General features: G+C 32.9%; 52 protein-coding genes and 1 tRNA gene (2 of these 53 cut by a window edge). 29 read left to right on the plus strand and 24 right to left on the minus strand.

The annotated features are described in order from the left end of the window. The 3 genes from R3L15_RS04200 to R3L15_RS04210 all read right to left on the minus strand — a co-directional run. Positions 1-3,500: the 5' portion of an HYR domain-containing protein gene (locus R3L15_RS04200; protein ID WP_338733415.1), read on the minus strand. Its footprint begins 5,833 nt before the window's first position; 3,500 of the gene's 9,333 nt are visible here — the first part of the coding sequence; the start codon lies at positions 3,498-3,500; the stop codon falls past the left edge of the window. A 244-nt stretch (positions 3,501-3,744) separates the two neighbouring features. Beyond that, positions 3,745-11,742 carry an HYR domain-containing protein gene (locus R3L15_RS04205; RefSeq protein WP_338733416.1) on the minus strand — a complete coding sequence of 2,666 codons (7,998 nt, stop codon included), beginning with the start codon at positions 11,740-11,742 and terminating at the stop codon, positions 3,745-3,747. Positions 11,743-11,966: 224 nt separating this feature from the next. After that, on the minus strand, positions 11,967-12,422 hold the full coding sequence (locus tag R3L15_RS04210) for a pyridoxamine 5'-phosphate oxidase family protein (protein WP_338733417.1): 456 nt from the start codon (positions 12,420-12,422) through the stop codon (positions 11,967-11,969). A gap of 156 nt (positions 12,423-12,578) precedes the next feature. Here R3L15_RS04210 and R3L15_RS04215 point away from each other — a divergent pair, with 156 nt between their 5' ends. The 3 genes from R3L15_RS04215 to R3L15_RS04225 are packed head-to-tail and all read left to right on the plus strand — an operon-like array spanning position 12,579 to position 15,151. Then, positions 12,579-13,361 (plus strand): ABC transporter permease, encoded by a 783-nt coding sequence (locus tag R3L15_RS04215; RefSeq protein WP_338733418.1) that lies wholly within the window; start codon positions 12,579-12,581, stop codon positions 13,359-13,361. Further along, positions 13,358-14,119: an ATP-binding cassette domain-containing protein gene (locus R3L15_RS04220; RefSeq protein WP_338733420.1), complete on the plus strand. Its 762-nt coding sequence runs from the start codon at positions 13,358-13,360 to the stop codon at positions 14,117-14,119. The genes R3L15_RS04215 and R3L15_RS04220 overlap by 4 nt, the downstream gene beginning before the upstream one ends. Positions 14,120-14,161: 42 nt before the next feature. Next, positions 14,162-15,151, plus strand: coding sequence for an MlaD family protein (locus R3L15_RS04225; protein WP_338733422.1), 990 nt, complete (start codon positions 14,162-14,164; stop codon positions 15,149-15,151). Positions 15,152-15,160: 9 nt separating this feature from the next. Here R3L15_RS04225 and R3L15_RS04230 read toward each other — a convergent pair whose 3' ends face one another. From R3L15_RS04230 to R3L15_RS04255, 6 genes are all read right to left on the minus strand, one after another. Beyond that, complete coding sequence (locus R3L15_RS04230) at positions 15,161-15,454, minus strand: chaperone modulator CbpM (RefSeq protein WP_338733424.1); 294 nt, start codon at positions 15,452-15,454, stop codon at positions 15,161-15,163. Further along, a complete protein-coding gene (locus tag R3L15_RS04235) occupies positions 15,447-16,343 on the minus strand; it encodes a J domain-containing protein (RefSeq protein ID WP_338733426.1) in 897 nt (298 codons plus the stop codon). The genes R3L15_RS04230 and R3L15_RS04235 overlap by 8 nt, the downstream gene beginning before the upstream one ends. Beyond that, the gene (locus R3L15_RS04240; protein ID WP_338733427.1) at positions 16,343-16,555 is read right to left on the minus strand and encodes a hypothetical protein; all 213 of its coding nucleotides are present in this window, start codon (positions 16,553-16,555) and stop codon (positions 16,343-16,345) included. The genes R3L15_RS04235 and R3L15_RS04240 overlap by 1 nt, the downstream gene beginning before the upstream one ends. 120 nt (positions 16,556-16,675) lie before the next feature. After that, positions 16,676-17,290: a WG repeat-containing protein gene (locus R3L15_RS04245; RefSeq protein WP_338733429.1), complete on the minus strand. Its 615-nt coding sequence runs from the start codon at positions 17,288-17,290 to the stop codon at positions 16,676-16,678. A 63-nt stretch (positions 17,291-17,353) separates the two neighbouring features. Then, complete coding sequence (locus R3L15_RS04250; RefSeq protein WP_338733431.1) at positions 17,354-17,749, minus strand: DUF302 domain-containing protein; 396 nt, start codon at positions 17,747-17,749, stop codon at positions 17,354-17,356. After that, positions 17,746-18,162 carry a hypothetical protein gene (locus R3L15_RS04255; protein ID WP_338733432.1) on the minus strand — a complete coding sequence of 139 codons (417 nt, stop codon included), beginning with the start codon at positions 18,160-18,162 and terminating at the stop codon, positions 17,746-17,748. The genes R3L15_RS04250 and R3L15_RS04255 overlap by 4 nt, the downstream gene beginning before the upstream one ends. Positions 18,163-18,316: 154 nt before the next feature. On the opposite strand from R3L15_RS04255, the gene R3L15_RS04260 reads away from it, so the two are divergent. From R3L15_RS04260 to R3L15_RS04310, 11 genes are all read left to right on the plus strand, one after another. Then, positions 18,317-19,534 (plus strand): PAS domain-containing sensor histidine kinase, encoded by a 1,218-nt coding sequence (locus tag R3L15_RS04260; protein WP_338733434.1) that lies wholly within the window; start codon positions 18,317-18,319, stop codon positions 19,532-19,534. A 2-nt stretch (positions 19,535-19,536) separates the two neighbouring features. Next, entirely contained in the window at positions 19,537-20,583 is a 1,047-nt protein-coding gene (locus R3L15_RS04265) for a response regulator (protein WP_338733435.1), read from the plus strand. 91 nt (positions 20,584-20,674) lie between these two features. Beyond that, positions 20,675-21,520, plus strand: coding sequence for a universal stress protein (locus R3L15_RS04270; protein WP_338733437.1), 846 nt, complete (start codon positions 20,675-20,677; stop codon positions 21,518-21,520). A gap of 549 nt (positions 21,521-22,069) precedes the next feature. Then, positions 22,070-22,918, plus strand: coding sequence for a universal stress protein (locus R3L15_RS04275; RefSeq protein WP_338733439.1), 849 nt, complete (start codon positions 22,070-22,072; stop codon positions 22,916-22,918). A gap of 16 nt (positions 22,919-22,934) precedes the next feature. After that, positions 22,935-23,780, plus strand: coding sequence for a universal stress protein (locus R3L15_RS04280; protein WP_338733440.1), 846 nt, complete (start codon positions 22,935-22,937; stop codon positions 23,778-23,780). A gap of 47 nt (positions 23,781-23,827) precedes the next feature. Next, positions 23,828-24,235: a hypothetical protein gene (locus R3L15_RS04285; RefSeq protein WP_338733441.1), complete on the plus strand. Its 408-nt coding sequence runs from the start codon at positions 23,828-23,830 to the stop codon at positions 24,233-24,235. 55 nt (positions 24,236-24,290) lie between these two features. Continuing rightward, positions 24,291-25,133 carry an ATPase gene (locus tag R3L15_RS04290; RefSeq protein ID WP_338733442.1) on the plus strand — a complete coding sequence of 281 codons (843 nt, stop codon included), beginning with the start codon at positions 24,291-24,293 and terminating at the stop codon, positions 25,131-25,133. Between the two features lie 11 nt (positions 25,134-25,144). Continuing rightward, entirely contained in the window at positions 25,145-26,518 is a 1,374-nt protein-coding gene (locus R3L15_RS04295; protein ID WP_338733443.1) for an MBL fold metallo-hydrolase, read from the plus strand. Positions 26,519-26,528: 10 nt separating this feature from the next. Beyond that, positions 26,529-26,945: a hypothetical protein gene (locus R3L15_RS04300; RefSeq protein ID WP_338733444.1), complete on the plus strand. Its 417-nt coding sequence runs from the start codon at positions 26,529-26,531 to the stop codon at positions 26,943-26,945. 116 nt (positions 26,946-27,061) lie between these two features. Next, a complete protein-coding gene (locus R3L15_RS04305; RefSeq protein ID WP_338733446.1) occupies positions 27,062-27,514 on the plus strand; it encodes an Hsp20/alpha crystallin family protein in 453 nt (150 codons plus the stop codon). A 66-nt stretch (positions 27,515-27,580) separates the two neighbouring features. Next, positions 27,581-28,024 carry a hypothetical protein gene (locus R3L15_RS04310; RefSeq protein ID WP_338733447.1) on the plus strand — a complete coding sequence of 148 codons (444 nt, stop codon included), beginning with the start codon at positions 27,581-27,583 and terminating at the stop codon, positions 28,022-28,024. A gap of 51 nt (positions 28,025-28,075) precedes the next feature. On the opposite strand, the gene R3L15_RS04315 is transcribed toward R3L15_RS04310, so the two are convergent. Both R3L15_RS04315 and R3L15_RS04320 read right to left on the minus strand, forming a co-directional pair. Further along, positions 28,076-28,594: a nuclear transport factor 2 family protein gene (locus R3L15_RS04315; RefSeq protein WP_338733448.1), complete on the minus strand. Its 519-nt coding sequence runs from the start codon at positions 28,592-28,594 to the stop codon at positions 28,076-28,078. A 721-nt stretch (positions 28,595-29,315) separates the two neighbouring features. Continuing rightward, positions 29,316-29,984 (minus strand): hypothetical protein, encoded by a 669-nt coding sequence (locus tag R3L15_RS04320; protein WP_338733449.1) that lies wholly within the window; start codon positions 29,982-29,984, stop codon positions 29,316-29,318. A gap of 266 nt (positions 29,985-30,250) precedes the next feature. Between R3L15_RS04320 and R3L15_RS04325 the strand changes: the two genes are divergently transcribed. The 7 genes from R3L15_RS04325 to R3L15_RS04355 all read left to right on the plus strand — a co-directional run bounded on the left by R3L15_RS04325 (position 30,251) and on the right by R3L15_RS04355 (position 40,249). Further along, positions 30,251-30,439, plus strand: a complete 189-nt coding sequence (locus R3L15_RS04325; RefSeq protein WP_338733450.1) for a hypothetical protein — start codon at positions 30,251-30,253, stop codon at positions 30,437-30,439. A 221-nt stretch (positions 30,440-30,660) separates the two neighbouring features. Further along, positions 30,661-31,599 carry a vWA domain-containing protein gene (locus tag R3L15_RS04330; RefSeq protein WP_338733451.1) on the plus strand — a complete coding sequence of 313 codons (939 nt, stop codon included), beginning with the start codon at positions 30,661-30,663 and terminating at the stop codon, positions 31,597-31,599. Next, positions 31,592-32,497, plus strand: a complete 906-nt coding sequence (locus tag R3L15_RS04335) for a hypothetical protein (RefSeq protein WP_338733452.1) — start codon at positions 31,592-31,594, stop codon at positions 32,495-32,497. Before R3L15_RS04330 ends, R3L15_RS04335 begins: the two co-directional genes overlap by 8 nt. A gap of 12 nt (positions 32,498-32,509) precedes the next feature. After that, positions 32,510-35,284: a tubulin-like doman-containing protein gene (locus R3L15_RS04340; RefSeq protein WP_338733454.1), complete on the plus strand. Its 2,775-nt coding sequence runs from the start codon at positions 32,510-32,512 to the stop codon at positions 35,282-35,284. Positions 35,285-35,334: 50 nt separating this feature from the next. Further along, the gene (locus R3L15_RS04345) at positions 35,335-38,532 is read left to right on the plus strand and encodes a C1 family peptidase (protein ID WP_338733455.1); all 3,198 of its coding nucleotides are present in this window, start codon (positions 35,335-35,337) and stop codon (positions 38,530-38,532) included. 8 nt (positions 38,533-38,540) lie between these two features. Further along, a complete protein-coding gene (locus R3L15_RS04350; protein WP_338733456.1) occupies positions 38,541-39,464 on the plus strand; it encodes an endonuclease/exonuclease/phosphatase family protein in 924 nt (307 codons plus the stop codon). An 83-nt stretch (positions 39,465-39,547) separates the two neighbouring features. After that, complete coding sequence (locus tag R3L15_RS04355) at positions 39,548-40,249, plus strand: hypothetical protein (RefSeq protein ID WP_338733457.1); 702 nt, start codon at positions 39,548-39,550, stop codon at positions 40,247-40,249. 65 nt (positions 40,250-40,314) lie between these two features. Here R3L15_RS04355 and R3L15_RS04360 read toward each other — a convergent pair whose 3' ends face one another. From R3L15_RS04360 to R3L15_RS04375, 4 genes are read right to left on the minus strand one after another with little or no spacing between them, the layout of a single operon-like run. Next, the gene (locus R3L15_RS04360) at positions 40,315-40,878 is read right to left on the minus strand and encodes a hypothetical protein (RefSeq protein ID WP_338733458.1); all 564 of its coding nucleotides are present in this window, start codon (positions 40,876-40,878) and stop codon (positions 40,315-40,317) included. A gap of 5 nt (positions 40,879-40,883) precedes the next feature. Beyond that, positions 40,884-41,252, minus strand: a complete 369-nt coding sequence (locus tag R3L15_RS04365; protein ID WP_338733459.1) for a cyclic-phosphate processing receiver domain-containing protein — start codon at positions 41,250-41,252, stop codon at positions 40,884-40,886. Further along, a complete protein-coding gene (locus R3L15_RS04370) occupies positions 41,215-41,709 on the minus strand; it encodes a YqiA/YcfP family alpha/beta fold hydrolase (protein ID WP_338733461.1) in 495 nt (164 codons plus the stop codon). The genes R3L15_RS04365 and R3L15_RS04370 overlap by 38 nt, the downstream gene beginning before the upstream one ends. A gap of 4 nt (positions 41,710-41,713) precedes the next feature. Then, positions 41,714-42,625 carry a WYL domain-containing protein gene (locus R3L15_RS04375; RefSeq protein WP_338733462.1) on the minus strand — a complete coding sequence of 304 codons (912 nt, stop codon included), beginning with the start codon at positions 42,623-42,625 and terminating at the stop codon, positions 41,714-41,716. 159 nt (positions 42,626-42,784) lie between these two features. Here R3L15_RS04375 and R3L15_RS04380 point away from each other — a divergent pair, with 159 nt between their 5' ends. The 6 genes from R3L15_RS04380 to R3L15_RS04405 all read left to right on the plus strand — a co-directional run bounded on the left by R3L15_RS04380 (position 42,785) and on the right by R3L15_RS04405 (position 47,854). Continuing rightward, entirely contained in the window at positions 42,785-43,150 is a 366-nt protein-coding gene (locus tag R3L15_RS04380; protein ID WP_338733464.1) for a DUF2493 domain-containing protein, read from the plus strand. Positions 43,151-43,222: 72 nt separating this feature from the next. After that, the gene (locus tag R3L15_RS04385) at positions 43,223-45,283 is read left to right on the plus strand and encodes a hypothetical protein (RefSeq protein WP_338733465.1); all 2,061 of its coding nucleotides are present in this window, start codon (positions 43,223-43,225) and stop codon (positions 45,281-45,283) included. 359 nt (positions 45,284-45,642) lie between these two features. After that, positions 45,643-45,858 carry a helix-turn-helix domain-containing protein gene (locus R3L15_RS04390; RefSeq protein ID WP_338733467.1) on the plus strand — a complete coding sequence of 72 codons (216 nt, stop codon included), beginning with the start codon at positions 45,643-45,645 and terminating at the stop codon, positions 45,856-45,858. Beyond that, the gene (locus tag R3L15_RS04395) at positions 45,858-46,184 is read left to right on the plus strand and encodes a HipA N-terminal domain-containing protein (protein ID WP_338733468.1); all 327 of its coding nucleotides are present in this window, start codon (positions 45,858-45,860) and stop codon (positions 46,182-46,184) included. The genes R3L15_RS04390 and R3L15_RS04395 overlap by 1 nt, the downstream gene beginning before the upstream one ends. Then, the gene (locus R3L15_RS04400) at positions 46,184-47,167 is read left to right on the plus strand and encodes a HipA domain-containing protein (RefSeq protein WP_338733469.1); all 984 of its coding nucleotides are present in this window, start codon (positions 46,184-46,186) and stop codon (positions 47,165-47,167) included. Before R3L15_RS04395 ends, R3L15_RS04400 begins: the two co-directional genes overlap by 1 nt. 303 nt (positions 47,168-47,470) lie before the next feature. Then, a complete protein-coding gene (locus R3L15_RS04405) occupies positions 47,471-47,854 on the plus strand; it encodes a hypothetical protein (RefSeq protein ID WP_338733470.1) in 384 nt (127 codons plus the stop codon). A gap of 37 nt (positions 47,855-47,891) precedes the next feature. Here the strand turns inward: R3L15_RS04405 and R3L15_RS04410 are convergent, their stop codons facing one another. The 5 genes from R3L15_RS04410 to R3L15_RS04430 form a co-directional block, all read right to left on the minus strand. Then, a complete protein-coding gene (locus tag R3L15_RS04410) occupies positions 47,892-48,704 on the minus strand; it encodes a hypothetical protein (RefSeq protein WP_338733471.1) in 813 nt (270 codons plus the stop codon). Between the two features lie 215 nt (positions 48,705-48,919). After that, positions 48,920-50,965: an amidohydrolase family protein gene (locus tag R3L15_RS04415; RefSeq protein WP_338733472.1), complete on the minus strand. Its 2,046-nt coding sequence runs from the start codon at positions 50,963-50,965 to the stop codon at positions 48,920-48,922. Positions 50,966-51,116: 151 nt separating this feature from the next. Further along, positions 51,117-51,806 carry a hypothetical protein gene (locus R3L15_RS04420; protein WP_338733473.1) on the minus strand — a complete coding sequence of 230 codons (690 nt, stop codon included), beginning with the start codon at positions 51,804-51,806 and terminating at the stop codon, positions 51,117-51,119. Positions 51,807-51,809: 3 nt separating this feature from the next. After that, positions 51,810-53,177, minus strand: a complete 1,368-nt coding sequence (locus R3L15_RS04425) for a site-specific integrase (protein WP_338733474.1) — start codon at positions 53,175-53,177, stop codon at positions 51,810-51,812. A gap of 53 nt (positions 53,178-53,230) precedes the next feature. After that, positions 53,231-53,304 (minus strand) — tRNA-Met (locus R3L15_RS04430). Positions 53,305-53,435: 131 nt separating this feature from the next. On the opposite strand from R3L15_RS04430, the gene R3L15_RS04435 reads away from it, so the two are divergent. Next, positions 53,436-53,822, plus strand: coding sequence for an START-like domain-containing protein (locus R3L15_RS04435; protein ID WP_338733475.1), 387 nt, complete (start codon positions 53,436-53,438; stop codon positions 53,820-53,822). Between the two features lie 67 nt (positions 53,823-53,889). Continuing rightward, positions 53,890-54,735, plus strand: coding sequence for an aminotransferase class IV (locus R3L15_RS04440; RefSeq protein WP_338733476.1), 846 nt, complete (start codon positions 53,890-53,892; stop codon positions 54,733-54,735). Here the strand turns inward: R3L15_RS04440 and R3L15_RS04445 are convergent. The 4 genes from R3L15_RS04445 to R3L15_RS04460 form a co-directional block, all read right to left on the minus strand. Next, positions 54,728-55,288 carry a YqgE/AlgH family protein gene (locus tag R3L15_RS04445; RefSeq protein ID WP_338733477.1) on the minus strand — a complete coding sequence of 187 codons (561 nt, stop codon included), beginning with the start codon at positions 55,286-55,288 and terminating at the stop codon, positions 54,728-54,730. The genes R3L15_RS04440 and R3L15_RS04445 overlap by 8 nt on opposite strands. A 125-nt stretch (positions 55,289-55,413) precedes the next feature. After that, on the minus strand, positions 55,414-55,686 hold the full coding sequence (locus R3L15_RS04450) for an HU family DNA-binding protein (RefSeq protein WP_125467311.1): 273 nt from the start codon (positions 55,684-55,686) through the stop codon (positions 55,414-55,416). A gap of 195 nt (positions 55,687-55,881) precedes the next feature. Then, entirely contained in the window at positions 55,882-56,832 is a 951-nt protein-coding gene (gene fmt, locus R3L15_RS04455; protein WP_338733478.1) for a methionyl-tRNA formyltransferase, read from the minus strand. Next, positions 56,829-57,671: the 3' end of a RecQ family ATP-dependent DNA helicase gene (locus R3L15_RS04460; RefSeq protein ID WP_338733479.1), read on the minus strand. It continues 1,062 nt past the right edge of the window; the window shows 843 of its 1,905 coding nt (coding positions 1,063-1,905); its start codon lies off the right edge, out of view; it ends in the stop codon at positions 56,829-56,831. The genes fmt and R3L15_RS04460 overlap by 4 nt, the downstream gene beginning before the upstream one ends.

Below are 57,671 nucleotides of genomic sequence, written 5' to 3' on the forward strand. Positions count from 1 at the left end.
TTATCAGTATTGCCTGAAGCATCTGTAACCGTTAAAGTCACAGTGTTGTTCCCTATGTCATTGCAATCAAAAGTATCTTGAGATAATGTTATACTTGCAATAGAGCAATTATCAGTAGAACCATTATTAATATCAGATGTAGAAATAGTAGCAAGCCCCGTTGCAGGGTTTAGAGCAACAGTAAAATTTTGACAATTGGCAACAGGAGCTTCATTATCTTCAACAGTAACTAGTTGCGTACACGTTGTTGTGTTACCATTTCCATCGGTTGCTGTCCAAGTAACTGTAGTGTCTCCAATAGGAAAAATACTTGGAGCATCATTGCTATATCCAGCACCACAATTATCGGTTACTGTTGGCGTACCTAAAGCCACACCGCTTGCTGTACACAGTCCTGTATCGGTATTAATAATGATATCTGAAGGACAAGTTATGCTTGGAGGCGTATTGTCAATCACCGTTACGGTCTGAGTACATTGCGCAGAGTTCCCTGAATTATCTGTTACTGTCCAGGTTACGGTTGTATTTCCTAAAGGAAAAGTGCTAGGTGCATTATTTGTTACTGTAGCTACACTACAATTATCATTGGTCGTGGGTGTTCCTAAGGTAACACTAGTTGCTTCACAATTTGCATTGGCATTAACCGTTACCGTTGATGGGCAAGTAATAGTTGGATTTTCGGTATCATTAACGATGACGTCAAATGAGCATGTTGTTGTATTGCCAGCAGTATCTTCAATTTCAAATGTATTTGTTGTTGTGCCAACAGGAAAAGGACTTCCAGAAGATAATCCGGAAATTTGGGTAATAGTAATGGAACCACAGTTATCAGAGCCGGTTGGCATTGTATATGAGACAACAGCAGAACAAAGACCTGAGTCATTAGTTGTCGTTATATTACTAGGACACGATATAGTTGGTGCCGTAGTATCATCAATGACCACATTTTGCGTTTGTGTTGAAGAGTTTCCGTTGCCATCATCATAAGTCCACGTGATGGTGTAAGAACCTTGTGCGTTGTAAGTTAGCGGATCAGTAGTCGTTGCAGTGATGGTTCCCTCACAGTTGTCCGTAGCGGTTGGAGCCGTAATAGTTGCGGAACATTCTGCTGTGATATCAGTTAAACTAGCAACATCAGGTACTGGCGCTGAGATATCGTCCACGATGACGTTTTGTGTGACATCGATATCATTGCCGTTGCCGTCATCAAAGTTCCACGTGATGGTATAAGTTCCTTGTGTGTTGTAAGTTAAAGGATCGGATGTTGTTCCAGAAATGGTCGCGCCACAATTATCGGTAGTTGTAGGAATGGTGGCCGTTGCCGAACATTCACCAGTAACATCGGGAAGCGTAGGTATATCGGGATCGGTCACATCATCAATCTCCACATTTTGCGTTTGTGTTGAAGAGTTTCCGTTGCCATCATCATAAGTCCACGTGATGGTGTAAGAACCTTGTGCGTTGTAAGTTAGCGGATCAGTAGTCGTTGCAGTGATGGTTCCCTCACAGTTGTCCGTTGCGGTAGGAGCCGTAATAGTTGCGGAACATTCTGCTGTGATACCAGTTAAACTAGCAACATCAGGTACTGGCGCTGAGGTATCGTCCACGATGACGTTTTGTGTGACATCGATATCATTGCCGTTGCCGTCATCAAAGTTCCACGTGATGGTATAAGTTCCTTGTGTGTTGTAAGTTAAAGGATCGGATGTTGTTCCAGAAATGGTCGCGCCACAATTATCGGTAGTTGTAGGAATGGTGGCCGTTGCCGAACATTCACCAGTAACATCGGTAAGCGTAGGTATGTCGGGAGTTGTTGTATCATCAATGACCACATTTTGCGTTTGTGTTGAAGAGTTTCCATTACCATCATCATAAGTCCAAGTGATGGTGTAAGAACCTTGTGCGTTGTAAGTGAGCGGATCAGTAGTTGTTGCAGTGATGGTTCCCTCACAGTTGTCCGTTGCTGTTGGAGCGGTTATTGTGGTCGAACATTCTGCTGTGATATCAGCTAAACTAGCAACATCAGGTACTGGCGCTGAGATATCGTCCACGATGACGTTTTGTGTGACATCGATGTCGTTGCCGTTGCCGTCATCAAAGTTCCAAGTGATGGTATAAGTTCCTTGTGTGTTGTAAGTTAAAGGATCGGATGTTGTTCCAGAAATGGTCGCGCCACAATTGTCGGTAGTTGTAGGAATGGTAGCCGTTGCCGAACATTCACCAGTAACATCGGCAAGCGTAGGTATATCGGGATCGGTCACATCATCAATCTCCACATTTTGCGTTTGTGTTGAAGAGTTTCCATTACCATCATCATAAGTCCAAGTGATGGTGTAAGAACCTTGTGCGTTGTAAGTTAGCGGATCAGTAGTCGTTGCAGTGATGGTTCCCTCACAGTTGTCCGTTGCGGTAGGAGCCGTAATAGTTGCGGAACATTCTGCTGTGATACCAGTTAAACTAGCAACATCAGGTACTGGCGCTGAGGTATCGTCCACGATGACGTTTTGTGTGACATCGATGTCGTTGCCGTTGCCGTCATCAAAGTTCCAAGTGATGGTATAAGTTCCTTGTATGTTGTAAGTTAAAGGATCGGATGTTGTTCCAGAAATGGTCGCGCCACAATTATCGGTAGTTGTAGGAATGGTGGCCGTTGCCGAACATTCACCAGTAACATCGGTAAGCGTAGGTATGTCGGGAGTTGTTGTATCATCAATGACCACATTTTGCGTTTGTGTTGAAGAGTTTCCATTACCATCATCATAAGTCCACGTGATGGTGTAAGAACCTTGTGCGTTGTAAGTGAGCGGATCAGTAGTTGTTGCAGTGATGGTTCCCTCACAGTTGTCCGTTGCTGTTGGAGCGGTTATTGTGGTCGAACATTCTGCTGTGATATCAGCTAAACTAGAAACATCAGGTACTGGCGCGGTACTATCATCATAGTTGTAGGTCTGTGGTACAGAAATGGAGTTTCCGTTACCATCATCAAACGTCCAGTTAATAATACTGCTACCACCTTGAACAAAGGTAAGTGTATCTGTTGTTGTGCCTGTAATCATTCCTGTACACGCATCTGTTGTTGTAGGAGCTGTTAGTGTTCCGTTGCAATCGACAGTTATAGGGGATAACGAGGGCGGGGTTGGTGGGGCGTTATCTTCAACGGTCACTGTGAAACTACAGGTGTTTCCAGTTGGTAAACCTGTAGAAGTCACGCGTTCTTCAAAAGTTAATGTGGTTTCACCTAATGGAAAAAAATCTCCAGAGGTCAATCCTGTTCCATCTATTTGAACTATTTCATGAGCAGGGTCATCAGAAGTAGGGATTGTAAAATTGATTATAGCACCACAAGTGTCTGGATCTGTATTTTGAGTAATATCACTCGGACAGCCAATAATATTGAGTTGAGCTGTTTTTGAATCTATTAGTTTTGTATTGGTTGAAATACCATAGCTTACTAAGCTAAATATAATAACAGTTATGATGGATAGGTATATTTTTTTCATAGACCTTCTAGAGTATATTGTTGTTTTACAGTGTATTTGTGAACACTGTAAATGGTTTGCGTTAAAATATGTTGCTATTAGTTGTAAAGGGTGCTAAGGGAGACAAATGTACTGTAATAAGTTTTTGAGTTTAAAAAAAATCGATAAAGCGTTTTTTTATTAGTCGAAGCTATAAATAGCTTTTTATTATATAGCCACATGATAATCATGTGGCTATATACGTATGCTTAATATATGTATGTTATTATTGTTTTATAATAACCTTTTTGTTTACGGAATGATTGTTATTGCTTAAAACTTTAATAATGTAACTACCTTCCGATATGTTTCTTACAGGAATTTTTAGTTCTTGTGATATGGTTTTGTTTGTTGCATTCCAAGTGAAAACGGTTTGTCCTAGTAGGTTGATTAATTGCACCTGTTTTGTTAAAATACCTTGTGGTGTTTTTACATAAATTTCGTTGGTTGATTGTAAATAGTTAACCATGATATTTTGATGGGCTTCATCAATAATACTTAAGGTAGAATCGTTCTCAAAAGTAATATAAAACCTATTGGAATACTCTCCAGAGTCTAGATGCATTTCAAAAGGCATATTATTTATGTTGCTGTAAGTGCCAGTTAAAATATCGTATACAAACACATTTACTTCTTGATTAAAGTTTTCTAATGATTCTAATTCAATTTTAACTAATCCTGTGTGTTCCACGAATATTGAAACCGGGAATTGGTGAGAGGAATCAAAATCACCAACACCTTGAATCGTATATTTTTCGTTTTCAATTAACCATGACATATCACTATTTGTAGATTCGTCTGTATTTCTTCCATCAAAAGCATAATCTACATTGTAAGTTGCAAGGTTGTTAGGTACAAAGCCTAATAATAGTGGTCTTTTCCCATTTTCAGGGCTTAAAAAGTTTAAACGAACTCGTTTTACAGGATCATTACTAAACATCGTGTTTGATGTTGTACTACTTGTATTGTTGGTGTTTGCTTGTCTAATAAAAATTGAGCCATCGTAAGAATCTGCTGTATGAGCTTCTGTTTTATATACACGCTGACTATTTTTAAAAACTACTTCACCATTATTAGTTCCTGCTTCAACATAGAATCCTTGTGCTACAGGAATATATCTTTCTGGAATTTTTGTGCCGTTATTACTTGCAATAAGGTCTGGGTGTTGTACAGCACCTACACCACCAGTAAAGTTAAGAGCAGCATAACCACCTTCGTAAAGTTCTGTAACGTGAGTAGCATTTGATGTATAATGTTCCCAGAAGTATAATGTACCTGTAATACTATTTTGATTATCTAATATAAAAGCTCTACTATCAATTGCTGATGGATAAGGGTTACCAACTAAAGATTGTTGAGAGGCTGTGATTCCTGAAACAATAGTACCATTGTTAGGTTTTCCTACAAAAACATAATTTTGTTCGGTATTACTGGTATTTCCACTACCTTTCATGGTAAACCCTAAACCAATAGGAATACTTCCTGTATTACTTTTATATTCCCAATCGGCATACGAATTAGCAGGATTGTTAACGTAAGCATATAACCATCGTCTACTTACTTGAGCTGGATTACTTGCTGAAGCTGTGTAATTTCCAGTCCAATTTAGGTATCTGTTTATTGGATTATCAACAGTCGTGGTTCCATCTCTTAAAACATCTCCTATGCTAAAGGTGTTTATGGTATTATTATTACTATCTAAAGAAGCATTGTTAGGAGCCACAGGCGATCCCCAATAATTATAATTGAAAGGATTGGTTGTACCTTGTTGATCGCGTTCTAAATACCCTAAACTACTATTGTTAAATATACTTTCGTTAAACTGGTAAGTAGTGTAAACATCTGGAGTTGTGTTATCATTATCATCATTATAATAACTGTAATATCGTTTTTGAATTAATTGCGACTCGCCAACTAAATCTATTTTACCATCAAGATCTAAATAATGAGTTACCCATAACATTTGTCCCGTATTAGTTTCGTCTTGTGGCGACCCTGGATTTGAAACAGTAACTTCGCCATTATTAACGAGTAAGCCTAATAATGTAATGTCTTGGTTGTGAGTTGAAATATTATGAGAAATACTTACAATATTCCAATCTATTGGTTCTCCATTAATTCCATTGCTATTAGGCGTATCCCAAACGTCAAAGAATGTCCAAGTATTATCGGTACCCCAAGATTGGTTAGCAACTCTAGTGGTGTAAGGTAACGGTGCGGTTTGTTGTTGACTGGTGGTAATATTTCTTAATCGACCACTAACACCTTTGTAGGGTGATAAATCCCCACATAATAAGTTCATACGATAATATCCAACCAAGTTACTCCATAATAAAGGGTTATCTTCAATACCATCATTATTTAAATCTGGTCCATAAATTTTAGTTGGTATAACAGTTCCGCCAACATCGCTACCTAACGCAACAATTTCTTGATTCATCATTTGGCGTATATGTTCTACAGATAAGGCTTTATTCCAAATTCTTAACTCATCCAACCATCCATGGAAGTAGTTTATAGGCGTACTTGTTGAGGACGCATCCATAGCTCCTAAAAGAGCTTTGATGTTACTGTCTGACAGTTCTGGAGCTGAACCGTTAGCTGAATCGATAGGAATACCATCTACATATAGTGTATAAAGTGCCCCATCGAAGGTAATAGCAAGATGATACCAACGGTCTGTGTTGATAGTATAACTTCCTGAAGATACAGTGCCAGAATCAACCAGGTTATACCATTTAAATTCAACTATACCATTAACAATGTTTATAGCATAACCATTATTGTTGTTATTGGCGTCTTTTCTAGAAAAAACAGTTTTTGTATTAGTAATAGAATGTGGTTTTACCCATACTTCTATACTAAATGAATTATTTAAATTATAGTTGTTTTTGAAAGATACAAAGTCATTGGTTCCATCAAAATCAACTCTAGGGCAGTCTTTTATGGTAACTGTAATATCATCAAAACAACCATTTGCTAGCGTCCATCTTAAAGTATAAGTTCCTGGATCTGCAGTGAAAGTAGCGTCTGGATCAGAAATACTCGAAAATAACGCATTGGTACCGCAAGATTCAAAACTAGAACTCTCAATAGACCATTGTCCTGTTATTCCAGTACCAGGATAATCTGTGTCTCCAGCAGCAATATCTGGCACCGTATATAGATTGTTAACCCAAGCCCCTTTATTATAGTTTTCGACAGCTGTTATGGTGTTGTCATAAGCGTTTAATTGTAAAGCGTTTTCACCACACTCACTATTTAATGGTGTATAATCTTGACCTGCGTAGGCCAAACTTGTATGAATGTCTATAAAGTTAGTACCATCATTATTATTTGTTCTACAACCGTTAACTAAAGTGGTTACACCAAAAGTTCTAATACCTGGCGTAATAGGTGTTACTGTTGCAGAGGTTCCTACAGCAATAACATTATTATCTTCGTCGGTCCATTCTAGTTCATCATCAACTTGAGCATAAGCAAATCCAACTCTGTCTACAGCCCATCCGCTAGCTAAAGTATTAGCATTATTTCCATTTCCAGAACAATTTATATTATTAGGATTGGGAAATGTAGAGTCTGTAATCGTACCACAGTCGGTATTACTACCATAAAATTTAAACATAACACGTAATCCAGAAAGTCCTGCATATGGGCCTAAGTTTAAAGAAGCGGGTAACATTCTAGGAGATGTTTGCCCAATGCATCTGTTACCTTGGCCAGAGGCTAAAATAACTCCAGATGTGGTTGTTCCTCCAGAAGTAGAATCGAAATCGTAATTTTCAATTGTTGATAGTTGCACAGTATAAGTGGCACCAGAATCGAATGATAACCAAATTTCTCCGCGTCCACCATTACAAAAATAAAAACTAGTTTCAAAGTTTAGTATAGCCTCACTAGACGTCATGCCAATTGTACTAAATACAGGTGTTTCCAAAGTGGTATAATTGGCAACTCCATTGGCCATGGCAAATTTGGTGTTATCATTTGTGTCATAATTTATACCACTGAAAATTCTATTGTTATTAGAGTTAGTTTCTTTCCAAGTAGGCTGGTTAGTGTTGTTTCCGCTGGCAGGGAAATCACCATCTACACCATCTACACGCCAACCATCTGGTTGTGCATAATTAAACTCACCACCTTCTCCAAATTGCCCGTTTGGTTGATCGAAAAAACTTTCGGCGCTAATTGATACAAAGTCATTTAAACAGATATTAAGTTCTGTATGATCTACAATTATTGGTGGTTCATCAGGTGGTAAAAATCGAATATATGCTTCAGCAGAAGTTTGTGTCACAGATGCATTATCAGGATCTTGTAAGACTAATCTAACGAAAGTGTCCATGGTAACATCCAATAGGGTATAAGTAAGTATTCCTGCTGTGTTAGGTATTTGTGTCCATGTTTCACCATTATCGGTTGAGTATTCCCACCATAAAACATCTGATGCTTGTAAATTATAGGTTCCTACAGGATGAAGTGTTAGTTCGATATCTCTTGGATCGCTTAAATCTCCTGGACAAGCCGTTACCTCAATTAGAGAACTAGGAGGTTGTGGGTTGTCTGGTACTGGATTAACAATTTCTCCTGTTAAATGAGTAAATAGATTTTTAGGAGGTTCTACTGTTACGTTTGCTGTACAGGTATTTGTATTGCCATTAGAATCAACAGCCGTTAAAGTTGTTGTTGTAGTATATAATAAGCCATTTGCAGCTTCTGGGAATACACTTGGAGATACCGTTAATGATGCAATCCCGCAAGCATCGTATGAACCATTATCAATATCTGAAGCTTGAATGGTAGCTTCTCTTGTAATGGCATCAATAACGACTACATAATCACTACATAGCATGGTTGGAGCTGTATCATCTACAACCGTAATTGTTGCAGTACAACTATCGCTATTTCCTGCATTGTCGTAAACGGTAAATGTTACGGTATTTGGTCCTACATCACTACAACTAAATGAATTTGGAGTTACTGTCATATTAGCAATACTACAGTTGTCAGTGGATCCATTATTTAAATTAGTAGCGGCAACTGTTATTGTACCATTAGAACTTAACACAGCAGTATAATCTTGACATACTGCAGTAGGGGCTTGATTATCTGAAGGAATAACATCAAAAGTACAAGTACTTGTTCTATTAGAATCATCAACGGCTGTAATGGTAACTGTAACAGCTCCATAAATAACATCGCCTGCAGATGGTGTTTGCGTAATAGTAACATTGTTGTCGCAGTTATCATAAGCACTTACTAAACTTGTATAATCTTGAAGCGTAAAATTACAATTGGTATCATAAGATACATTTTGGTCTCCTATACAGTTTATAATAGGATCTTCATTATCAATTACCGTTATAATTTGATCACACTGCGATGTATTTCCAGCTACATCAGTAGCATGCCATGTTATTGTTGTATTACCAACTGGATAGATATAGGTGTTAGGGTTAATTTCAGACCCATTAATTTCAGCATATACGTCATCAATGCTACAATTATCATTTGCAGTTAATGCCCCCACAAAAGCAGTTGTACTACAATTGCCTGTCCCGTCTTGACTTGTGTTTATAGTAATATCACTAGGACAAGTAATACTTGGGTTTTCATTATCATTAACCGTTACTGTAAACGAACATGTTGTGGAGTTTCCTCCAACATCGGTTATTTGGAATGTATTTGTAGTTGTTCCTACTGGAAAAGCACTGCCAGAAGCTAAACCAGCAATTTGTGTAATACTTTGAATTCCACAATTATCATTACCTGAAGGTGTAGTGTAAGTAACAACTGCAGAACATATACCTATATCATTAGTTGTCGTAATATCACTAGGACAAGTTATAGTAGGATTTGTAATATCAGTAATAACTACATTCTGATTTTGTGTTGAAGTATTTCCATTACCATCCTCATAGGTCCATGTTACAACCGTAGTTCCTTGTGTTGTAATGGGTAAAGTTGCATTATGAGTTACCGTTACAGCAGTACAGTTATCGGTAGCTGATGGCGGCGTTAACGCCGTGACTTCACATTGCGCTGTGATATCACCTAAAGAAGCTACATCAGGTGTTGGCGTAGTGTCATCATTTATAATAACATTCTGATTTTGCGTTGAAGTATTACCATTACCATCTTCATAGGTCCATGTTACAACCGTAGTTCCTTGTGTTGTAATGGGTAAAGAAGCATTATGAATTACCGTTACAGTTGTACAGTTATCGGTAGCTGACGGCGGCGTTAACGCCGTGACTTCACATTGTGCTGTAATATCACCTAAAGAAGCTGTATCAGGCGTTGGCGCAGTATTATCATTTATAATAACATTCTGATTTTGTGTTGAAGTATTACCATTACCATCCTCATAGGTCCATGTTACAACCGTAGTTCCTTGTGTTGTAATGGGTAAAGAAGCATTATGAATTACCGTTACAGTTGTACAGTTATCGGTAGCTGACGGTGGCGTTAACGCCGTGACTTCACATTGTGCTGTAATATCACCTAAAGAAGCCGTATCAGGCGTTGGCGCGGTGTCATCATTTATAATAACATTCTGATTTTGTGTTGAAGTATTACCATTACCATCCTCATAGGTCCATGTTACAACCGTAGTTCCTTGTGTTGTAATGGGTAAAGAAGCATTATGAATTACCGTTACAGTTGTACAGTTATCGGTAGCTGACGGCGGCGTTAACGCCGTGACTTCACATTGTGCTGTAATATCACCTAAAGAAGCTGTATCAGGCGTTGGCGCAGTATTATCATTTATAATAACATTCTGATTTTGTGTTGAAGTATTACCATTACCATCCTCATAGGTCCATGTTACAACCGTAGTTCCTTGTGTTGTAATGGGTAAAGAAGCATTATGAATTACCGTTACAGTTGTACAGTTATCGGTAGCTGACGGTGGCGTTAACGCCGTGACTTCACATTGTGCTGTAATATCACCTAAAGAAGCCGTATCAGGCGTTGGCGCGGTGTCATCATTTATAATAACATTCTGATTTTGTGTTGAAGTATTACCATTACCATCTTCATAGGTCCATGTTACAACCGTAGTTCCTTGTGTTGTAATAGGTAAAGAAGCATTATGAGTTACCGTTACAGCAGTACAGTTATCGGTAGCTGACGGTGGCGTTAATGCCGTGACTTCACATTGTGCTGTAATATCACCTAAAGAAGCCGTATCAGGCGTTGGCGCGGTGTCATCATTTATAATAACATTCTGATTTTGTGTTGAAGTATTACCATTACCATCTTCATAGGTCCATGTTACAACCGTAGTTCCTTGTGTTGTAATAGGTAAAGAAGCATTATGAGTTACCGTTACAGCAGTACAGTTATCGGTAGCTGATGGTGGCGTTAATGCGGTCACTTCACATTGCGCTGTGATATTGCTTAAAGTAGCTGTATCAGGCGTTGGCGGTGTGTTATCAAGTACTGTTACAATAGTGGTACAAGAATCTGTTTGTCCAAGGCTATCTTCGGCTGTAAGTGTGACTGTGACTGGTGTTCCAATATTGGAGCAATCAAAGGTATCGATATCTAGGCTTAGCGTTGGTGTATCAAAATCATCATTAGATCCATCATTAATATCACCAGTTGTAATTGAGGCATTTCCTGAGGCATCTAAATATACAGTTAAGGTGCTAATGCAATTAGCAACAGGTGGGTTATCTGCTCTAAAGGTAGCTGTGTAATTTCCACCACCGTTATTGGAGTAAAGGGTGAAGTCTGTTATATTATCACTATTAGAATCCCCATCTGCATGGGTGTACACTTCAATATAATAATCACCTGAAGGTAATCCATTTCTCAAATCTATATTTGCTGCAGTTGATTGCCATAATTGGTTTTGACAACCAGCACTAGCACCAGGAATACCTGAATTATAAAAAATTTCAGTAGAAGAGAATGCAGGTGGTACTGAGGCTATGGGGTAAACACGATAATTTAGCCATCCGTTTAGAATGTTATCTGAACCACATTTATACGTTTTATTTTCTCCGCCGTTTAATAGTAATTGTTGGCTTTGTGTAAAAATCCCTAGATTATTACTACCGAAGTCGGGATTCCCAGTGGTGGCATCTAAATCGTAATAAGTGTTTCCTGAGCCAGTATCTAAAACAATATAGCTTTCAAATATCCCCGATTGCCCATAAGAGTTATAAAGGGATATGAAAACACACACAATTAGGTGTAGGTAAAACTTTTTCATATCAAACAGTTTTAAGCGTAAGTAGATTGGTAAATTTGATTTTTGCTATTAATCTAACTGTGAGGGAGTAAACAAATATAAAAGAGGTGTGTTATGTATGTGTAAATATTCGTTTAAATGTAGTATTTGTCTTTTAAATGTAAAAAAAATATGTAGTAATGGTCTGTAAATCAGTAATAAAAAATATTAACAGGGATGTTTGATTAAAAAATTATAGAAATTTATTATTCGGTTCTCATTTTTCCTGTAATATCATCTATTTTAATAAAAAAAACGACAGGCAAACTATCTTTTGTAGCTTTACTAGAAAATTGACTTATAAAATCTAATGTTCTGTGTTCTTTTACAGAAATTAAGTTTTTAACCCCTAATGAAAAATCATGAAGGTATGCTTTGGCTTCACTACGATCGATTTCGTTATAAGTTCCATGAACGACAATAGATTTCCAGTGGTTAATTGCCGTTATCTCAGAAACCTCCATAGCTACTTTTGTATGCCTTCTCATAGCTGTTATTTTATGGCCTACATTTGAGTAGCCTATAATAATATTATCAGTTTTATTGTAGAAATAAGTTATAGGCGCAATAAATGGCCGGTTTTCATAAATGTAGGCCAAATGGCCAATACAATTTCTTTCAAGAATAATGTGTCGTTCCTGGGGATGTAATGTTGTAATCATTATTTTTTTAATTAGAACAAAATATTAATAACTAAAGATACTAATTACTTCTAATAAAGCCATTTAAAAAGGCTATTATCAGGTGTGCTTTATGATATATATCATTTTACCCACTAGAATATTACAATAACTTTGATATTGGATGTTACAAAGTCTATGTCAGGATTAAACACAACAAGAGCAAAATTAAACGCCTTTTTAATAGAAATAGGTGAGTTGTCTTACTTTACCTCACGGTTTTTTAAGGAAGCCTTTAAACGCCCATTCGAGTTTAAGGAATTTTTGTACCAATGTTATAATATAGGAAACCGTTCTCTTTTATTAGTAGGCGTAACGGGATTTATAATAGGATTAGTATTAACACTGCAAACGCGTCCTACATTAATGGATTTTGGAGCCGTTTCTTGGATGCCATCTATGGTTGGCATTTCTATAGTAAGAGAAATAGGACCTATTATAACAGCTTTGGTTTGTGCAGGTAAAATAAGTTCTGGTATTGGTGCCGAATTGGGTTCTATGCGAGTTACCGAACAAATCGATGCCATGGAGGTTTCGGGTACAAACCCATTTAAGTACTTGGTTGTAACCCGTGTTTTGGCCGTAACATTAATGTTACCATTGTTAGTGATTTTTGGTGATGCTATAGCGTTATTTGGTTCGTTTTTAGTCGAGAATGTCAAAGGAAATGTCTCTTTTACGCTATATTTTAATCAAGTGTTTAATGCTTTAGAATTTGGCGATATTATTCCTGCCACGATAAAATCGTTCTTTTTTGGATTAGCCATAGGTCTTGTTGGGTGTTTTAAAGGCTATTTTTCAACTAAAGGGACTGCTGGTGTAGGAAAAGCAGCAAATTCAGCTGTAGTATTCACCTCCTTATTGTTATTTATTATCGATTTTATTGCTGTTTTTGTAACCGATATTTTTTATGATTTATGAAAGATGAAGCAACTATAACATCCCGAGAATTAGTTCTTGAAATAAAAGACTTACACAAAAGCTTTGGTGATAACCATGTGCTTAATGGATTTAATATGAAGCTTTATCAAGGTGAAAACCTGGTGATTATGGGGAAATCTGGATCTGGTAAATCAGTTATGATAAAATGTTTAGTAGGCTTAATGGAAGCCGATAAAGGTACCATTACTGTTATGGATAATGACATTACAAAACTAGATCAAAAATCGCTAGATGTATTACGAGCCGATATAGGGTTTTTATTTCAGGGTAGTGCCCTTTACGACTCTATGACGGTAAGAGAAAATTTAGAATTCCCATTACGTCGGCATAAAAGAGCATTTAAAAATCATAATAATACAGAAAAACTGGTTGTTGAAGCCCTAAAAAATGTAGGATTGGAGCACACTATTGATTTAATGCCATCCGAGTTGTCTGGCGGTATGAAACGTCGTGTAGCACTAGCAAGAACACTTATTCTACAACCTAAAATTATTTTATACGATGAGCCAACAAGTGGATTAGACCCAATTACTGCCAAAGAAATTATTATTTTAATGCAAGATATTCAAAAAACGTATGGTACATCGTCGCTTATTATAACCCACGATGTAGATTGTGCACGGGTAATTTCAGATAGAATGATTTTATTAATAGATGGCGTAGACTATGCTAAAGGAACTTTTAAAGAATTATCGGCCTCTAACGACCCCAAAATTAAAGCCTTTTTTAAACAATAATAACCTAGTTGAAACAAACAAAATATAACAAAAACTAATGCCATGAAAAATACAAGTTCACAAAAATTGCGGTTAGGCGGGTTTGTTATAATTGGTACTATACTATTTATTGCCGCAGTGTATTTAGTTGGCCAAAAGCAAGATATGTTTAAAAAAACCTTTGCCATAAGTGCCTATTTTCAGAATGTAAATGGTTTGCAAAATGGGAATAATGTGCGGTATTCTGGCATAGATATAGGTACTGTAAAAAACATTACCATGATAAACGACTCTACTATAAAAGTAGAAATGACTATAGATGAAAAAATAATAAAACACATAAAAAAAGATGCTATAGCAACCATTGGTTCCGATGGGTTAGTAGGTAACATGATTGTTAATATTGTACCAGGAAAAGGTAATGAAACAACCATTAGTAATGGCGATATCATAGAATCTTACAGTAAAATAGGCGCCGATGACATTTTAAATACCTTAAGTGTTGGTTCGGAAAATGCTGCCATACTTACAGCCGATTTATTAAAAATTACCGATGCCATGACGCAAGGAAAAGGCACACTAGGCGTCTTGTTAAACGATACCATTATGGCTCAAGAATTACAGCAATCTATTACGAATTTAAAGACAGCTAGCTATGGTGCTACCAAATCGATAAATGAGCTCCAAGCTATTATTACATCATTAAAAACTGATGATAATACGGTTTTAGGAATGCTTATAAACGATTCTATTTCTGGAGAAAAATTAAAATCTATTGTCTATAATTTAGAATCTTCAAGTGTAGAAATTGATACTATTCTAGGGAATATAAATACTGTGGTTAACGAATTTAATACTAGTGAAGGTGCCTATAATTACATTGTAAAAGATACTAGTTTGGTTAATAGTTTACAATCTACATTGAAAAACATTAATGAAGGAACCAATAAGTTTAACCAAAACATGGAAGCTCTAAAACACAACTTTTTAACACGAGGATATTTTAGAAAATTAGAAAGACAGGCTAAACGAGATGCAAAAAAAGACAATTAAATGGGATGACTAATCTTCAAAACGATGTAATTTGTTTTTAAGGGTTTGTATTTCGTCTTGTAGCGATTCTATTTGTTTTAATAGATGGTGAATAGCATCTATACCTTCAAAGTTTATTTCTAAGTCGTAATGTAGTCGAATCATCTTTTCTACATGGTATAATTGCGTAGTTTTTAAATAGGTGTTGTTATTTGTACTTATAACTTCAATGAGTTCATAATCATGTAATTCATGTATAAACGTTACCGGAACTTGATGAAGTGTACAGAACTTCTTAACAGAAATTAAGTTTGCTTTATCCATGGTGTCTTATTTTTTCAAGTTCTTTAAATAAGGCTTTTTCTTTATCGGTAAGGTTTTTTGGAGTTACAATATTGTAAGTCACATATAAATTACCAAAAACACCTTCTTTTTTATATTTAGGAAATCCTTTTCCTTTAAGTTTTACCGTTGTTCCATTTTGGGTTTCGGGTTTTACAGTAAGTTTTGCTTTTCCATCAAAAGTGTTAATAGTTATATCGCCTCCTAAAATAGCTTTGTATAAGTCTAGATCTACTTTGGTGTGTAAGTTGTCGCCGTCACGTTTAAAATGGGTATTGTTTATAATGGTAAACCGAATGTATAAATCGCCATTTGGGCCGCCGTTTATACCTTTGCCGCCGTGTCCTTTAATTTTTATAACTTGTCCATTTTCAATACCAGCTGGAATAGTAATACGAATGTTTTTATTGTTAATTGTTAAGGTGCGTTTATGTGTGGTAAATACATCTTTTAGCTGAAGTTGCAATTCAGCATTATAATCTTGCCCTCTAAATTTTACTTGTCTGCCTTGTGTGCCAGAAGTTCGTCCACCAAACATAGATTCGAAAAAATCTGAAAAATCGCCTTGTGCGTTATCTCCAAAATCTGAATACGTGTTTTGTTGCGTGTATTGTTGTTGCTGTTTAGCGTTTTCTATGTCGTCGGCATGTTTCCAGTGCTCACCATAAGCGTCGTATTTTTTACGATGTTCGGGGTTGCCTAAAACTTCATTGGCTTCGTTAATTTCTTTAAAGCGTTTTTCGGCTTCTTTGTCGTTAGGGTTTAAGTCTGGATGATATTTACGAGCTAATTTCCGATAGGCATTTTTAATGTCTTTTTCGGTGGCGGTTTTAGGGATTCCTAAAATTTTATAATAGTCTATAAAAGCCATTATTTTTTATGGTGTGTTTTTATATACTGTTTTAATATTTGTTTTAAACTCTCTAGGTAATCTTCTAGAGCTTTTATGCTAATTCTTGGTTGCGTGTTATAGTTAATAGATACTGGTGTTTCATCTAAAACACTATAAAGTTCTGGATAGTTGATTTCTATGTTTGTGGTAAGTTTAACTATTTGATTTTGTATATTTTGTAACGTTTTCATGACATTTAATTTTTACAGTTATAAATGTGCTAGGTTTAACTTAAGTATGTTGCAAAAAAATGGTTGATTTGTTTTAACTTGCTTGTAGTGTTTTATATATTAAAAATACTGATTTTTTGTTTAATTTTCAATTTGTGTTAGGGTCCATTTGTTGTTTTTTCCTTTAATAGCGTATAAGGTGTTTGAAATGCGTTTTGAATTAATTTCTGGTGGTGTTCTTAAAAAATCTTTGTCTACAGATACATTTGTTCCATCAGGGTTTATGTAAAGTATATTTTTACCATCAGGGGTAATTACAACTTCAAAATATTTATGATAAACCACATTTTTCTCTAAAATATCATTTCGTCCTACGATTTCTTTTTGTAGTTTTAAAACAATAGCTTTTCCGTCTTTAAAGGTTGTCGCATTTAAAAACTGAGGCTCGATAATGGTGTTTCCCAATTTGTCTATATAGCCAAAATAGGTTATGCCGTTTTTAGTGGTTTTAATCAGGCATCTTTTGCTGTTAAACATTGGGTAATTGCCATCTTCTGTGTTTGTGCTAACCAAATCTGTTCTAAAATTAATAACTAAATCGCCTTCTGTATTTATAAAAGCCCATTGGTTATTCTTTTTAATGGCAATCATGTTTTCATGAGCAGGAGATATGTAATCAATATCTTCAATAGATTGCGAGAATGTTGAGGCAGTACTTAGCATTATGATTAAAAGTAGGATGACAGTATTTTTCATGATTATTTATTTTATAGATTATTATATAAAAAATAGTTTGCCCGATTTCTCTTAAGGAACAAACTAGTCGCTTTCCAGTCCTTTTATAACAGCTTGTAGTTTATTAGAGACACTTTTAGCAATAGTTTCAAGAGCATTATTTTTAACAGATTGCATAGATTCTATAGGGTTAACAGCGGCAACTTCAATAGTGTTGTTGTCAACTTCTTGAATAATAACATTGCAAGGGAGTAGGGTGCCAATTTTATTTTCTGCCTGAAGTGCTTTATATGCAAATGTTGGGTTGCAAGCCCCAAGAATTTTGTATTTGTTAAAATTGACATCTAATTTTTTCTTTAACGTTTGTTGGATATCAATTTCTGTAAGAACACCAAACCCTTGTTCTTGTAGTAAAGCTGTTGTTTTATCGATTACAGTATTAAAATCGCCCTTTACAATTGTGCTAAAATAATAACTCATGATGTTGTAATGTTTAAATCTATACTCAGTTTTGCTAGTAGCATTAATTCCGATTTGTTTTTACCTGAAAAACTCTCGGCAATGGCCTGTGCTGTTTTAAAGATTAGTTGTTTTACTTTTTTAGTAAAAAGGTGTTCTTGTTCCTGTTTATAGGCAATAAAATCGTTGTAATATGTTGTACTATTTTGATGTTCATTATTAATAAGCCAATCAAAAACTATGGCAATTTGGTAAGCGGCATCGGTGCCAAATTCATCTTCTAAATCATCAACAGAAAGCCATTCTTTTTTTACAAGCTTTTTAAGTTCATTTATTTCCTGTTCGCGAACAGTTTTATCTACTGCAGCAACGGCATAAAATAGTTTTCCTAAATTTTGGTAAAACCGTAAACTCATTGTTTTTTCTGCTTTCATTTTTATCGTATTTAATACTAAGTTACTACTTATAAGATATTTAGAGTATGATAAAAATCATGTATAAAGTGTTAAGAGGCAGTTTTTTGTTTTTTAGTGGTTGTTTTTCTTAAGGATTTTAAGTAAATTTAAAAACGCATTTTATTAACCCAACATGCTTCAAAAAGATCAAGACATCTTTAAAGTCCTTTTGGAATCTATTTCGGAAGGTGTCATTATCGTAGATGATTGTCAACGTATTGTTGAAGTTAACGCTGCCACAGAAAAGATGTTTGGTTACCGTAAAGAAGAGCTGCTAAAACAACCTCTTAGTGTTTTAATTCCTAATCAATATCATAAAGGCCATAAAGCTCATTTTGATGGTTTTATGAAACAACAAGAACGCCGTCAAATGGGGCAAGGAAGAGACATTTATGGTGCTTGTAAAAATGGCGATATATTCCCTATGGAAGCGGGTTTAAACCCTTTTACCATTTATGGAAAAAAATATGTTATGGCTTTGGTTATTGATATTTCAATGCGAAAAAAGCAAGAACAAAAAATTAAAACTTTAAATGAAAATTTAGAAGATAAGGTCGTGCAAAGAACTCAGGAGTTAAATAAGATGATTCTTGAACTAAAAGCAGAAAACGAAAAACGTATTAAAGCAGAGGCTAAAGCAAAATCAGCACTTAAAAGAGAGAAAGAGCTTAATGATTTGAAAACAAAGTTTTTATCGTTGGTTTCGCATGAGTTTAAAACCCCTTTAAGTGGTATTTTAACGTCTACTATGCTGTTGAGTAAATACCAATTAACCGACCAACAAGAAAAGCGCGATAAGCATATTAAAACCATATCGGATAAAGTACATTATCTTAATAATATTTTAAACGACTTTTTAACTTTAGAAAAGCTGGAAAAAGGAAAACTTAAATATAACCCAACAACGTTTAAGTTAAGTAAAGTAGTAAACGAGGTGGTTTATAATGCCAATATGTTGTTAAAAGACGGTCAAAAAATTAACTATCCAGAAGGCATAGATGCTTTTTCGTTATATCAAGATGAGAAAATTGTAGAGCTAGCCTTATCCAATTTGGTTAATAACGCTATAAAGTATTCATCAGAGCATACAGAAATAGATATAGCCATTACTCAAGATAGCCAAAAAACAGTGTTTCAAGTAAAAGATAATGGTATTGGTATTCCCAAAAAAGATCAGAAGAATATATTTAACCGTTATTTCAGAGCTGAAAATGCTTTATTAACACAAGGAACGGGTATTGGACTTAACATTGTTAAAGACCATATGAAAAACTTAAAAGGGAAAATATATTTTAATAGTGTAGAACACAAAGGAACTGTTTTTACCATTGAACTGCCAAATAGTGTATAATTATGAAAACAGTATTGTTAATAGAAGACGATGCAATTTTAAGAGAAAACACGTCGGAATTATTAGAGCTTTCAAACTATAATGTAATTGCAGCGCCAAATGGGAAAATAGGTGTAGAAAAAGCCATAACACACCTGCCAGATATTATTGTTTGTGATATTCTTATGCCTAAAATGGATGGTTATGGTGTTTTACAAGAATTAACGCGGCACGACACAACTAAATATATCCCATTTGTTTTTTTATCAGCAAAAACAGAGCGACAAGATGTAAGAAAAGGCATGAATATGGGGGCTGATGATTACCTAACAAAGCCTTTTGAAGAAGATGAACTTATAAATACAATTGAAAGTCGAATAGCTAAATCTGCTATATTAAAAGAGGAGCGAGAAGTTCCGGAAGTTAATACGCCCGAAGATAACATAAGAGATTTAAATGATTTAAAGAACTTTTTAGACGATAACGGAACTCTTTTTAAGTATAAAAAAGATACTGTTTTTTATAGAGAAGGCGATCATTCCAATTATATGTATTTAATAACTAAAGGTGTTGTAAAATGCCACAAAATAGACGAACAAGGTAAAGAGCTAACTACGGCCTTATATAAAGAAGACGATTTATTTGGTTATACATCTTTTACTCAAAACATACCTTATCAAGAAACAGCAACAGCGGTTAAAGATCTAGAAATGGTAGGTGTTTCTATAAACGACCTTAAAAATGTTTTAACACAAAACCATGAAGTTACCTTAGCTCTTATACAGTTGTTAACAGACGACCTAAAAGGTATAAAAGAACAATTGTTGCAAATGGCGTATAGTTCTGTACATAAAAAAACAGCAGCTACTATTTTAAAATTTGCTGAAAAACTAAATCGTAAACCAGACGATCCGATAAGTATTTCACGAAGCGACTTAGCTAGTGTTGCTGGCATTGCTACCGAAACGTTAATTAGAACCATGTCCAAGTTTAAAAAAGAAGGCATTATAGAAATAGAAGGTAGGAATATTAAAATTCTAGATATTCAAAAGCTGCAATTCATGTATTAATTTTTTTAAGATAAACACCATAGTTATGACTAATATCATGTTATGATATTCTTGTTAGAATTAGATTTGCTTGTGTAAAGAGAATTTTTACATGAAAAACATTCTATTCTTAACAGATTTTTCTGAGAACTCATGGAATGCCTTGACGTTTGGGTTAGACTTTTTCGCTGATAGCGAATGCAGTTTTTATTTGCTTCATGTTAGTAATATTAACCCTTTTAAACAAACCAGTTCAACTTCTAAACCAAATCAAGAAACTGTTGAAAATGTATATATTAAGCCTGCTAAAAAGCAATTAAGAGCAGTTTTAAAACGAATCACTAAAGAATATCCTCACAACAATAACCATAGATTTTACACACTTACAGATTATGGTTTTTTTATAGAATCTGTACGAAAGCATGTGTTTGAAAAAAACATAGATCTCATAATTATGGGGACTCAAGGAGTCTCAGGATTAAAAGAATACATACTAGGAAGTAATACAGGTAATATTATAACCAAAGTTAAATGTTCTACACTTGTCGTGCCAGAACATGCCACATATTTAAAACCAAAAGAAATAGCATTCCCTACAGACTTTGCCTTATCAAATGATATTAGAATTTTACAACCCATTGCAGATATATTAAGTACTAAAAATTCTAATTTAAAAATACTTCATATAGGTTATAAGGAAGACCAGTTAAATGTAGGTCAAAAGGCATGTAAAGAGCTGTTTGATGATTTTTTTGAAGAGTTTAGTCATAGCTATCATTTTTTAAACTCCAATAAACAAGTCGAAGATGGTATACAATACTTTATTGAATGTAACCATATAGATATGATGATTATGGTCGCTAAAAACCTAAATTATTTTCAGCAAATTTTGTTTCATTCTAAAACAGAACGAATAAGCTATCATACAACTATTCCTTTTTATGTAATACATGAATAAACTAATTTAGGTATAAGGTTTAACTGATATATATCATTTTATAAATGATGTAATTAGCGTACTTTAGTACTAGTTAAAAACGTTCCTTGAATTACAGAAAAACTTAAACAAATATAGGTCTATAATTTGTGAGATTTATAGATCATATTTAGAGCTTATGCTTATTATTTACTTTGATTTTTTTAATAACAGTTTTAGTAATAAAAATGAGGTTAAAATAACCGATTTAGATAATAACCATTAAACTCTTGTTAGGAAACAGGAGGTTTTAGGCTTCCTGTTTCTTTTAAAAAAACAAGCCTTAGTTACCAATTGCAGTGATTAAGGAGGTTGTGAAGATATTTAAATGTTGTTGAATTACGGTTCTTTAACAATTTAAAATCTTCTGGAACGGGAAGTTAAAGCTTCCCGTTTTTTGTTTTTAAACATATCACTTTTAAGTGTATACTAAAATATCATTAAGCACTATAATCTGATATATGTCATGGTTTTCCTTCTATTTAGGTTGTATTTTTAAACTGTTAATCAAACAATTAAAGGATAATTCTAATGAGAAAAATATTAATTCCAACAGATTTTTCAGATAACGCCATGAACGCTATAAAATATGCTGTAGAGCTGTTTAAATATGACGTTAGTAAAGTTTTTTTCATGCATGCTTATCAAGATGATATCTATACGAGTAGTTCTTTAGTTAATAGAAATGTATTAGAGGAAATAACAAGCATGGTAAGTAATGAATCAAAAGCTAAATTAGAAGAGACGCTAAAACAGGTTCGTCACCTATCTCCAAACCCTAAACATTCCTATCATATAATATCTGTAAACGGTTTACTTGTAGATGAAGTAGATGCCATTGTAGATAAAGAAAACATAGATATTATTGTTATGGGAACACGAGGCAAAACTAACGATAGAAGTATAACCTTTGGCAGCCATACGTTACAAGTATTAAAGTATGTTCAATGTCCAGTTTTAGCCATACCCGAAAATTATACTTACACCCAACCCAAACATATTTTATTTCCCACCAATTATTTAATTCCTTACAAAAGAAGAGAGTTAAAATTATTATGCGAATTAGCATCGCCTTATAGATCTATAATAGATATGCTATACATATCTAAAACAACCCACCTTTCCATTAGGCAAGAAGACAATCAAACATTTATAAAAGAAGAATTATGTAGAAGCCCTATTAATTTTAAAACCATAGAAAGTAAAAACATTATAAAAACCATATACAGTTATATAGAAGACGAAGGTGTAGATATGTTGGTTATGGTTAATACAAGACATTCGTTTTTAGAAAATATGCTGTTTAAATCTACCATAGATGAAATAAGCCTACAAATAAACATTCCGTTTTTAGCATTACAAAACATACGACGTTATTGATTAAAAAAACAAAGCCATGAAAACAATACTCTTACCAACAGATTTTTCGGAGAACTCATGGAATGCCATAGTATATACACTACAGCTTTTCAAGAACAATACATGCACATTTCATTTATTACACACATACACCCCCGTTATTTTACAATATGATTATCAAAGTGTAGGGGCTTCTCAATATGGCTTAGCCGATGCGATGAAAAGTACTTCTGAAATGCAACTACAAGCCTTGTTAGAAAGAATAAAAGGTAAGTTTAATAACCCTAAACATACCTTTTTAACATCGGCAGCTTTTAATACGTTAACTCTAGAAATCGAATCGCTTTACAACGGTAACGCTATAGATATAATTGCTATGGGAACAAAAGGCACATCTGGTGTTAAAGGCGTTTTGTTTGGATCTAATACCGTACATGTTTTAAATAATGCAAAATGCCCCGTATTGGCTATACCAAGCGATTTTTCTTATGAAGAACCTCATGAAATACTGTTTCCATCAGATTACGAAGTCGATTTTAAAGCAAGCCAGATAAAACCTATTGTAGATATTGCAAACATGTATGGTGCAAGAGTAAATATTTTACACGTCAATTATGGAGAGGATTTAACCGAGCTACAAGATAAAAACCGTAACACATTAGAAGGCTTTTTTACATCTGTAGCCCATCTTTTTCACGATATAAAAAACAAAAGTGTGGCTAGCGCTATTTCAGATTTTCAATTAAAAGCTCGTGTAAATTTATTAGTCATGTTAAATAACAAACATTCTTTTTTCGAGAACATATTTTTTAAATCAAAAATTAATCAAATAGGCTTTCATTTAAATATTCCTTTTTTAGTTATTCCATCAAAAGTATCGTGAAATAAGGTCATGAAGGTCTGTAGTATAATAATTAAAAACACGTCATTATGAAAAATGTAGGCATTTGGTTAGATAAAGAAAAAGCCCTTATTGTAACGGTTAAGGGGGACGATGAAACTTTAAATTCTGTTCCTTCAAATATCGAGAACTTTCATGTTCATGGTGGTTCAGGGTCACGTTTTAAAGGAGGTCCGCAAGATGTTGTGCAAGATAGTAAGTATTTAGAGCGCGAGAAACATCAATTAAAACAGTATTTTAAAACTATAGTTGAAAGTGTAAATACCGCCGATGCTTTGGTTGTTTTTGGTCCAGCTGAAACAAAAGATAAATTCATTAAAGAAGTCCAACAAAACTACAAACCACTTACTGCCAAAATAAAAGAGGTGAAAAAGACCGATAGCATGACAGACAATCAGTTAAAAGCTTTGGTAAGAGACTATTTTAAGTCTAATTAATATAAATAAGGTGTCGTTGACCCCCTATTTGTTTTAACCTCTTTTTTAATGTAATATGGGATTAGAAAATTTTGATATTATAAAATCATCAGGTGAAAAAGTTAGATTTTCATTAGATAAGTTACGGGCTTCACTAAAACCTACAGGAGCCGATGCGCATACTATAAACCAAATTTTAGACAAAGTAGGCGAGGAGTTATACCAAGGTATTTCAACAAAAGAAATTTATAATAGAGCATTTGCGCTCTTAAAAAAAGAGAAAAGTCATTTTGCATCTAAGTACAAATTAAAAAAAGCCATTTACGAGTTAGGACCAACAGGGTTTCCTTTTGAACGGTTTGTTAGTGCTATTTTACAATATTCTGGCTATAAAACTCAAGTTGGTAAAATAATACAAGGCCAATGTGTTAAACACGAAATAGATATTGTTGCTTACAAAAACAATAAAACAACTATTATAGAATGTAAATTCCATAGTGATCGTGGTTTAAACTGTAATGTTAAAATTCCTCTATATATAAACTCTCGTTATCAAGATGTAAAATCAAATTGGTATAAACATGCCAAAAAAACAACGCAGCTAACAAAAGGTTGGGTGGTAACCAACACACGATTTACAGAAGATGCGTTACAGTATGGCAAGTGTTGTGGGTTGCAATTAATGAGTTGGAATTATCCCAAAAACGATAGTTTAAAAGATAGGATAGATCGGTTAGGACTTTATCCAATAACCGTATCAACATTACTTACCAATAGAGAAAAGCAGTTTTTATTAAGTCGCGATGTGGTGCTTTGTAGAGAATTAATAAATGACAGGTTTTATTTAGATCATTTAGGTGTTTCTGAGGGAAGGAAAGACAAAATTTTAAATGAAATAATGCAACTATGCGCTGTTTAAAATAATTAGTTATGGAAAACTTTGTTAGAATTAACTTTTTAGGCGCCTCTGGTGTTGTTACAGGATCGAAGTTTCTTTTAGAAACATCGGAGCAAAACATCATGATAGATTGTGGGATGTTTCAAGGTCTAAAAGCCCTTAGAGAACTTAATTGGGAAAACTTGCCTATTCATGTCGCATCTATAGATGTTGTTTTGCTTACACATGGTCATTTAGATCATGTAGGTTATTTACCACGACTAGTTAAACAAGGGTTTCAAGGAAAAATTATAGGAACAGCACCAACCTTAGCTATAGCCGAAATTATACTAAAAGATAGTGCGAAAATTCAAGAAGAAGAAGCCAAAAAAGCGAATAAAGAACATTACTCAAAACACCAGCCAGCATTACCCTTTTATACAGTAGAAGAAGCCGAGAAAACCATTGCCTTATTTCAAGTAGAAATAGAAAATAAATGGATGAGTCTTTCAGAACATATTTTATACCGATTTCAGTATAACGGACACATTATTGGCGCCACATTTATTGAATTGGATATTAATGGAAAGCGTTTTGTATTCTCAGGCGATATAGGTAGACGTGATGATTATTTATTAAACGATCCTAAAAAACCCCAATGGGCAGATTTTTTATTTATAGAGAGTACTTATGGTAATAAATTACACCCCAAAGAAGATGTAGAAGATATGCTATCAACTATAATTACCGACACGCTTTACAAAAAAGGAACACTCGTTATTCCAAGTTTTGCTGTAGAACGCTTGCAAACACTTATGTATATTTTATGGCAGTTATATAAAAAAAACAAGATTCCAAACATTCCCATTTTTGTAGACAGCCCTATGGGAAATAATGTGTTAGACGTATTTAAACGCTTTCCAAAATGGCATAAATTATCACCAGAAGCCTATAATAGTATGTGTGATCACATTAATATTGTACAAAGCTATAAAGAAACCTGGGAAACCATCGACGACCCCAGAGCAAAAATAGTCATTGCCGGAAGTGGTATGGTTACAGGAGGACGTGTTCTTACCTATTTACAGCAATTAATAGACGTCCCTACAACAACCGTCTTGCTTGTAGGATACCAAGCAGAAGGCACTCGCGGCAGGCAACTTTTAGAAGGTGCTCATGAAATACGTTTTTTTGGAAAATACTATCCTGTAAAAGCCACGATAAAAAGTATAGAAAGCTTATCAGCACATGCCGATCAAGACGACTTGCTTAATTGGATGAGCCACATTAAAAATATACCAGAAAACGTTTACCTTATACACGGCGAACCAACAGCGCTAGATGCTTTTAGAGTAAAAATAGAAACTGTTTATCGTTGGCATGTTACTATTCCTAAACTAACCGATGTTGACAAAGTTATCATTTAATACCATAGCCATGAAAACTAATATCACTTACAGAAGTTATAATACCGATAAAACCTTAGAAGAATTACAATACAATATAAACACTTGTAAAATACGACTAGAGAATACCAAAGCAGAAATTGTGTTTTATGAGTTTATTTTAAGTGCTCCCATGTATAAAAACTCAGTTATCAATTTATTTGAAACACTTCAACAGTTTAAAACAAAACTACAAGAACTAGAACGACAAGGCTTACAACTTATAGAAGATATAAATGCACATGTAAATCAAATAGCGAAAAAAAACGAATGTGAAGATGTGATGTGTGATAATTACTTTCTACAACATCATGATAATTTAGAACGAAAAGCACATAATTTTTTTACCGAATTAAGCACTCTTAAAAGCGCTATGTTTGATTATTTGAAAAGTGTCATAAAAGTCTGATTAATTTGTGTTAAATGTTTGTTTTTCAGTGATGTAAATGATAAAAGTCATTTTAAAAAACATACATATTACTTAATTTAATGTTGTAAAATAAGTTTAACCAAAATATTATAATTATGTCACTTATTAAATTTAACAACAGACGTCCATTGTTACCTTCATGGACTAACGATGGCTTGAAAAGCTTTTTAAGTAGCGATGATTTTTTTAATAACGATTTCTTTGAAGAAGATAGTTTAATGCCTGCCATGAATGTAAAAGAGCATGATCGCGACTTTGAAATAGAGTTTGCAGCTCCAGGCTTTACTAAAAAAGATTTTGAAGTCACTATCGACGAAGGTGTGCTTAATGTATGCGGTGAAAAAAAACACGAGAAGGAAGAACAAGACGAAGCGTATACTAGAAAAGAGTTTAGTTACAATTCGTTTAAAAGATCTTTAAGTTTACCAAACTCGGTTAATACAGACCAAGATATTAAAGCCATTTATAAAGATGGTATTTTAAAATTACACCTTCAAAAGAAAGAGGAAGCCAAAACGCCTCCTAAAAAAGTTATTGAAGTACTTTAAAACGATTAAAGCAAAAAGTAGTACAACATACTGCTTTTTGCTTTATCAATTAAACAATTAAGAACAATGAATGCAACATACACCCAAGCCAAGTATGTAGAGTGGTTAAGCCCAGAGGAGATTCATAAAAACACCAACGATTGGCTTTCCGAGTTACAGTTTGTACAAGAAGAACAACAGTTTTTTAAAAACTTAATTAAAGACTATACGCTACAACTTACCGCTTCTAAATACTTTGACGAAAGCAAAGCTATAGTAACCAAATTAGATGCTATGTGTGATGAAACCACTAACTTAATAAAGCTAGTACAAACGCATAGTAACAAACTTGAAATAGTAGTAGATAAAGTAGATCAACTTAAAGAGGAAGAGAATTACAAAGACGAACACAGACAGCTTATTTTAAAAGTACACGATTTTTTGAAAAAAAATAAAGCTCTAAAATCGCATTTATTCAATGTTGTAAAACGTGTTATTAAAGAACAAAACCAAAAGAAGTTAATAGGTTAGTTCTTGGTTGACTAAAAAGCTTAAAAAGCTCTGTATTGTGCAGAGTTTTTTTTATTTATCTAATTTATTAAGAGGTGAGTGGTGTTCATGAACAATTCTCCAACCATTATCTGTTTTTAAAAATAACAAAGTCATTTGATCGTTAATAATTGCTGAGTCTTCTCCAAATTTAAGATGAAAATCTGTATGAGTTGTTACATTGGCAACATCTCCGTAGACAGCGATTTTTGTATCGTTCATATTAAATTTTAAGATTTCTGTTACCGAGCCAAAAACACTTCTTTCAAGTTCTTCGTTTTCTTTTGCTCCATTTCTAATTTCCCCATTTTTAAATTCAGTAAACTTAGGACTATAGGCATGAAACGAGATTAATTTGTCGAGATCACCATCTTTTACACTTTGACTAATGCTATCTAGAGTCGCCCTTATTTCCTGTTTGGCTTCTGAAAAGTCATCGTTTAAAAGGTCTATTTTTATTTCTTCTACTTCTGTTTTTTTCTCTTTTTCTTTACAGCTGGTTATTATAATTGCAAAAATGATAACCATTGCTAAAGTTAATCTAGTCTTCATGATTTTGTAATGTATTGATTAGTAGATAACTATGAGTTACAAAAAATAAGGCAATTAGATTGGTTAAAATGTTTTTTATTGTGAATTAAAGGAGGTTTTAATTGTCTAACAGCTCTGTTCCTTAGTGTCTTCTCGTCAAAATGTGCGCGTTTGACGTATAATTTAATGATTTTTTAGTGTTATTTGCTGTATTAACAACTTTTGCAGCTATTTTAGAAGGAATGTTAAAACCGGTTTTTAATAAATTTGGTTTTTTCTCAAACTGTGTTCTAAATCGTGTTCATTTCCGTGTTCAAAATGTAATAAAAACGTTTAATAAACACATAAAAAAAACGGTTTAGCGAACCTAAACCGTTTATTTTGAAATGATTACATTTGTAGCGAGACCGAGATTTGAACTCGGGACCTCCGGGTTATGAACTTATATAATGTGTTCAAAACCAGTCATTTACTGGTGTTTTGAGCTAAAATATTTAAAATCGTGTTCTAAAACGAGTTTAGATTCTTGTTAAAAAATCAGTTGTCATAAAAGTACTATTTTTTTGTGAAAAAAATGAATTGTCATTAGAATTTTAGTGAACAAATTTTTAGCAATTTGATTGAAAAGTGACACGATTTGTAGTCAAATTACATACAATTTGACTACAAAAGAAGTCGCTACCCTTGGTGAGATTTTGGGTGATATTATATATTTTGTTTCTTGTTCTTTCAAAGACTTCTTTTATGGACAAGAAAAGTACTTGTTAATCATATAAGTCGAAATAGGCCTTAAAGTATTACCCGTTTTAGGGTGAAGACCATGAGAGGTAAATAGTTCAACATTGCCATTTTTTGTTTTGTGATACCATACCTTAGGACTACCATCTTCATTAAAAAAAGTTGTATTACAGTTTGGGTTTTTAATTAATTTAAAGCGTAAAATCCTTTCTTCTTTGTATAGCTTAAGTTGTTTAAGTTCATACTTTTTTGTGTCAAAATCTACCTCTTCGTAATGATCTTCCACCCAAACCATCCAGCGTTGTTTTGTAACACTTTGATATATGATTATAGATAAAGCTCCTAAAATAAAAAAGACGACTACAATCCAGGTTCTCTTATTTGTAAGCTTTCTAGGTTTTACTTGGGTAGTTTTTGATACTCCTTTAATATAACCTTCGTAATCAGTATAACCTAAATATTGACAAAGTGATTTTAAAACATGCGGTCGTAGTTCTATAGGCTCCTCTGCTTTAACTTTTCTAAGTAAGTCTCTTAAACGTCTTTCTCCAAAAGGCTCATTACTTATTTCTTGAATTTTATCAGAAAGATAAGTTGATAAGCGGGTTATTGTTTCTGTGCCTGTGTCCTTCTTAGCCTTATTAAAAGCTAATTCTAAAATGTCATTATGCATAAGTTAAGATTGATTAACGAGGTTAAAACTAATAAAACTTAAGGAAATAGTTTTCCAAAGAATTTCCATGATATATCCGTAGCTCTTCCAAAGTTTCCAGATCCAGTTTTTGTCATTTGTGTGGTTGTTAGTCCAACCATTTGTCTAGCGTTTGTAAAAGAAGGAAGCTTTTACGGCATTAGATGTCTTCCTAAATGATTGGATTAGCAATGTAAGAGCCTGTCTTAATAGTGAGACAGGAAAACATTGTCTAAAAAATCATACAGATGAAAACAAAACTTCTTATATGTTTACTAGGATTGTTTGCTATAGTATTACAATCATGTGATCCAGAGCCAATTTCTCAATCAGAAGCCCAAAGCACAACAGAGTGTTGTGATGAGGATGGAGATATTATTCCGCCACCACCTCCACCACCAGATGATGGTGATGATGAAAATGAAATAACACCATAGTATTTATTAAGATTAGGGGTATTGTTCAATATTGGTGTAAATGCCCCTATTTTTTTGCGTTACGGAAAACCGTAAGGTTTTTTTTATCAATATGTTTAGGTTTGTTTTATAACCCCAACAAGATCCTTAAGTTAATGTTTAAAATAATTCTTTCTATTTCATTATTCCTTTGCCATTTCATAGGGTTAGGACAAGATTTCAAAAGAGAACAACGTATTTACATGCTTGACATAACAAAGTCAATGTGGGGAGGGGATGGTTCAGGAAATATTTTTAAGGAAGTTAAAAAGGCACTCTACAAAGGAATTGAAGATATTAGGGATCCTGAGACCGTTGTTAAAATAATACCTTTTCAAGCAACTCATACATATTCAGAACTTGAAAACTGGACTTTTAAGGCTGGAGATAAAGCTTCTTTTCTTGAGGCCAAAAAAACAATAGATAACTATTCTATAAAAAATGTTCCTGGTGGATATACAGACATTTATTCTGCATTAGAAACAGCGAAAAACAATATTGATTCCGATAGAGTTAACTATATATTTTTGTTAACAGACGGTAATCAATCACCAATTCCTAGTGCCACTAAAGAAACAAGTAAAATTGATTTTAGTGAAGAAGATTTGAAAATATCTCTTGATAATTGGTGTAATTTTTCAAGTAAAAGTGAATCTCACCTTTTTTACGTTATGCTCTCTAAAACAGCATTAAACAAACCTATTATAAACATTATAAAAAAACAGTGTAACGCTTATTCAGTAGAAGGAACGAATATGAACATTGCTTTTATCAAACCATATTCTAATAATATAAAAGTAAATCTACACGATAATCCGAAAAACTTTGAAATCGAATTAAATGCAAACAATTGGGATTACATAAAAGGCCAGATATTCTTGAAAATTAACTTAAAAAATAATTCAATATTTGAAGTTGTCGAGAATGATATCAAAGTTGAAAATAAAAAAATTGTTGTTAGACTAAAAACAAAAAACAACTCTACTTTTGAAGCTCTTCGTAAAAATTTACCAATAGAGTCAATTATCCCCTTAACTCTTTCTACAGATAATAATTTAAAAATTTTAAACCCAGTTATCAATTTAGTAATTAGAAATAAGAAAGAAAGAGTTTTAACCCTAGAATTTGTAGAAAATGAATAAAACCCTTACCATTTTACTAGCTTCTTTATTATTCTTTTTTAACTGTCAAAAAGAAGATTCTTTTCAAGGGGAAACTACTAATTTTGGAGTTGTTGAATACTATCAACCATTTTTATTTTGCAAATGTGACACTATTACATTATCGAAATCACTTAGGTTTAATTTTAATGACTATTCATTAGAAAAATCATCTTCAGCTACCATCAAATTTGTCGGCGAATTTCAAAAAGAAATAAGAGATAAAAGTTTACAACTTTATATCAACGACAATAAAGTAATAGACAATACTTTCACTATAAACAGTAAAAATGCTAAAACGGGAACTTTAAAATTGGGGCTGAAACTGCTTCCTAACTACCCTGAAGGTTATACGTCTGGTTTTATTTCAGTTGCACAACATAGCCTGGATTTAATAAACAATAATGACCTCAATACATCAAACGAAACAAGAATTTTTAAATGGGAGGCTGAGCACAAGCTCATAATGAACCCATTAAAAAAAGCCTTAATTATTGTTTTTACATTTATTTCTTCAGCATTAATTATCTGGTTTCTTTTTTTGAGAAATAAAATTTATCCAAAATTTAAAAAAGGAAGAATTCAAATTTTATCACCTTACTTTGGAAGTGTCCTCCTAAACAGGAATATTAAACTTATCATTCTTACAAGTTCTCCCAAAAAACAAAAATATTTTAATAAGGTTTTTACAGGAAAGATACAGTACGAAATAAATCCAATCTATGATAAAGATATAATTCTAAGACCTGGTAGAGGAAAAAAAATAAAAATAAAGCTTCCTCTTGGAACTCAAATATCACCACCATCGATCAACTTGGAACCGTACAATTCATATAAAGTCAAAACAGAAAAACATATAATAGAAATCCAATATTCATAAAAACATCATATCATGGCAAAATTAAAAAGAAGTCTTTTCATCGGATTAGGAGGAACAGGTTTAAAATCAATATTACATACAAAAAAACGCTTTATAGACACGTATGGAGAAATCCCTCCAATGACCTCGTTTCTTGCTTTTGACACAGATGGTGATAGTATTAATGTGAAAATTGATAGTCATTTAGGAGGTGAACGAATAGGTCTTGATGCTTCTGAGTTTTTGCATATTAGAGTAAGAGATCCTCAAGAAGTTTTAAGGCAACAGGCGGGACTGTTTGATTTTGTTCCAAGTTCCAATAGATCTTTGTTAGTTAGTCTTACTGATGGGGCTGGACAAGTGAGATCTAATGGAAGGTTTGCCACTCATTTTAATTATGGCGCAATTGAAAGTGCTATTAAATCTAAACTTACAGCTATTTTAAATGCTGATGCTATAAGTAATGACAAGTTTGAAGTGAATGGTAATGATGTCGAAATAAATATGATGTTTTCAGTTGCAGGAGGTACAGGTAGTGGAACTTTTTTAGATGTTGCTTATATTGTTAAAGAAGTTTCTAAAAGTATTAATTCTACAGTAGGAGTTTCAACTATAGGTTTCGCTATTTTACCTGATGTTTTTAACTCAATGATGAATGGTCCAGCAATGGCTAATGTTTTACCCAATGGGTATGGAGCATTACATGATTTAGATTATTTAATGCATCATAATTATGATAAAAAACCTTTAGAAATAAAATACGCTAATAAAACGATTAAAATTGAAAAACCTCCTTTTGATTTAGTTTTTACAATAAATAATAGTGACAAAAATGCAAACACTTATACTAATATTAATGATTTAAGTGAATTGATAGGCTTAGCAATGTTTACAGGAGCCAGTGAGTTAAGTGGGGGAATGACTAGCTCTTATGATAATGTTAGAACTGTAATTGCAGGAGGGTCAATGAAAGTCGAAAACAAAGATTCTTGGGCTTGTGGGTTAGGTTTAAGTGAGTTGTATTATGACGGAAACAAATTAGGAAATATCTATGCCCATAAAGCTTCTGTTAGTGTAATAAATAATCTTATTACACCAGAAACGGACTCATTTGATTTAGATGATATATTTATTAATGCTGCCAAAATTAGAGAAAATAATGGGGATGAGAACAACGATTTAATTGACTCGCTTTTAACTGAAGTGCCAAGAATTCAATATACATACATACAGGATGCAAACTCTATTGATTCTGAAATAAAAGCTTATTTACAATCTGTAGACGAATCTGCAAAACAAGAAATAGAATCAAATTTTTCAACTAAAAAATCAGATGTTGAAAAGAAGCTTGGTAAGTTTATTATAGAACATATCAATAAACCTTCTGGAGTTGGTAATATAGATAGGTTTCTAAATGCTCTTAAAAAACACGTAAATGTTTTTTTGGAAGAAATGAAGTCGGAGCATGTAGAAAAATCTAAAAATAATGAAGTATTCCGAAGCCATTTAAATCAAAACATTTCTGAATTAAATGGTTTAAGTTTTATGGAACGTAAGTTTGGCTCAAAGTTAAAAGATACTAAGGAGGAGATAGTTCAAATGGTTAACCAGATTGCAGCTAATATGCATGAAGTATTAAGGCGTCAATATGCTATAACATTTTTTAATCAATTATTGTTAGCAATTAGTAAACATGATCAAAATGTTAAAAATATACTACAAAAGTTACAACAAGTTGAAGAAGAGTGTGAATCTAAATTTATTGGACTCCAAAATCAAATTAATGAACAACCTAAAAAGTTTGTGAAAGAGCTTCATAGAGACTTTGTTAATCGAGTGAGTGTTTATGATAAAGATGTAAATGTGTCAGATTTTATACAAAGTATTAGCTCAAATGAAGGAGGAATATATGATTTCTCAGAAGTTTCAACTAGAATAATTTCAGACTTTTTATGGAGATATTCAAAGGGGTTGCCTAAAGCTCTTGAATACCGTAATAAAAAAATAGATGAAGTTTTATCAACTTATAGTGAAGAAGAGTTAGATAATATTGTTAAGGAACTAATTGAAAAATCAAATCCACTATGGTCATATAATTACAAAGGACATGTTGTTAACAGGCAACACCATGAAGCATTTATTATAGGGGTTCCTAATCTAAAATCGTCAATTTTAATAAAAAATGATATTGTAAAAAATCTTTTAGAGTCTAATCAAAAAGCTGATTTTAACTCCACTAGTATGCATGACAGAATTGTTATTTATAGAATGGAGGCTACTGTTCCTATTTATGCAGTCTCAAATATGACGCTTTACAAAGAAAAAAGAGATAATAGTCAAATAAGTCATCATGTAGATGCTAACTGGGTTTTGAGAATGAATAGAGAAGGGTTTGATATATACCCAACTAAACGTGAAGATCACAGTTTGGAGTATTGGGTTACTGGATTTATTTATGATTACATCAAATTTGATGGTGAAAATTATTTGGCTTATAGTGAAGAACAAGGAGACCCTATTGATGACTATTGGATAGAACTTGGAAATTATAGGGATGAGGCTTTTCTTGATTTTAAAAGACTTAAACTGCAGGATGAGTTTAAATCAATGATAGACAATAAGATTTCCGAAATTGGTGAAACCGAAAACCAAAAATTAATTAAAAAAGTCACTGAGTCTTCTAATTACAATGATCATTATTCAAAAAAGAATTTTGAAAACAGTGAGCTAAAAGATTCCAAAATGATTAAGGTTAGAGAACTATTTAGCGATGAAATTAATTTTGTTAAAAAAGTTTTAGCTAAATAAACAAAACACAACTTTTATCTAATACAAATTAGACCTTTTAAAAACTTTTTATGTCTTCCCCTTCAATAAATATTGGTATTAATAAACAAGGTAAAATACTTATCAAACGAATTGACAAGCATTTTAAAGATCATGAACCAGTATTTTACGAAAGTTTTATCCTTTCCTCTTCTATGGAATTGAAAAAGGATAAAAATAAACTTAAAGTTCTGAAACAGGGAGAATTTCAACTTTCCGATAACGATGACATAAAAAGTTGGTTCGACTATGAATTGTATGCAGAAATAAAAAACTTAGTTGGTCTTGTAAATGATTCCATTAGCGACACTGTTATTGTCAATATTGTTGTTTCTTTAGCTGAAAAAGAAAGTGTTTTTATACTAAACAAGTTATTACAAGCAATAAAGGATTTAAGCTCTAATCAGATTATTTCAGGAGTTGATATAAAATTGTTTGTTATAACATATTCTCTTGATAGTAATAATCACAATGATAATTTTAATATAAAAAACGAGTTAAAAGAACTTGAAAAAACGATTCCAGAATATTCAGACCTAATAAAAGATATTTACTATATAGATGACAGAAATACAGATAAAATCATTTTACACCTAAGCTCAAATTGGCTTGCCTTTGCGTTAGCTGAGTTTTTTGTTTTCCAAATGGTTTGCCAGACTTCATTAGCTATACAAAACAAAACAAAAATTTTTGGTATAGGTATCATTCATTTTAATGAAATCTTATTTAGAAGTGTCATAACCAATAAAATACTACAGTATAAATTTAAAGAAGAGGGTATATATGATGATAAAGGCATTCAATTCAGAGACATAATTCTAAAATGTAATCCTTTTATTTCAGAGCACCAGAATTTTTTCAATGAATTCTTTACTAAATACCCCTACAGTAAGGAAAACAATCAAAATTTAACAGCAAACTCGGAGGAATACATTAATTCTTTTAAAGATAAATTAGAATTATTTGTTACCGATTCTAACTATACAATTGGTGAGTCGAAAGTAATTCTTGCTAATCTTTTAGGTGAAGATGATAAGAAACTACAAGGTATAAATTGGACTAATCTGCGTTTAAATATAAGTGATTTAGAATTTGATATTATTGATTATTTCAATAAATATTTAGATAAAGAAAACAGAGTAGATTTTCATAGACAAAAGGCTTTAAGAAATAAAATAACCGAACTCAACCAAGCTATAAAAAATGATGAAAAGTCGCTAAAAATATTAAAAGAACAATCCACCGAAATTTATTCTGATTTAGACATATCTTTTGAAGAAGGCATCTTTAGTGTTGAAGGTAAGAGAATTAACGCGTCTGGTTACATCCCTTCTCCTGTAAATTTAAATGAGGACTTTTACTCCTTCGAAGATAAGCCTATTCCTAAAGCCATTGATTTATCTAAATACCTTTCAAAGGTAAAAGACCAAGGAGAATTAGGAAGCTGCACTGCATTTCCCGTTTCAGCTGTTTACGAATTTGCAGCAAAACGTAACAATAAGAATGTAGACATTAGCGAACTTTTCATTTACTACAATACCAGAGAAATCCTAGGAAATATCTCTGATGATACGGGTGCAACATTATTGGAAACCATTAATTCAGTAAAAAAACATGGTGCATGTTATTCTAAAAATTACCCATATAAAATTGAATCATTCTCTGTAAAACCAGGAGAAGAAGCTTATACAGAAGCACAGCATCAAGTTGTAGAAAAAGCCTATAGAGTTAACATTACCGAAAAGGATTTCAAACACGCGATTGCCAATGGACACCCAATTATAATAGGCTTAAAACTATTTAAATCTTTTTATCCAAAAGACAAAACAGGCCTTGTTCCATTCCCTTCGAAAGACGAAGCAAGCTTTGAAAACCATGGTAATCATGCTATGTTAATCGTTGGTTATAACGAAGAAGAAAAACTGTTTAAAATAAGAAATAGCTGGGGTAGAAATTTTGGAGAAAATGGCTATTGTTATGCGCCTTATGATTACATAGCTAATACTGAATTTTGTTTAGAAGCCTTTGTTATTACAGATATAGTAGATTTATCATTTAGTGAATTTAACTATGATTCAAATGCTAGCTTCTCATTCTTAAATGATTCATTAATAAGAAGAAAAGTCATTAAAGAATATAATCTACGTAAAAAGAAAAGGGATTTAAGAAAAGTAAAAAAAGATTATGACTTAATAGCCCTAAAAAACGAAGAGAATGAAGAACAAATTAAAAACCCTTTATTTAGAAAACAATTATTTGAAGATCTAAAAGCTCAAGAAATTCCAGCCCCTGCTATTCCCCAAGCAGAACCAGAAAAAAGTAACAAAAATCCTTGGCCTTTTATTGCCGGGGGTGTGTTCGTTATTCTTATTAGTTTATTTTTTAAATCATATATAACAACACCCAGTTCTTTAATTGGTGTATTAGGCAGTATTTTACTCATAACTTATGGCTGTAAACTTCTATTTACTAAAAAGGAAGTTATACAACAACCTACAGTTATTGAAGACCCAAGATTATCACATGAAAGAGAACTTTATCGTTTTGAAATTGCAGATAACTTATTTCAGCTATTCGATGAAATGAATAAAAACCTTATAATAAGATACAAAGCCCTTTCAATCTATTTTGAAAAAATTAAAAACTGGCAAAAGGAAAGTTTAGAAACTCTTAATGAAACCTTATTTGACTCTCCTACATTTGTTGTAAATGTTGTTCAAAAAAAACCTTTACTTGATTATATCAAAAAGGAAAAAAACACGTTTTTAAAGAATCTGCCTAACCTTTCATTAACATTCCATGAAAATTATATCCTTGAAGAAAATAACACAAATGAGGTCTTTGAAACACTATACAAAAACTATCTAAATGATATACATAGCAATATTGAAACCATATTAGATATTAGTATTGTGGATTATATTCAAGGCAGAGTGCAATACCCTTATTTCAATTCTGCTCCAGAATTGAATAAAACAATACAAAATATTCAAAAGGTATCCACTCCCTTTTGCAACATAAAACAAACCACAAGTTCTTTAAACATTCAAAACTATGTCTTGTATGAAACCTTAACTAGTCATCCCGATGCCAAAACTAAAGAATTTTCAAAGCACAGACCTGCATCTATAAAACCAGTAATAACAATTAGAGACAATAAAAAGAAGTATGTCGCTGTTCAAGTAGCAGCTCTTAATAACATTTCAGACTTAGTAAAACATAATTTTTAATAAAATCTATGGTGAAAGTCAATCTTAAATTAATAGGTCTATTACTATTAATTTTATTCTGTTCATGTTTACCTGAAGTTTCACATTCAGATAAACTTTTTAATGAATTTACAGATTCATCAAATAGCGCTCTTAGTTTACAAGAAGTAAACTCTTCGAATAATGTCTCATCTCATAATCCATTAAATATTATGAGTTGGAATATTAGAGACCTAGGAAGAACAAAAAATGCAGAAGAAATTCATCAAATAGCTCAAATACTTAGACGCTCAGACTTAGTAGCTATACAAGAAGTCGTTGCTAAAGATCCAGCAGGTGCTCAAGCAGTGGCTAAAATAGCTGATGAACTAAACAGGATGGGTAGCAAATGGGATTATACCATTAGTAACCCTACAAAAAGTCCATCTTCCCATATAAGTGAGCGTTATGCTTTTTTATGGAAAACCCATAGAGTAAAAATGTTGAATGAGCCTTACTTAGCATCTAAATTTGAAAATGAAATGTATAGAGAACCTTATATAGCTAATTTTAAGTTTAAGGATAAAGACCAACCAATAAGTATAGTAAACTTCCATTCTAGAAAGTATTACGATAAGCCAGAAGAAGAAATTATACACTTTACTAGTTTGGTGAAAACTTTAAGCCATGAAGCTGTTGTAATAGTGGGAGATTTTAACTTGACTGAAAAGCATAGAGTTTGGAATTCGTTATATGAAATAGGGTTTCAAAATGCATTGTCAAACACAAAAACCACTCTTAAACAAAAATGTCATTTTGGGCAATACAGAAATCATGCTATAGACAATGTATATTACAACGAATATCTTATAAAGATAAATGCCCAAGCTATAGATTTAGTTAAAACGTGTAAAAACTTAAAGTTTGTTAGGGAACTATCAGATCATTTACCTGTTATGTTCACTTTTCAATAAAAGTGATTTAACATCGACACCTGTTGACGTGTTGGTAAGGTAGATTTGAAAGAATAATGATTAAAATAAGGAAAAACAATATTATGAAACAAAAGACTAATGCAATGACTAAAGAAAAATTAATTGAAAAGATTAAATGTCAGGTTTATAAATCAAGAGAACTTATTGACGGTAATGGAGGTTTTCATATTCGTAGAGGAATGGCTCATGCGATATCAGGGTATTGTGAAGATGTATTTGCATTATATGTAGCTCAATACTTAAATAGAACTGATTTGAAATTTTTTGTAGACAAAGTGATTTCTACAAGATTTCCTGGCAATGAAAAATCAACATCCTTTAAACCTGATTTAGCTATTATTAATGAAAACAATGTACTTACACATTATTTTGATTTAAAAACTAATTTGGGCTGGAATAGAAAATTAGAAAATTATTTAACCGAAAAAGATAACTTCATACGTAAACTTAAAAATCACAATAAAGCTTGGGTGACTAGTAAAAGAGATTGGTTAAAGAATGTTGACGACAAAGGAAATGAAATCAAATTTAATAAAACTTTTAAGTTAGATTCTCGTGAAAATATCACTATTTCAGATGATTTAGAATATCACATGGTTGTGGTATTTGGAGGCAACATGAATGAAGAAGATATGATTCGAAATATTGACGTAGCTAATACTTTAAGCTGTGTTAGAATTAATGTTTTATATGAAAATAAACAAATTAATAATAAAGCTTTTGAAAATATTCATATGGTTTTGAAGCCTTTATTAGGAACTTAAATAGTAAATTTAGTAGAATAGTGGGGGAAATTAAAGTACTTATTAATAGAGGCTAATTTTTATAGTTATTGCTTCCCAATCCAAGGATTTAAACGGTTTCTTAATTTGCGTTCTAGTTGCGTTATGATAAACTGTTTTATGGGTTTATTATTATTTTCTTGTAGTGTGTTGGGAAGTTGCCAATAAGCATACGTGATTTTATGTGTGTTTGTAAAATGTCTGTCTTTTAGTTTTAAACCATAGGTTGAAGCGTGTTTGTTGTGGGTAATATGCTCTTTAATGCGTTTGCCAACTTGTTCAGATTTACCAATGTAGAACGTGTAATGAGTGGTTTTGCTATGTATGCTTTTTTCAAATCGAGATTTACATACTTTAGGAAACTTGATATGGCCTTCATTACTGTTTTCCCAATCTTTTATTAGTTTTTTCTCGTTGAATTTTTTGTTGGGAATTATAAAAAACACATAAACACCCCAAAGGGACTTTACATTTTCGAAAGATGTATTGGCAATTGGTTTGGCATTTTGTTCAAGCTCATGAATAATTTTGGGTAAGGCTTTATCAAGTTCTTCTTCTGTTTTCTCCCAAAGTGTTTCGAAATTGTTGTAAAAATCTATTAAAGTGGTCATATGTATCATTTTGTATTCAAAAAGTTGATGTAATTATTTAAAAGTCCTCTTATCTGCTCTGCAGCCACAGGGTTTGCCGAATGTACGTTAAATTTTAGGTCTTTAAGGTTTAAGTCAGACTCGTAAACCAGCCATTTGGCAGCGGCATACCCATCTGGAGCAACTTTACCACTTTTATCTAACCCTAAATCATTATCAAAACTAATAAGTGGTGGTGGTCCATTATCTTTTATATACGTAACAAAATCAGCATAGCTTCGTACCACCACAAACTTTTTAGCTTCTGTTGATTCATACACCATTTCTGGCGTTCGGATATCATCTAAAACAGTTTTTTCATAGCTGGTTTCTGTTAAAGAAGTTAAAGAGTGCATTTTCAAAAATAGGTATGGGAATACGATGTTCCAATTCCGGTAAAATACTTATGGTATAGTGTTGCTCATTTTCTATCTGTTCTCCAAGATATGTTAATGTATCTTTAGGGAAAACAACAGTGTCTTTAGCACCTAAAACAATTTCCATAGTATGATTGTTGTTTGGCGGTGTAGAAATCGTATTTTGATGGACACTTCTGCGAGCTAAAGCAGGATTAAATAGGAGGGCAGGTGTTTGTAAGCGTTTGCAAAGATGATATCCTGCAAAACCTCCCATGCTGCTACCTATTATTACGTCTATACTTTCCTTTTGGTATTGTTTATACAACCAAGATATAGCATCAGGATTATTTTCATAATCTATGCGAGGTGCATGCACCAAACCATAATGTTGCAAAAGCTGTCTTTTTTCTGGTTTTAAGTTGCCGTTTAAGCCGTGTAGGTATAGAATGTTCATACAGTTAGTCTTTATATTTATTATAAATTTGTTCAACTTCTTTTTTTATACGATCTCGAAGCCATTGAGGTTCCAAAACCTCAGTTTCGATACTCATTTTTAATATTTCAATGATAAACTCGTAGTTAGGGACTAAATTATAGGTAACTACCGCAAAACCATCATCGGGATGGGGTAACGTTTTTTGAGAAGGATGTAACGGCAAACTCTCTAAGTACTTTAAATGTAAATGGGTTACCTTAAGGACTATGTGTTCCGGTGATTTATTAGAGTACATTAAACCAATTATCTTTTCAAAACGATGTGTTTGTTGTACATAGGATGATCGGTTAATTACCGATAGTTCTCCTAAATTTATATTAGTAATGCGTTCAATACCAAATGTTCTAATATCGTTTTCACCTTTAGGAACTCCCACAAGATACCAGCGATTTATATATTCTTTAATAATTATAGGGGTCACAATCTTTTGTTTATATGTATTATAATGAAAGCTATAGTGTGTGAATTCTAGGTCACGTTCCTGTTTAATGGCCATTAAGATAGTTTCAAGATTATCAATACCTTTTAAATGGCTAGAGTCATCAAACTGAACATATTCTAATGTTTTGTTATTGTTCTTAAGTCCATCTGCAAACACATCGGCTAATGATACTAATTCTAAAAACCTAAAAAATGACTCTACCTTCACACTTTTCTCTTCATCTATATAATATCCGTTATTGTTTTTACTATACGTAAGCTCTATACCAAAATCGGCTTTAATTTTTTCAAAATCACGTTCTAAAGTCCGTGATGAAATATTAAAATCTTTATCGGCTAAAAATTCTAAAATGTCCTCTTTAGAGGCTTGTTTTTTATCATGAATAAATTGAATGATAAATTGTAAGCGTCTTGAAATATGGTATTTAGACATGGTTTGCGAATTTAGATTTCTAGAACGTCAAATAGTGACGATGTACTAAATATAGCATAAAAAATTAAGTACGACATCTATTGGCGAGCATACTTATTTGTTTTATAAAAGGAATTTAAAATACAGCCCTAACATTTAAAAATAAACAAGCGCAAAAACATGAGGTTACGAGTATTAATAGCGGGAAGCAGGACCTATGCCAATTATGAAAATTTAAAAAGAGTTTGTGATTTGCAGTTGCGACAACTAGATGAGGTTGAGATAATAAGCGGCGGAGCCAGAGGTGCAGATCGCTTGGCGATACGTTACGCCGAAGAGAACCAACTAAAGTTAACCATTGTTAAGCCAGATTGGAAAACATTTGGAAAGGCGGCAGGTTTTGTGAGAAATGCGGCCATGATAGAATTTGCCGACCTAGTAATTGTTTTTTGGGACGGAAAAAGTACTGGAACAAAACATGCCATTGCGTTAGCTCGTTTAAGAAAGATAAAAGTAATCATTAATTTTTTTAAAGAAGACGCGTAAATTCTTTAGGTCGACATAGTTTGTCGTAGTGTGATTGTTCTTTTGTTGTGTTGTTAATTTAAAATCCAAAAAATGAGTAAACAGTTAGATGCTTTAAAAGCCAACTTTGTAAAAAAACAAGAACAATTAGGATATGCTAAGAAACAATTGAAAAAAGAGTTTTTTGGAATAGATCATGCCATAGATCAGCTTATTAATCAAATCAGACCTTGGTATATATTAAACGATTATCAAGATAGACCATTGATTATAAATCTTTGGGGGTTGACAGGCGTTGGTAAAACGTCTTTAATTCAACGTATGGCAGAGTTGATGCATTACTCTAACAAGTTATACAGGTTTGACTTAGGAGATAAGCGTAATAGCTCTCTTCATAGAGATCTAGAAGAATTGTCCGATAACAACGAAGAGAACCCTATCATGATTATGCTTGATGAATTTCAACATTCTAGGACTTTAAAAGGGCCGATGCGAGAAGAAATTAATGAGGATGCCAATCGTAAAGTTTGGGATTTAATAGATTCAGGCAAGATAGAGTACCACTTTTGGAAACGAGGGTTATACAATTTTATTACTCATGTAGAGCTTTTAAAGCATTTGTTAAAGGCTGGGATAAAAGTAAAAAATGGTGTCGTGGTAGAAGGTGTTGCGCTATTTAATTCAGAATTAGAAAAACAAGATCATCACTTTGACTTTGATAATGATGGAGAACAACCGTGTCAGTTCGTTCAAAGAATATATTATAGTGATATTGTTGAGTTTAGTTCGGGACAATTAGGGGTTTATTTAATGGAAGACGTAAAGTCTCATCTTATGACATTGGATGGTGATGAGACCATTATGTTTCTAGATAAGGTTATTAGAATAGCCAAAAAACCTAATATAAAAAAATTTACGAAAGCCTTAATTTTTGTTGTTGGAAATTTAGATGAAGCGTATTCTATGAGTGGCGTTCTTAGTGCAGATATAAATGCCGATAACTTCCATGAAGCGTCATTAAAAATAACATTACCACAAATTAAAAGAGCCTTGTCTTGTCGATTTAGAAAAGAACAAATTGCTAGGCTGGGGAATAATCATATTATTTATCCTTCCTTGAACAAAGAAGCTTATAACCAAATTATAGCCTATGAACTAACTCAAATTTCTCAAAAAGTAAAAGATGGTTTTGGTATCTATTTAACGTTTTCTGAAGCTTTATCAGGGTTAATCTATAAAGAAGGTGTTTTTCCAACGCAAGGCGTAAGACCAGTTAAAACGACAGTTAACTTTATGGTGCAATCTAATTTACCAGAAATGATATCAGAAATCATGCTTAAATATATTGATGTAGATACCATCAACTTAACGTATTTAGACAATCATATTATAGCGGAGTATTTTAATGCTAAACATAAGATACATAAAAAGACATTTAAGGTGTCAACACCTCTTGAAGATATGCGTAAGCCTAAACAAAATGACATTCAGGCCATAACAGCTGTGCATGAAAGTGGTCATGCCGTTTTATCTGCAATTTTATTACAAGTTGTTCCAGAACATGTCTGTTCCATGACATCAGATCCTACAAGTTTTGGTTATGTGCATACAAAATGGCCATGGAAATATATAGCTAAACACGAAATAGAAAAACGTGTAGCGGTTTATTTAGGAGGTTTGGTTGCTGAAGAGTTAGTGTTTGGCGAGGATTACATAACTACGGGAGCTTCAGAAGATATAAGTCAAGCGACGCGCTTTGTAGGAAGAATGCTTAAATATAATGGTTTAGGTAATACACCAATAGAATATAACACAGATGAAAATGACAATTTAAGCTACCATGATACAAAAGAAATTGAGTTAGATATTAAACAAATCGTAGAAAAAGGACTAGAATTAGCTAAAGAAACATTAAAAAAAGAAATAGTTCTATTATTAAAGTTATCAGACTTTTTAAGTGATCACTCGTCGATAAATAAATTACAATTAGAAAAGCTGATTAAGGCGCATAAAGTATCTAACGTAGATTTTATAACAAATGGCGACAATCTTTTTTATCGTAAAACATTAAAAAAGAAAATCTCTCAAGATCTAAAACAGGTGTCACGAGAGTTATTTGAATCTGTAACGTTAAATAAGAAAGATAACATATAAAAATAGATTTATGAAATCTACATTTTGATGAGGAAGAAGACAAAGATTATAAAATAGTAATTTGTTATATTATCGACTACATTTGTAGTCAATTTATTACTGATTTGACTACAAATGAAGTCACTACCCTCGATGAAAACTGAAATTACCCTCGATGAAAATTGGTGTTACCCTCGGTGAGATTTCTTTTACAGCTTAAAAAAATAATTCGCTTTACTGTTTAAAAAGTGCATTTCGGCGCACTTTTTAAGGTGTTCTAATGGTTGTTTTGGTGAAAATCAATCAATAGTGTATTTTAATGCACTTTTTTTGTGATTATTTGTAAATATTTTATATTTTTACATTAAAAGAGCGATAAAATGCACTATAAAACATTAATAGAAAGTGTAAAATCCCGTAGAGATACGCTTAAAATTACACAGGAAATGCTCGCAGATCTTTCAGGTGTAGGTTTGCGTACACTAAAACAGTTTGAAAGTGGTAAAGGTAATCCAACACTGGAAACGTTAACCAAAATAGGTGATACGTTAGGTATGGAACTTATTTTTACTACTAAAAACTTAACAGCTGATTAATGCGACAAGTCCAAGTTTTATATAAAAAGGAAGCTGCTGGGGTATTATCACAGTTAGATAATGGTAGCTTTGTGTTTAAATATTATGATCAATGGTTTAATAACTCAGATAAGCCAGCTATTAGTTTAACTCTACCCAAAACACATCAAGAATATACATCTAAATATCTGTTTCCTTTTTTTTATAACATGTTGCCAGAAGGCTCGAATAAACAAGTTGTTTGTTTTGAAAACCGTATAGATGCTAAAGACTACTTTAGTATCTTAATGGTAACAGCCATGCATGATACAATCGGGGCGATAACCATTAAAGCGGTAAATAAATAATGATTTTTACAGATATAAAATATTGCCCAAGTACACTTGCAGAAGGTTACACAACTTATAGCAATACAGCTTTAAGGCGTGTGTTTAATGGTAAAAAAGTAAGTGTTGTTTTATCGTATGATTCGCCAACAAATAATGCTACTACAGATGAATTATTTTCAGACAATAGAAGCCGTATGTCTATATCTGGCGTGCAAGAAAAATTTTCAGTTTTATTAGATAAAAATAAATTACGGTTGATACAAGAAGGCGAGCAAGGGCAATACATCTTAAAGCCTATTCCAAATGTTGGTAAAAACACCTATTTAATGCCTGCAAACGAGCATGTAACCATGCAAATAGCACGTCAAGTGTTTGGAATTGATACCGCAGAAAATGCACTAATATTTTTTAAAAATGGCGAACCCGCTTATATAACAAAACGGTTTGATGTTAAAAATGATGGCAGCAAATGGGCTCAAGAAGACTTTGCGTCATTGGCAGGTAGAACCCCGCAAACACATGGCGAAGATTATAAGTACACAGGTAATTATTTAGAGCTTTTCACACTATTAAAAACGTATGTGCCAGCCTATACTATAGAGTCTATTAAATTGTTTAAGCTTATTTTGTTTAACTATTTATTTTCTAATGGCGATGCACATTTTAAAAACTTTTCTTTAATAGAAACCCCTTTGGGAGATTTTAAATTAAGTCCTGCTTACGATTTACTAAATAGTAGATTACATATAGCTGATAAAGATTTTGCATTAGACGAGGGGTTGTTGCCACCTAATTTAACAAAAGGTAAAATTAAAGAGCAGTTTTATATTTTAGGAAGCGAAGCTAACATAGCTAAAAAACAAATAGAAAACGTGTTTACTAATTTAACGTCTAAACAGGATAAGGTACAAGCATTAATTGAAGCCTCTTTTTTAGATGAAAAAGCAAAAAGAAACTATACTCAAGCTTATCAAACTAGATTAAAAAAACTAATGCGTTAATATGTTATAACTGTTGGCACAAGGTGAAATTGACATCATCTGTAGTCAATTTATTGCTGATTTGACTACAAATGTAGTCGCTACCCTCGATGAAAACTGAAATTACCCTCGGTGAAAATTGGTGTTACCCTCGGTGAAACTTTGCCTAAAACGTGGTGCATAATGTAGTCATATTTTTAGTTTGAAGTAGGGTAGTGTTAATGAGTAATACTTTGTTTATTACTAGAAGGAGCTTAACGATAGTTTTTGTATTAATTTTTTGTTTAATTTTAGAAGAGAAATCACCCTAAACTTTGATTAGACATGTGGAAGTATTTTTTTGCATGGTTCCCAATGGTTCTTGTAGCCATATTGAATGGTTTGTTCCGAGAAAAAGTTGTTGCTAATAAATTTAACGAGCTTCAAGCGCATCAGTTATCAACATTAAGCATGATTGTTTTTTTTGGAATCTATGTTTGGGTATTGTTCAAAATTTGGCAACCAGAATCTACAAATCAAACACTATTAATTGGCTTGCTTTGGTTAGTGTTGACCGTGATTTTCGAATTTTTGTTTGGTCATTATGTTGTAGGTCATTCTTGGAGCAAGTTACTGTTAGACTATAACATTTTAAAAGGGCGTGTTTGGGGACTGTTTCTCATATGGATTACAGTTTCTCCGTATGTAATTTATCACCTTCAGAAGTAGGGGAGAGCGAGTGATTAATTTGTGGTACGATTTGTATTTAATACTCGTAAAATTCTTTTATAGTGAAATTCAATTCTTCTTCTTTTGGCTTAATTAAAGAGTTTAAGTAGTACCTGTGAAAATAACCATTTAAAACAATTATTTTCTTACCGTGGTACTCTCTAATAAAGTGCAAAATATTTTTAGACATTGTATGGTTTCTTAAATCCCAAAATTCAGATGCTCTTTTATACCCTTCATAATAACTAATACTATCACCGTCATTTTTAACGTGATATGTGTCAGAGAAAATAGGATATTTAGACATTATGCTTAAAAGCTCTTTATAATGATATTTTTGCCTGATTTCAGCAGCTTTATCTGTTTTAGGATTATTAAAGGCTTTTGCTCCTAAATAGGCAAATGAATTAAGAGTATCATTTGCTTCAAGAAAGTTTTGATAAATTCTTTTATCCAAAGCACTCAGCTGGTTATTTCTGTAAAGACTGTCTAAAAACTTGAATGCTTTGCTATCTGTTGGACGAGACCCTATTCTTATCCTATATTCGTTTCTTCCTGTAAATCCGTATGGTCTTACATCTACATTAAAGTTGTTCATGTATTTTACAGTGGAAATATTTTCATTGCTTTCCCAGGTTTTCTTAAAGTTAAATTCTTTGGTAAAGAATGAAGAATCCACTTCATAAAGTATCAAGTCTGGTTTAATTTTAACCAAGATATTGTAAAGGCTGTCGGGTGTAAAATTTTGAACAGGCTGATGAACAGTTCCAAGAATGACTAATTCAGTTTTTTTATTTGTACAACCCCAAAAAAGCAAGCCAATAAAAATAAATTCTAAAAGTCTTTTCATTCCAAATAAAGTAGATTATAATGTAGAATAACTATTCATGTTGTGAGTCGTTTTTAATTGATTATTCTCTAACAACCATATCTTGGATATCTAGTACTTCTACTTTTAACATAATTAGGTATTTCAGAAAACTTTGCTATAAAAGATGTTATCATTCTTAATGAAATTTTGAGTGTTAAATATTGTAGCGCGTTATAAACTATTGTTTAATCTTTCTATTCTTCCACCACTTTAGGTATTGTAGTAAAAGGCTTAATACCAAAGGCTGGATACACTTCACTAGGATAGTAGATTGTACCACCTCGAGAGACCATAGAAATTGTTTTTATAGCTTTGATGTCCTCTACTGGATTTCCAGGAATTAAGAAGAAATCGGCTAATTTTCCAGGTGCAATGCTTCCTAGGTCTTGATCTCCTAAATATTGCGCCATATCATAGGTGGCCAGTTTCAAAAGTTCTGCTGGTGTATAACCTAATTGTTGGTAAAGCTCTAATTCACGATGGAAAAAGAAAGCCCCTCCCAAATCAGTCCCGGGTACGATAAAGATTCCTTTTTCCTTCATCATTTTTAAGGTCTCTATAATTTTTTCATACCCCTCGCGATAAGCTTGGTCTTCTTCTGGGGTAGCCACATCTGACAGCGCAACCTTAAATTCACGCTGTGCATTTGGAGGCATGTGGTCTATTATATCATTAGTGCCTTCCCAGACTTCTCCATTTCTAGCTTTCATTAATACTTCATGTATTGCCAAAGTTGGGTCTATTGCTGTATTATTCGTTACAAATAATTCTAGTGTTTCTTGCACTTTGGGACTATTTAGGTCTAAGTCTGGAAATCTTTTTAAGGCCGTAAGACGAAGTAGTGTTCGTGTATCTTCATCGGGTTCTAATACCCAGCCTAACATGGTTTGGTTTATATGTGTCATTTCATCGAAACCAGCCCTTAACATATCATTTGCATTGGAGAATGCTGGGACATGTCCGCATACAAACATTCCATACTCATGTGCTTTATCGACAATGTCTGGCGCCCAATCTCCGTTCATGGAGTTGTATAGTTTTACTCCGTAAAAACCCATCTCGTGATAGGTGTCCACAGCTGCAAGAGCTTCTTCTTTACTAGAAACCAAAATCCCACCGTTTGCATTGTATTCACTTTGCCCTTCAATAAAACCCAGCCTATGTATTCTGGGGCCTGCTAAAACTCCAGAATTAATTTTTTTAACTAACTCATCCAACACTTCATTGTTGTTCCCCATATCCCGGAAAGAGGTCACTCCAGCTAGTACATTCAATAAGGCATCTTCATCTGCTGTGTGTGCATGCATTTCATACATACCAGCTACCAATGTACCGTTAGCTCCATCAATGACTATTTCACCATCGCCTTTAGTATTAGGGGCATCGATACTTACGATATGTTCACCATCTATTAAAACTGATGATAGAGGTGTGAGTGCTAATGTTTTTGGGTCGAATATTTTGACATTGTCAATACGAACATTTTTGCCATAGTTATGGGCGTATTTTCTTTGTAGTGATTCAAATCGTTCTGTGGAATATCTTTCGGCATACCCCCTTAGTTTTTTTTCATGTTCTTCAAATCCTTCGCGAATCATAATAAAAGATGGACTAATCAAAGCAAATAAACGTAAATCACTATCAGCAATAAAATAAGAAGGGTTTAAATCAGCTCCAGACATTGCGTAGGTGGTAAGATCTAGGGTGATGGAATCAACAGTAATACTTGTTTTTTCCATTTCTGTTAGCTTTAGAGAGCCTGCGGGTAGTACATCTGCCGAATGATCGGGAGATTTTAACAGGTTTCGTGCTGTAAGAATTATTGAATAAGGACTTCCAGATTGATTGATATACCATAAGGCCTTGTCTACGGTTGTACTATCACTACCGGTGGCATCTGTCCATGAAGCAAGGCTTTCAGCCATGGTATAGTGTTCATCGACAGGATTCCCAAACGTTGAATTTCCAGTAATATCCCATTGAACCGGATAGCCGTCTGTATTTAACACAACTGTTTCTTTTATGGTAGGTCCGCGACCATTGGTTTTATATGCGTAATCTATTTGAATGGTATCTCCAGCTATATGGGTTTTAAGGTGACCTATAGTAGCATTTCCATAGATAACAGAAAAGGTTTCATCTCCTTGATAGTTTATTAAGGATGATACTTTGGAAGATTTTTGTTTACAAGAAACAAGAAATAATATGACGATGACAGTGTAGAGAAATTGTGATTTCATATTTGGTTGATATTTAGGTGTATACAAGGTAGTGATAAATATTTACCTACAACAATTTATTACTAAGTAATAAAAATTATCAAGCGACTATAAGAAAATATGTTGTATAACAATTAACGTCAAACTTACGCACGTTTGACGTATAATTTAATTATTTTTTAGTGTTGTTTACTGTATTGACAACTTTTGCTGTCATTTTAGAAGGAATATTAAAAACAGTTTCTAATAAATACCTATCAGCTTTTTCATTACTAATAAGTTGCGGTTTTTTAGGAGGTTTCTTTTTACTGGAAACAGTTTTTTTGTTCTTAAGAGGTGTCTTATTAATGTTACTTTTTTTCTTACTATAAGTCAGCAATGTGTTGTTAAACATTGATGTTAATAACACTCCAAACGTTCTTTTTATTTCGGAATGATGTGTTGAAAAATAATTGCTTTGCAAAGCAAACATATCACTCACGTTTTTAGAGACATCTTTAATGTATTCCGAAAGATGTGTACACATTAAATGGGTTAGATAGGTGTGCGTTTCTACATGCTCCCAATACTTATTAATTAGGTGTTTAAATTGACTTTCGGTTAGGCTTTCTTGGGCATCTATAAGTGTGAATATATTTTTCTCTAATAAGTTGCTCTTAGAAATAAGTTCCACCTTACTTAGTTCGTCTGTATCTTCTGTGGGGTTGTTGTTGTCATCTAAAAAAACAATCGTGTTCGTAATGTGATAGGGAATGATATCTTTTAATTGCGTTTGCTGAATATCATCATATACTTTACTAGGGATGTAAAAAACATACGATCTGGTTAAATTGTTGCGTAAGGTGTCAAAAGTATCTTTCATAGGCTATTTTAATAAATGCGAATAGTCATCAGGGATAGCCGCATCAATACTACGTAAATATTTCTCTAAAGCATCCATGGTTGAATGCCCTGTAATTAACATGATTTTACTTTTAACTTCATGCGGTGTACTGTTTTTTATTAAGGATTGATAAAGCTTGGTTATAAAGGTGTGTCTAAAACTGTATAACCCGTAGTTTTTACCAAGCTTAAAATGGTTTTTAACGACTTTTCTATAGCGCGCAGAGAAGTGGTTTCTTTTGTTTGTTTCATCAATATCCCAATAACCACCTATTTTTTCTGGTGTAAATAAATGCATATCGCCATCAAGCAGGGATAAGTCAGGTAGGTCTTTTAATAATATGTTGGGAATACGCTTAACTTCTAGCGGGTTGTTTTTTGACTTAAATTGAAGTAATCCCTCCTTAACATTGATGTCTTTAATTTTAAGCCTACAAACTTCTATAGGTCTTAAAAAGTTATAGGAAATAAATTTGATGTATAAGAGTAGGATAGGATCTTCCGTTTTTAAGTAGTCGAAAATATCTTGCTGTGTTTTATGAGAATACGTCTTGTTACGTTCAGGTTTTGTTTTTAGCGCCTTTATTTTCTTCACATGATTAGCGGGAATGATATCGTTATCTTCCATAGTTTGCATTAAAGAACTAAGATTGGTTCTATAATTATTGCAATTTCTAGCACTCGACCTTGATAGTACCTCATTAAGATACGTCATAATAACAGCCTTATCGACCATGTCTATGGTTGTTATGTTAGGGCGTTCATCTTTAAGCCAACTAATAAATTTATCTGCATGAGCTCGATAATCCTTAAGCGTTCTTTCGCTAACAACATTCTTTTTTAAGTGCAAGCTTAAACCAAAGGCTTTTTCTAGCGATGTGCCTGTTGTTTCTTGCTCAGTATTACTTGTAGCTATGTTGTCTTGCTTTTGAATTACTGGGGTGATAGGCTGTTGTATTGGTTTTGGTATAGAGGACGTTTCGTTTTGGGTGTTTACGGCTTCAGGTTGACTCTCTTTGTTTATTAAATGCTTGTTATCCTCAAAAGGATTGTAGCCTTTTTTAAGTAATATAAGGAGTCTTTTTCTATAAATGCTTAAAACCTCAAAACGCTCTTCTTTCTTTTTGTAAGTATTAGCAATGCCATAAATATTTTTCATACGTTCTAATTTTCCCGTTTTAGGGTTTCTAAAAGAAAAATAGACATACCAACGCTTACTTAAATCACCTTTAGCATTGTAAATTTTTGGGGTTGAAAATTGGGGCTTTTTTCTCAAATTGTGTTCCGAATCGTGTTCTAAATCGTGTTCATTTCTGTGTTCAAATGTAATAAAATCGTTTAATAAAGACATAAAAAAAACGGTTTAGCGAACCTAAACCGTTTATTTTGAAATGATTACATTTGTAGCGAGACCGAGATTTGAACTCGGGACCTCCGGGTTATGAATCCGACGCTCTAACCAACTGAGCTACCTCGCCGTTTTTCAAGGCTGCAAATATAAAAACAAATTTATATCAAGCAAACATAATCTGCTTAAAATATTTTAAAAATAGTTTTAAAACTTATTAATTAATCTATATATTGAGCAAATAATTTTTATTTAAGGACTATGGACGATAAGATTAAGTACGAAATGGAATTCCCCATTCATGCGTCACCGCAATTGCTTTACCAATATATATCAACACCTTCTGGATTATCAGAATGGTTTGCTGAAAATGTAAACTCCAGAGGAGAACTTTTTAAATTTATTTGGGACGGGGCAGAAGAGCAAGCCAAACTTTTAAGTAAAAAAAGTGGCGAACGCGTTAAATTTAGATGGATTGATGACGAGGATTCATCTTACTATTTTGAAATTAAAATTCAAGTAGATGAAATCACTAAAGATGTGTCATTAATCATAACTGATTACACTGAGGAAGATGAGCTAGATGAAGCAAAAATGCTTTGGGAAAATCAAATTTCCGATTTAAAGCAAGTCTTAGGCTCAGCATAATATTTTTCACTTAAGATATCATATATTTGCAAATCCCGAGTTTTCGGGATTTTTTAATGATATAGCAATGATAAATCTTAACGGTACATTAAGTAAAAACGAAGACACGCTTTCTTACAACAATAGAGGATTTAACTATGGCGATGCCCTTTTTGAAACCATAAAAGTAGTACACGGTAAAGTTCTTTTTTTAGAAGATCATTATTTTAGGTTAATGGCTTCTATGCGCATTTTACGTATGGAAATTCCTATGAGTTTTACTATGGAATTTATTAAAGAAGCGGTTTTAAAAACAGTAGAAGCCAACCAGCTAAGTAAACGTACAGCTAGAGTAAAAATAGTGGTGTTTAGAGAAACAGGAGGTTTGTATTTGCCAAAAAATAAAGCTGTTGGTTATGTGATTTCTGTGACTTCTTTAGAAAGTGATTTTTATTTATTAGATGAATCGGCTTACGAAGTAGATTTATTTAAAGATTACTATGTGTCTCCTGATTTATTATCAACCCTAAAAACCAATAACAAAGCGATTAATGTAGTTGGTAGTGTGTATGCTAGTGAGAATGATTTAGCAAATTGTTTGTTGTTAAATACAAATAAAAGTGTTGTAGAAGCTTTAAATGGTAACTTATTTTTAGTAAAAGGGAATGAAATAAAAACGCCACCAATTTCCGATGGTTGTTTAAAAGGGGTGTTAAGAAAACAACTTATAGACATTATTAAAATGCTACCCGATTATACTTTGGTCGAAGAATCGATATCACCTTTTGAGTTACAACGAGTAGACGAAATGTTTATAACAAATGTAATAACAGGGATTCAGCCTATATCGAAATATAGAAAGAAAACCTACACAACAAAAGTTGCTAAGTTATTATTGCAAAAACTTAATGTGAAAGTAAGGCTATCTAGTTAAAACTTGGATTTTCTGGTGCGTTAGACCAAATACTGTATTCGCCACCTAATTCAAGCATTTTTTCTTTCCAAAAAGATTGGTAATCTTTTTCAATAACAGATTTTTTATAAATATTTTCTGTAACAACCCAAGAGCTTAGTTTAAGTTCTTGTTCAAGTTGATTGGTTGTCCAGCCCGAATAGCCTAGAAAGAATTTTATATCACTTTCTGTAAGTCCGCCATTCGAAATAAGCTCGGCTACCTGGTTAAAGTCGCCACCCCAATAAATGCCTAAAGATATTTCTATACTATTAGGGATTAAATCGGGTACTTTATGAATAAAGTAAAGGTTATCCTGTTCTACAGGGCCGCCATTATAAACTTTAAACTTAGCGTTTATAGATGGAATAATGTCGTTAAGTGTAAAATCTAACGGTTTATTTAAAATAAAACCTATCGAGCCTTCATCAGTATGATCTGCTAAAAGAACAATCGATCTGTTAAAAGAGATATCGCCAATTATAGATGGTTCGGCGATTAATAAATTACCCTTTTTTGGCTGAAGTGTAATCATACTGTTAGGAGTTAGTTATCTAAAGCTAATAAAAAAATGTTAAAAAACAAATCTTTAAAAACGTTAATTAAAAAAGCCTTCTAATTATAGAAGGCTTTCATATGATTTATAAAAGAAGCTTAAACTTAGTTTACAGCGCTAGATAAATCTGAACCAGCTTTAAACTTTACTACGTTTTTAGCTTTGATTTTTATAGTTTTTCCAGTTTGTGGGTTTCTTCCTTCTCTTGCAGCTCTTCTAGATACTGACCAAGAACCAAAACCTACTAAAGAAACGCGGTTTCCTTTTTGTAATGCTCCTTCAATTTCGATTAGCATACACTCTAAAGCTTTTTTAGCAGCAGCTTTAGTAATTCCAGCGTGTTCTGCCATTGCATCGATTAAATCTGATTTGTTCATAATTTTAAATTTAATTATTAATAAATTGTTGGTTAAACATAATTTTTGTTAAATCCTCTACAAATTTATACGGATTATGCAACCATGCAAGTAATGGCAGGGCAAATACGCCATTTTGTTAATAACTTAGGTAATTTGTTAATAACCACTATGTATTTCACCGATGTTTTTGTTTTTGTCAATGATAATAAGGGTTTAGAGCACTTTAGCATTTTCTTGAAAATGATATCCATTTAAAAGATCTTTACTTTTCATTTTTCGCTTTCCAGGTAACTTGATATCATCTATTATTACAAATCCATTTTCTACAGCAATTTTTATATCTTTTTTTGTGGTTATGACGGATCCTATATCAAATGTGTGGGAATCTTCATTAATACTGGCTGCGTAAATCTTTACGTCTAATTCTTCATCACCATTTTTTAGAATAGTCCAAGCAGCTGGGTACGGACTTAACCCACGGATTTTATTATAGATGTCTTGTATAGGTTTTTGCCAGTCTATTTTACAATTGTCTCGATTTAATTTATAGGCTGTTTTGATATTTGATATTTGTGGTTGTGGAGTTGTTTTAACATTCCCTTGTTCTATAAGTTGTACAGTATCTATAACCAGTTCTTTGCCAGTATGCATTAGTTTGTCGTGAAGACTACCCGCATTTTCATTAAAATCAATAGGAACTTCCTTTTGAAGTATCATTTCACCTGTGTCAATTTTTTCATCAATAAAGAAGGTGGAAACACCTGTTTTGGTTTCACCGTTAATAATAGCCCAATTAATTGGGGCTGCACCACGGTAGTTAGGTAATAAGGACGCATGAAGGTTAAACGTTCCTAATTCTGGCATTTGCCAGACAACTTTAGGAAGCATTCTAAAGGCAACAACTATTTGTAAGTTGGCTTGAAGGCTTTTTAAGTCTTCAATAAAATCTTGGTCTTTTAAGTTTGTAGGTTGTAAAATATGTAAATCGTGTTTCTTGGCAAATACTTTTACCGCGCTTTCATGGAGTTTTCTACCGCGTCCAGCAGGTTTGTCGGGAGCTGTAATAACGCCAACTATATTATAATTATGGTCTAATAGAGATTGCAATGTCGCTACAGCAAAATCTGGCGTTCCCATAAAAACAATGCGTAATTTATTTGTCATTTTTTATTGATTTTGTATGTGTTTTTTACCGTTACACTAATAACACCTTCTTCTAAAAGTTGTTTTATAGCTTGGTGTATACTGTTTTTAGATAGCTTTGTAAGCTCTGTTAGTTCTCTAGAACTTTTATGAGTTACTTTTAAATGATGCAAAATTAAGGCTTTTACATCGTTTACAAGAGGTGTTGTTTTTGTTTTTTGTTGAATGCAAACCGAACAAATTCCACAGCCTCTTGTATTGGTTTCGCCAAAATAGGATAGTAATTGTACACTGCGACAAGTCGTGGTGTTGTCAATGTATTTTAATATAGAAGAGACTTGTTGCTGCTTTAGTTCATTTTGTTGCTTGATAATATGCGATATTCTATTAATAGTTTTATCGTCTTCTCGAGGTTCAATAAAGGTAATTTGTGCATCTGTAGTTGTAAGGTAAAGTGCAATAATGTTATCGGCTTCCAATTGTTTTAAAACCTGAATAACATCGTCCTCAGAAATGTTAGACTTACTAGAAACTAAAACAGGGTTTATTTTTATATCGTGTTCAAAAATACCGCCGTAAGTTCGTAAAATAGTTTTTACGATAAGGGTAACTTTTAAGGATTGTTTGCTTAAATAAGCAAATAAAGTTGTATCAGTTACAATAAACTTAACCGTTGTTTTTTTATTAAACTGTTTGGAAAGTGTAATAACACTTGTTCTATCTAGCATTAATAATGTATTGTATGCTAAAAGCCCATTTAGTTCGTATGTTTTGCAGAAATGGTTAAACTTAAAATCAAACGTTTCATAGCTTCCTTCTCCATAAGAAATTTGAAAGTAGTTGCATAGTTTTTTATAAAT

Source organism: Mangrovimonas cancribranchiae (assembly GCF_037126245.1).
Taxonomy (GTDB): Bacteria; Bacteroidota; Bacteroidia; order Flavobacteriales; family Flavobacteriaceae; genus Mangrovimonas; species Mangrovimonas cancribranchiae.

Bases quoted from the DNA above. Each gene is read 5' to 3' on its own strand.
- R3L15_RS04405 (WP_338733470.1), top strand. From the start codon at position 47,471: ATGTGGAAGTATTTTTTTGCATGGTTCCCAATGGTTCTTGTAGCCATA.
- R3L15_RS04255 (WP_338733432.1), bottom strand. From the start codon at position 18,162: ATGAAAGCAGAAAAAACAATGAGTTTACGGTTTTACCAAAATTTAGGA.
- R3L15_RS04370 (WP_338733461.1), bottom strand. From the start codon at position 41,709: ATGAACATTCTATACCTACACGGCTTAAACGGCAACTTAAAACCAGAA.
- R3L15_RS04395 (WP_338733468.1), top strand. From the start codon at position 45,858: ATGCGACAAGTCCAAGTTTTATATAAAAAGGAAGCTGCTGGGGTATTA.
- R3L15_RS04330 (WP_338733451.1), top strand. From the start codon at position 30,661: ATGCTTGACATAACAAAGTCAATGTGGGGAGGGGATGGTTCAGGAAAT.
- R3L15_RS04295 (WP_338733443.1), top strand. From the start codon at position 25,145: ATGGAAAACTTTGTTAGAATTAACTTTTTAGGCGCCTCTGGTGTTGTT.
- R3L15_RS04210 (WP_338733417.1), bottom strand. From the start codon at position 12,422: ATGATTACAACATTACATCCCCAGGAACGACACATTATTCTTGAAAGA.
- R3L15_RS04300 (WP_338733444.1), top strand. From the start codon at position 26,529: ATGAAAACTAATATCACTTACAGAAGTTATAATACCGATAAAACCTTA.
- R3L15_RS04355 (WP_338733457.1), top strand. From the start codon at position 39,548: ATGAAACAAAAGACTAATGCAATGACTAAAGAAAAATTAATTGAAAAG.
- R3L15_RS04440 (WP_338733476.1), top strand. From the start codon at position 53,890: ATGATAAATCTTAACGGTACATTAAGTAAAAACGAAGACACGCTTTCT.
- R3L15_RS04215 (WP_338733418.1), top strand. From the start codon at position 12,579: ATGTCAGGATTAAACACAACAAGAGCAAAATTAAACGCCTTTTTAATA.
- R3L15_RS04410 (WP_338733471.1), bottom strand. From the start codon at position 48,704: ATGAAAAGACTTTTAGAATTTATTTTTATTGGCTTGCTTTTTTGGGGT.
- R3L15_RS04235 (WP_338733426.1), bottom strand. From the start codon at position 16,343: ATGGCTTTTATAGACTATTATAAAATTTTAGGAATCCCTAAAACCGCC.
- R3L15_RS04345 (WP_338733455.1), top strand. From the start codon at position 35,335: ATGTCTTCCCCTTCAATAAATATTGGTATTAATAAACAAGGTAAAATA.
- R3L15_RS04415 (WP_338733472.1), bottom strand. From the start codon at position 50,965: ATGAAATCACAATTTCTCTACACTGTCATCGTCATATTATTTCTTGTT.
- R3L15_RS04360 (WP_338733458.1), bottom strand. From the start codon at position 40,878: ATGACCACTTTAATAGATTTTTACAACAATTTCGAAACACTTTGGGAG.
- R3L15_RS04380 (WP_338733464.1), top strand. From the start codon at position 42,785: ATGAGGTTACGAGTATTAATAGCGGGAAGCAGGACCTATGCCAATTAT.
- R3L15_RS04385 (WP_338733465.1), top strand. From the start codon at position 43,223: ATGAGTAAACAGTTAGATGCTTTAAAAGCCAACTTTGTAAAAAAACAA.
- R3L15_RS04315 (WP_338733448.1), bottom strand. From the start codon at position 28,594: ATGAAGACTAGATTAACTTTAGCAATGGTTATCATTTTTGCAATTATA.
- R3L15_RS04220 (WP_338733420.1), top strand. From the start codon at position 13,358: ATGAAAGATGAAGCAACTATAACATCCCGAGAATTAGTTCTTGAAATA.
- R3L15_RS04390 (WP_338733467.1), top strand. From the start codon at position 45,643: ATGCACTATAAAACATTAATAGAAAGTGTAAAATCCCGTAGAGATACG.
- R3L15_RS04240 (WP_338733427.1), bottom strand. From the start codon at position 16,555: ATGAAAACGTTACAAAATATACAAAATCAAATAGTTAAACTTACCACA.
- R3L15_RS04270 (WP_338733437.1), top strand. From the start codon at position 20,675: ATGAAAAACATTCTATTCTTAACAGATTTTTCTGAGAACTCATGGAAT.
- fmt (WP_338733478.1), bottom strand. From the start codon at position 56,832: ATGACAAATAAATTACGCATTGTTTTTATGGGAACGCCAGATTTTGCT.
- R3L15_RS04420 (WP_338733473.1), bottom strand. From the start codon at position 51,806: ATGAAAGATACTTTTGACACCTTACGCAACAATTTAACCAGATCGTAT.
- R3L15_RS04350 (WP_338733456.1), top strand. From the start codon at position 38,541: ATGGTGAAAGTCAATCTTAAATTAATAGGTCTATTACTATTAATTTTA.
- R3L15_RS04245 (WP_338733429.1), bottom strand. From the start codon at position 17,290: ATGAAAAATACTGTCATCCTACTTTTAATCATAATGCTAAGTACTGCC.
- R3L15_RS04290 (WP_338733442.1), top strand. From the start codon at position 24,291: ATGGGATTAGAAAATTTTGATATTATAAAATCATCAGGTGAAAAAGTT.
- R3L15_RS04225 (WP_338733422.1), top strand. From the start codon at position 14,162: ATGAAAAATACAAGTTCACAAAAATTGCGGTTAGGCGGGTTTGTTATA.
- R3L15_RS04435 (WP_338733475.1), top strand. From the start codon at position 53,436: ATGGACGATAAGATTAAGTACGAAATGGAATTCCCCATTCATGCGTCA.
- R3L15_RS04265 (WP_338733435.1), top strand. From the start codon at position 19,537: ATGAAAACAGTATTGTTAATAGAAGACGATGCAATTTTAAGAGAAAAC.
- R3L15_RS04275 (WP_338733439.1), top strand. From the start codon at position 22,070: ATGAGAAAAATATTAATTCCAACAGATTTTTCAGATAACGCCATGAAC.
- R3L15_RS04205 (WP_338733416.1), bottom strand. From the start codon at position 11,742: ATGAAAAAGTTTTACCTACACCTAATTGTGTGTGTTTTCATATCCCTT.
- R3L15_RS04340 (WP_338733454.1), top strand. From the start codon at position 32,510: ATGGCAAAATTAAAAAGAAGTCTTTTCATCGGATTAGGAGGAACAGGT.
- R3L15_RS04375 (WP_338733462.1), bottom strand. From the start codon at position 42,625: ATGTCTAAATACCATATTTCAAGACGCTTACAATTTATCATTCAATTT.
- R3L15_RS04325 (WP_338733450.1), top strand. From the start codon at position 30,251: ATGAAAACAAAACTTCTTATATGTTTACTAGGATTGTTTGCTATAGTA.
- R3L15_RS04425 (WP_338733474.1), bottom strand. From the start codon at position 53,177: ATGTCTTTATTAAACGATTTTATTACATTTGAACACAGAAATGAACAC.
- R3L15_RS04305 (WP_338733446.1), top strand. From the start codon at position 27,062: ATGTCACTTATTAAATTTAACAACAGACGTCCATTGTTACCTTCATGG.
- R3L15_RS04400 (WP_338733469.1), top strand. From the start codon at position 46,184: ATGATTTTTACAGATATAAAATATTGCCCAAGTACACTTGCAGAAGGT.
- R3L15_RS04310 (WP_338733447.1), top strand. From the start codon at position 27,581: ATGAATGCAACATACACCCAAGCCAAGTATGTAGAGTGGTTAAGCCCA.
- R3L15_RS04250 (WP_338733431.1), bottom strand. From the start codon at position 17,749: ATGAGTTATTATTTTAGCACAATTGTAAAGGGCGATTTTAATACTGTA.
- R3L15_RS04285 (WP_338733441.1), top strand. From the start codon at position 23,828: ATGAAAAATGTAGGCATTTGGTTAGATAAAGAAAAAGCCCTTATTGTA.
- R3L15_RS04230 (WP_338733424.1), bottom strand. From the start codon at position 15,454: ATGGATAAAGCAAACTTAATTTCTGTTAAGAAGTTCTGTACACTTCAT.
- R3L15_RS04280 (WP_338733440.1), top strand. From the start codon at position 22,935: ATGAAAACAATACTCTTACCAACAGATTTTTCGGAGAACTCATGGAAT.
- R3L15_RS04260 (WP_338733434.1), top strand. From the start codon at position 18,317: ATGCTTCAAAAAGATCAAGACATCTTTAAAGTCCTTTTGGAATCTATT.
- R3L15_RS04365 (WP_338733459.1), bottom strand. From the start codon at position 41,252: ATGCACTCTTTAACTTCTTTAACAGAAACCAGCTATGAAAAAACTGTT.
- R3L15_RS04335 (WP_338733452.1), top strand. From the start codon at position 31,592: ATGAATAAAACCCTTACCATTTTACTAGCTTCTTTATTATTCTTTTTT.
- R3L15_RS04320 (WP_338733449.1), bottom strand. From the start codon at position 29,984: ATGCATAATGACATTTTAGAATTAGCTTTTAATAAGGCTAAGAAGGAC.
- R3L15_RS04450 (WP_125467311.1), bottom strand. From the start codon at position 55,686: ATGAACAAATCAGATTTAATCGATGCAATGGCAGAACACGCTGGAATT.
- R3L15_RS04445 (WP_338733477.1), bottom strand. From the start codon at position 55,288: ATGATTACACTTCAGCCAAAAAAGGGTAATTTATTAATCGCCGAACCA.